We start from the raw sequence: 54,774 nt of genomic DNA on the forward strand, positions 1-54,774 counted from the left end.
CGATGAATTCGAAGCCGTCGGTGCCGACGGGATTCTCCCAGTTGGGGATCTGCATGCCGTGTCTCCTGTGTGCTGTGCGAGCGGCCGGGGCGAGGTGGGGAACCCGGCCGGTTTCAAGTCGAAGGTGATGCGTGGCGCGGCGCGCGCCACGCATCGCTCCATGCGACAAAGTGTAGCGGGCAGGGGGGAGCGTAAACTTGCGAACTTAATTGTCCGTGCCTACGATGACGCAATTTCAAGTCTCGAAATAATCATCGGAGGGCAGAAAATGGCGCAAGCCGAATTGGATGCCATCGACCGGCGGATTCTCGCGATTCTCCAGGAGAACGGCCGCCTGTCGAACCAGGAGATCGCCGAGCGCGTGAGCCTGTCGCCGAGCCCGTGCCTGCGGCGGATCCGCCGGCTCGAGGAAATCGGCGTGATCACCGGCTACGTCGCGCTGCTCGATCCGCAGAAGCTCGGGCTCGACCTGCTCGCCTATGTGAGCGTGCGGCTCGAGAAGCGCGGCGGCCTGGCGCCGGTCCGTGCCGACGAGACGTCGGCGCGCGCGGGCGCGACCCATGCGGAACTGTTCCGCGCGGCCGTGCAGGCCTGGCCGGAAGTGGTCGCGTGTCATGCGATGACGGGCGACATGGATTACCTGCTGCGCGTGCAGGTCGAGGACATGGCGCACTTCTCCCGCTTCGTGCAGGAGCATTTGCTGCACCACCCGTCGGTGATCGACGTGAAGACGAGCTTTTCGCTCGAGTGCTTCAAAGAGACGACGGCGTTGCCGATTCGCTGACGGGCAACGCGTGATGTAGAGACAGGCCGGCTTGCCGTACCGCCCGGGGCTACGCGCGCAGGCGGCGCGGATCGAGGCCGTATCGGTTACCGGCGTTGCGGGGCGCGAGCCACAGCGACACGAGGATCACAATGGGGGCTGCCAACAGGAAGTAGCCGATGCACAGCAGGCCGGAGCGATTGCTGTCGTGCAGGCGCCTGACGTTATAGGCCAGGGTCGCGCATAGTGAAGCGAGCCCGGCGCAGAACAGCAGGAATGACGTTAGCGTTGCGTCGGCGGAAAGCCGATTCTGTGACCATTTGATCAGCGTGACCAGAAGGTAAAAGAGCGGGTAATGGCCGACCAGGAAGCACAGGAAATCCCGGCGTCGCTCCCGGCCACGAAACGACAGCATGCGCTGATAGCCGTTCAGCCATGCGTACAGCGCGGTTTTCATTGTCATCTCCAACCTCGCGAAAATCGGTTCGATGGAGTATGGAAAAACCAGGGTAGACAGCCTCTCACGTCGACCTTTCGCCGAATGAAATAAGCGACTGATCATCTATCGACAGGCGCTGAGAGATCAATGGGATGGGTACGAAAGTGAATGTTCTTCTGAGTGGGCACTGTCCAGCGACAGACGAGCTTGAACTGCACCGCCAGCGGACGCTGAACCGGGAGAGCGGGAAACATGCCGCGATGTCGGCCGCCAATGGGCGGCCGTATCGGTGAGGGAATGGGGTGACGATGACGTCGGCAGCCGTCGGACGCGTGAAGCGCGAAAGGGGCGAGCCCCTTTCGCAGGCTGCAACGGCAGCGCGTCGGTACTTGAGGTGGACGATTCAGCCCCGGTATCAGGCGGGCATCAGCGATTCGATGAACTTCGACGTACGGTGCGCCTGGCGCTTGAGCGCATAGTCGAACACCGCGGCCTGTTCCTGCAGCATCTCGGCGAGGATCGTCGAGTGGTCGGCCGGCGGCAGCGACAGATACGCATCGGCTTCGCCGTACGCGTATTCGATCCGCATTCCGGACTTCTTCGCGATGTGCATCATCGTCGCGTTGCGCGACAGGCAATGCATGTACAGCATCGTCACGCGGGTGTTGCGGCTGCGGATCGCCGCGCGCTCGAACAGCTTCGAGCCGACGCCGCGGCCGCGGGCGCTTTCGAGCACCGACACGCCGAATTCCGCCGTGCGCTTGTCGCCTTCGACCGGCAGGTACGCCAGGTGGCCGACGCCGATCAGTTCGAGCGCATGGTCGAACACGCCGAACACGGTGTCGCGCCCGAAGTCGATGGTGCGGACATAGTTCTCGATCACGTGGTCGGGCACCATCTGGCCGAAGCGCAGCAGGCGGTCCTCTTCGTCGAGCGAGAGAAAGTGGGTGAGCATGCGCTCACGGTCTTTGGAAGCCAGTTCCCTGACGAGAACCGGCGCAGTACCGGCGTGGCCGACGGCATCGGCACGGCGGTTGGATTGCGTGTTCATCGTGGGTTCCTCAGTGTGTTGCTGCACAAGTGTGTTGTGCGACGCAGCGCATTTTACCCGAGCGGGGTTGGGGAAAACCCGTATTTGACGTTATTTGTGCCGAGGGGAAATTCTAAATCCGCTTAGTTCATTTGCTATCTGTTTGATTTTTAACGGATTAAAAATTAATCATATGAAATGCGCGGCGGCTCGTCGCGGTGTGCCCGCCGCGCAACGCTTGCTGCTGCGCGGCAATCACGCGCCCGGCGACAGCCCGCGCTCCATCAGGTCGATCACCTGTTCGGCGAAGTCGCGGTAGCCGAGGCGGCCGCCGGGCTTGAGCCACGTGAACGTCCAGTTGATCATCCCGAACACCATCATCGTGACCGACGTCTGGTTTTCCTTGGAGATGCGGTCCGGATAGGCGCGTGCGAGCTGGCGCGCGAAGGCCGCGACGATGTCGCGCTGGCGATCCAGCACGATTTCGCGCTGCGCATCCTCCAGATACTTCACGTCGTTGAGCAGCGCGACGTGGCGGCTGTGCGACGTCTCGTACTCGGCGAGGAACGCCCGCACCAGTTCGGCGAACGCGTCGCGCTCGGTGAGGCCGCGCCGCTGGCTGGCGCCTTCGACCTCGGCGATGATCAGCATCAATCGTTTCGTGTAGCGGTCGAGCAGGTCGAACAGGATCGCTTCCTTGCTCTCGTAATAGTGATAGAGCCGCGCCTTCGACGTGCCGCTCGCGGTCGCGAGATCGGACATCGACGTGCTCGGATAGCTCGTTTGCGCGAATTTCTCGGCGGCGAGATCGAGGATCTGCTCGCGCTGGGATTCGTGGTCGGGCGCTCGGGTACGGGCCATGGTGGAATGCGAAAGAGTAGCGTTAGCGGGGCGCGGCGGGCGCGCGTACCTGCGTGAAAGAGAGGGCGGCCGGCGCGTCGTCCTGCAGCTCGAGCCGGCCGGCTGCCGCGAGTTCGCGGCAGCGCCACCAGGCGATCGAGTCGCTGACGAACAGCCCGCCGCGGTCGGCGCCGGCCATGATGCCGCCGACCACGCGCCGTGCGGGTTGCCAGCCGGTTTCCGTGTGCGCTGCGATCAGCGCGTCGAGGTCGGCGTACTGGCCGCTCTTGATCGTGTTGCTCACCCAGTAGCGCAATTCGGCATTCAGGTGCTTGGCCTCCTGCCATTCGAGCGCGAGGCGGCCGATGCGCAGCACCGAGACCGGCGCGGCCATCGGCCGTTTGCGCGCGAGCGCCGCCGGCGAGAACATCCCGGTCGAACAGGCCTGGTCGGTGCGGGTCAGCGCTGCGCGCTGCGGTGCGTCGAGGTCGGCGGCCGACAACCGCACCTCGTTCAGGCGCTGCGGCACGTTGCGCAGGTGATAGGCGACGCGGCGCAGCAGCAGCTTGTCGCCGACGCTCGGCGCGTGCCAGACCACCACCTGCCCCGTGTCCATCGCGAGCTGGTCGAGGCGGGCGAACTCGCCCTGGATTTCCGCATTCCAATCGGGAATCTGATCGCCGAGCACGCGCTGCCAGAAGGCGGCGCGCGTGTCGGGCGTCTCGTCGGCGCCCTTCAGCGGCCCGACCGCGAGATCGTCGAGCAATCCGACGACGCGCTCGTCGCGTCCGGCTTGCGCGAGCGCCTCGCGCAACGACGCGGCGGCGGTGCCGCCCTGAATCACGTGAATGGTACTCATCGGCCTGTCATCGAACAAAAGAAAACCGCCGGACGGGCGGACGCGATGACGTCCAGCCGGCCGGCGGCCCCTAGTGTAAGCGAGATGTGTGACGACGAGAAACCGGCACGCCGCGCCGGTCCGACGCCGCTCAACGCTCGTCGAAGCTTACGACGACCTTGTCGCTGATCGGGTGGCACTGGCACGTGAGCACGAAGCCGTCCTTCACTTCGTGTTCCTCGAGCGTGTAGTTCTTTTCCATCCGCACTTCGCCTTCGACCACCTTCGCCCGGCACGTGCAGCACACGCCGCCCTTGCAAGCGTAGGGCAGCGCGAGGCCCGCTCGCAGGCCGACGTCGAGCAGGCTCACGCCTTCGTACGGCAGACGCAGCTTGCGCTTCTTGCCGTCGAGCACGATTTCGAGGTCCGCGGCCGGCGTCGTGTCGGTGATCTCGACGACGGGGGCGCCGGCCTGCGGCAGCGGTGTGCCGAAGCGTTCGACATGGACCTTCGCCTGCGGCACGCCGGCCGCTTTCAGCGCGGCTTCGGCTGCGTCCATCATCGGTGCGGGGCCGCAGATGAACGCTTCGTCGATCGCGTCGGCGGGCATCAGCGTGGCGAGGAATTCCGCGCATTTCGCCTGGTCGAGGACGCCATTGAACAGCTCGACGTCCTGCTGGTCGTCCGACAGCACGTGATACAGGACGAAGCGGTCCATGTAGCGGTTCTTCAGGTCCTCGAGCTCCTCCGCGAACATGATCGCGTCGACGCTGCGGTTGCCGTAGATCAGCGTGAACGTGCTGCGCGGTTCGAGTTCGAGCGTCGTCTTCACGATCGCGAGCACCGGCGTGATGCCCGAGCCGCCGGAGAACGCGACGTACTGCTTGCCGTGATCGGCGTTCAGGTGCGTGAAGAAGCGGCCGTCCGGCGTCATCACGTCGATCGTATGGCCGGGCTTCAGCGTGTCGAACGCGAAGTTCGAGAAACGGCCGCCGCGCACGCGCTTGATGCCGATGCGCAGCTCGCCGTCGCGGTCGTAGTCGGTCGTGCCGACACAGATCGAGTACGAGCGGCGCGTTTCCTCGCCGTCGATATGGGTCTTCAGCGTGACGAACTGGCCCTGCGTGAAGCGGAACGCATCGCGCAGCTCCGGCGGCACGTCGAAGGAGACGGTAACGGCGTCGGCGGTCTCGGGGCGCACGTCGCGGATACGCAGCGGGTGAAATTGCGGAGTCGCCATGATCAATAGGGTTTGAAGTAGTCGAAGGGTTCGCGGCAGTCGACGCAGCGATACAGCGCCTTGCAGGCCGTGGACGCGAATTGCGCGAGGCGCTCGGTGCGCGCGGAGCCGCAGCGCGGGCAAACGGGCGCCGCGACTGGCCGCGGCACGAAACGCACGACGGTTTCCCGTGGCGCGGCGCTGCCGCATTGACCGACGGGCGGCGCGATGCCATAGGCGCGCAGCTTCTCGCGCGCTTCCTGCGTGATCCAGTCGGTCGTCCACGCCGGTGCGAGCACCGTCTCGATCCGGTGCGGCGGCAGCTCGGCGGCCTGCAGCGCGGCGGCGATGTCCTCGGCGATCTGCGACATGGCCGGACAGCCGGAGTAGGTCGGCGTGATCACGACTTCGAGCAGGCCGTCGTCCGCGCGACGGACGTCGCGCAGGATGCCGAGCTCGCGGATCGACACGACCGGGATTTCCGGATCGGGCACTGCTTCGAGCACGTCCCACGCACGCGCGAGCAACGGATCGTTGCGGTGCGCGGCGGGCGTGGCGTCGGCGGGTGTGGCGGTCTGGACGGACATCGTCGGGCTCCGTTGGCTCGGCCGGTTACCAGCTCGCGCCGGGGTGCTGGCGCGCGAGGCTCTGCATTTCCGCGAGCAGGTAGCCCATGTGCTCGGAGTGCTCGCCCTGCTTGCCGGTCGTCACGTGCTGGACAGGTGCCGGCAGGGTGAGCGTCGCTTCCGCGAGCGCATCGTCCACGTCCGCGCGCCACGCGGCTTCGAGCGCGGCCGGTGCTGGGGCGATGCCCCGTGCGGCGACCGTGTCGTCGATTGCATCGGCCGCGAAGAATTCGCGCGTGTACGGAATCAGGTAATCGAGCGCGGCCTGCGCGCGGCGATGCGATTCGTCGGTGCCGTCGCCGAGGCGCACCAGCCATTCGCGCGCGTGCTGCACGTGATAGCGGGTCTCCTTCACCGATTTCGCGGCGATCGCGGCGAGGTGCGCGTCCGTCGACGTTTCGAGCGCCGTCCACACGTGCAGCATCAGCGTCGCGTAGAGGAAGTTGCGCGCGATCGTCACCGCGTAGTCCTTGTCGGCGTGCGCGGTGCCGGCGATCGGGCCGTAGTGCGGCAGCTCGGCGAGCGTGAAGTTCGCGAATTCGCGCTCGGTGCGGAAGTACGCGTAATCGTCTTCCGTCTTCGCCGCGCCGTTGAGCTGGCGCTCGAGTTCGGCTGCGTGCGTATACAGCATGCGGGCCTGGCCGATGAGGTCGAGGCTCATGTTGGTGAGCGCGATGTCTTCCTCGAGGATCGGGCCGTGGCCGCACCATTCGGCGTTGCGCTGACCGAGGGTCAGCGCGTTGTCCGCAAGGCGCAGCACGTAGGAGAGGTGTTCGGGCGTGATCGTCATGGCGCGGGCGTTACATGTGGTTGACTTCGTCGGGCAGCGTGTAGAACGTCGGGTGACGGTAGATCTTGTCTCCCGCCGGTTCGAACAGCTCGGCCTTCTCGGCCGGATCCGACGCGGTGATCGCCGACGACGGCACCACCCAGATGCTCACGCCTTCCTGGCGGCGCGTGTAGACGTCGCGCGCCATGCGCAGCGCCATCGACGCGTCGGACGCGTGCAGGCTGCCGCAATGCTTGTGGTCGAGCCCCTGCTTGCTGCGCACGAACACTTCCCAGATCGGCCATTCCTTGTTCATCACTCTCTCCTGAATCCTGTATTCGATGGTTGCCGCTCAGGCGGCGTGCTGTTCGGCGCGGGCGCGGCGCTTCGCTTCGTGCGCGAGTGCGGCTTCGCGTACCCACGCGCCGTCGTCGTGCGCCTTCACGCGGGTCGCGAGGCGTTCCTTGTTGCAAGGGCCGTCGCCGTTGACGACGCGCCAGAATTCATCCCAGTCGATCGCGCCGTAGTCGTGGTGGCCGCGCGCGTCGTTCCATTTCAGGTCCGGGTCGGGCAGCGTCACGCCGAGGACCTTCGCCTGGTCGACCGTCGCGTCGACGAACTTCTGCCGCAGGTCGTCGTTCGAGATCCGCTTGATGCCCCATTTCGCCGACTGGCTGCTGTGGACAGAATCGGCGTCGCTCGGGCCGAACATCATCAGCACCGGCCACCACCAGCGGTTCACGGCCTGCTGGACCATCGCGCGCTGCGCGTCGGTGCCCTTCATCATCGACAGCAACGCATCGAAACCCTGGCGCTGGTGGAACGATTCTTCCTTGCACACGCGGATCATCGCGCGCGCGTACGGGCCGTACGTGCAGCGGCACAGCGGGATCTGGTTCATGATCGCGGCGCCGTCGACGAGCCAGCCGATCACGCCGACGTCGGCCCAGGTCGGCGTCGGGTAGTTGAAGATGCTCGAGTATTTCGCCTTGCCGGCGTGCAGCGCGTCGATCAGCGAATCGCGCGATACGCCGAGCGTTTCGGCCGCGCTATATAGATAGAGGCCGTGGCCGGCTTCGTCCTGGACTTTCGCGAGCAGGATCGCCTTGCGCTTCAGGCTCGGCGCGCGCGAGATCCAGTTGCCTTCCGGCAGCATGCCGACCACTTCCGAGTGCGCATGCTGCGAGATCTGGCGGACCAGCGTCTTGCGATAGGCGTCGGGCATCCAGTCCTGCGGTTCGATCTTGCCGTCCGCGGCCATGACCGCGTCGAACCGCGCCTGCTCGGGCGACTCGGCTGTGGCGTCGAGCGGCGCGACGTTGCCGGGGATGTCGAGGGATTGCGTGTACATGGCGGAGATTCCCGTCCGGTTGAATGTGTGCGAAGTATAAACCAACCGACCGGTCGGTTAATAAATTTCTTGTTGGATTTGCGGGGAGACTCGGGTAAACGAGAGGCGTGGGGGCTCGATCGCTGCACGCGAAGGCGGTTCCGCGCGTGAGATCGGAGCCTTCTGCGGCACAATGCCCGCTTTCCGATGAGGATTTCGCCGATGTCATTTCGAAGCAGTTTCGTCGCGACCGTGCTGGGCGCGTCCATGTTCCTGTCGCCGCTCGCGGCCTCGGCCTCGGCCTCGGCCGCCCAGGCCGGTTGGGTCGCCGCGTGGGCGACGGCGTTGCAGCCGATTCCCGACCTGGCTGCGCCGCCGCCGCTCTATCGTGCGCCCGACGTGGCCGGGCGGACCGTTCGGCAGATCGTCTATCCGACCGTATCGGGACATGCCGCGCGGATTCGCGTGAGCAATGCATATGGTCGTGCGCCGTTGGTGATCGAAGCGGCTGGCCTTGCACGCGCGGGCGACGGCGCGGCGCTTGCCGATGGGGCGAGCAGGGCCGTGCGCTTCGGCGGCAAGGCGTCGGTGACGCTCGCGCCGGGCCAGGAACTCGAAAGCGACCCGGTGACGATCGACGTGACTGCCGGGCGGCCGTATGCGATCAGCCTGCGGATGGGGGCGAACCAGCGGATGACCGTGTGGCACCGTGTGTCGAACCAGTTCAATTACGTATCGGCGCCGGGCGATCACGTGAACGACCCGGGTGCCGGCGCATTCCGCACGCGCTTTACCCAGTATGCGTGGGTGACCGAATTGGCCGTCGAGGCCGGTGCCGCGCGGGCGAGTGTCGCGGCGATCGGGGATTCGATCACCGACGGGCTGCGCTCCAGCCTGAACCGCAACCGTCGCTGGCCGGACGCGCTGGCGCTCCGGCTGACCGTGGCAGGTTCGAATACGCTCGGCGTGGTGAATCTCGGGATCAGCGGCAACCGGCTGCTCAGCGATTCGGCGTGCTACGGCACGTCGCTCGCGTCGCGGTTCGAGCGCGATGCGCTTTCGCGCGCGGGGGTGAAGACGGCCATCGTGCTGATCGGCATCAACGACATCAACTTCGCGGCGATGCCGCCGCGGGCGGGGCTCGATTGTGACAGCCCGCATACGCAGGTCACGGCCGCATCGTTGATCGACGGCTACCGCCGGTTGATCGAGGCCGCGCACCGCCAGGGCGTGAAAGTGTTCGGTGCAACGCTTACGCCTGCCGCATTGCCGGCCGGTCGCGAGGCGATCCGGCTCGAGGTGAACCGGTGGATTCGGAGCGGCGGCGGGTTCGACGGTGTGGTCGACTTCGACGCCGTGCTGCGCGACCCGGCACGCCCGAGCGTGCTGCTGCGCCGATACGACAGCGGTGACGGCATTCACCCGAGCGACGCCGGCTACACGGCGATGGCTGAGGCGGTGCCGATTGAGCAACTGCACGCCGCGGTTGGCGGCAAGTGAAATCGCCCAGTACATATATATAGAGAGAGGGAGTGCGACCAGCGCCAGCTGCATCAGGATCGCCGGCGGTGCGTAGTCCGTTGAACTTCCAAGCCCCGGTGCGCGACAGCGCCCGGGGGCTTTTTCAAAATATTTTCACAAAGGGGTTGCGTCGGCAGGGGCGGGTGCTTAGAATCACGCCTCTTTCGCGCTAACGGAAACGCGGCGCGGGAGGAAAGGGAAGCGGTGCTGTCGAGGGAGGTTGCAAGAGCCCCGGCGCACACGAAGGTGAACCCCTCGCGGTCGCAACGAAGCAGTTCAGAAAGTTGTTGACGAGCGAAGAAAGACGGTTCATAATCTCGCTTCTCTGCTGCTGAAAACGCAGCGCTGCCGGGAAACAGAAGGTTTCTCGCAGAAATGCTCTTTAAAAATTAACAGCCGATAAGTGTGGGCGCTTGATGGAAGCGAGCTGATCCTCGGATCAGATAGCGAAAGTATCAAGAGTCTCACACTAAAGTAAGTCAGGTTTATGAAGTGATTCATATTCCTGTCAGCTTTGAGTGAGCGACCGGTTCTTAACCGAACCGAAAACAGTAACAGGTTTAAACTGAAGAGTTTGATCCTGGCTCAGATTGAACGCTGGCGGCATGCCTTACACATGCAAGTCGAACGGCAGCACGGGTGCTTGCACCTGGTGGCGAGTGGCGAACGGGTGAGTAATACATCGGAACATGTCCTGTAGTGGGGGATAGCCCGGCGAAAGCCGGATTAATACCGCATACGATCTACGGATGAAAGCGGGGGACCTTCGGGCCTCGCGCTATAGGGTTGGCCGATGGCTGATTAGCTAGTTGGTGGGGTAAAGGCCTACCAAGGCGACGATCAGTAGCTGGTCTGAGAGGACGACCAGCCACACTGGGACTGAGACACGGCCCAGACTCCTACGGGAGGCAGCAGTGGGGAATTTTGGACAATGGGCGAAAGCCTGATCCAGCAATGCCGCGTGTGTGAAGAAGGCCTTCGGGTTGTAAAGCACTTTTGTCCGGAAAGAAATCCTTGGTTCTAATACAGCCGGGGGATGACGGTACCGGAAGAATAAGCACCGGCTAACTACGTGCCAGCAGCCGCGGTAATACGTAGGGTGCGAGCGTTAATCGGAATTACTGGGCGTAAAGCGTGCGCAGGCGGTTTGCTAAGACCGATGTGAAATCCCCGGGCTCAACCTGGGAACTGCATTGGTGACTGGCAGGCTAGAGTATGGCAGAGGGGGGTAGAATTCCACGTGTAGCAGTGAAATGCGTAGAGATGTGGAGGAATACCGATGGCGAAGGCAGCCCCCTGGGCCAATACTGACGCTCATGCACGAAAGCGTGGGGAGCAAACAGGATTAGATACCCTGGTAGTCCACGCCCTAAACGATGTCAACTAGTTGTTGGGGATTCATTTCCTTAGTAACGTAGCTAACGCGTGAAGTTGACCGCCTGGGGAGTACGGTCGCAAGATTAAAACTCAAAGGAATTGACGGGGACCCGCACAAGCGGTGGATGATGTGGATTAATTCGATGCAACGCGAAAAACCTTACCTACCCTTGACATGGTCGGAATCCTGCTGAGAGGCGGGAGTGCTCGAAAGAGAACCGGCGCACAGGTGCTGCATGGCTGTCGTCAGCTCGTGTCGTGAGATGTTGGGTTAAGTCCCGCAACGAGCGCAACCCTTGTCCTTAGTTGCTACGCAAGAGCACTCTAAGGAGACTGCCGGTGACAAACCGGAGGAAGGTGGGGATGACGTCAAGTCCTCATGGCCCTTATGGGTAGGGCTTCACACGTCATACAATGGTCGGAACAGAGGGTTGCCAACCCGCGAGGGGGAGCTAATCCCAGAAAACCGATCGTAGTCCGGATTGCACTCTGCAACTCGAGTGCATGAAGCTGGAATCGCTAGTAATCGCGGATCAGCATGCCGCGGTGAATACGTTCCCGGGTCTTGTACACACCGCCCGTCACACCATGGGAGTGGGTTTTACCAGAAGTGGCTAGTCTAACCGCAAGGAGGACGGTCACCACGGTAGGATTCATGACTGGGGTGAAGTCGTAACAAGGTAGCCGTATCGGAAGGTGCGGCTGGATCACCTCCTTTCCAGAGCTTCTCGCAAAGTTGAGCGCTCACGCTTATCGGCTGTAAATTAAAGACAGACTCAGGGGTCTGTAGCTCAGTCGGTTAGAGCACCGTCTTGATAAGGCGGGGGTCGTTGGTTCGAATCCAACCAGACCCACCATTGTCTTGTCTGGCGTGTCGGTGATCGTTAGCGCTTTAGCGCTTACGAGCAGCCCATGCCGAGAGGCGGTAGGTACCTGAGGAAATCTGTACTCATGGGGGCATAGCTCAGCTGGGAGAGCACCTGCTTTGCAAGCAGGGGGTCGTCGGTTCGATCCCGTCTGCCTCCACCAATCCTCAATGACAAGCGTTCGACGTCGTCGAATCTTTGTCATTGGCGATTGAGCCAGTCAGAGTGATATCAACAGATATCGGCTGTCGTTCTTTAACAATCTGGAAGAAGTAAGTAATTTGGATAGCGGAAGCGTCTTGAGATGGACGTGAAAGTTATCCGGGTTGTGATTGTATCGATGTATCTCAAGATGATTCGAACTCTATGTTCGACTCAATTGGAATACGGCACAACGCGAGAACTCAACCTGTAGCGACTGTCGCGTCGAAAGATGAGACAGACTCGTTATAGGGTCAAGCGAACAAGTGCATGTGGTGGATGCCTTGGCGATCACAGGCGATGAAGGACGCGGTAGCCTGCGAAAAGCTACGGGGAGCTGGCAAACGAGCTTTGATCCGTAGATGTCCGAATGGGGAAACCCACTCCTTTTGGAGTATCCATGGCTGAATACATAGGCCATGCGAAGCGAACGCGGTGAACTGAAACATCTAAGTAACCGCAGGAAAAGAAATCAACCGAGATTCCCAAAGTAGTGGCGAGCGAAATGGGATGAGCCTTGTACTCTTTATTTGTATTGTTAGCCGAACGCTCTGGAAAGTGCGGCCATAGCAGGTGATAGCCCTGTAGGCGAAAACAGTATGAAAGAACTAGGTGTACGACAAGTAGGGCGGGACACGTGAAATCCTGTCTGAAGATGGGGGGACCATCCTCCAAGGCTAAATACTCGTGATCGACCGATAGTGAACCAGTACCGTGAGGGAAAGGCGAAAAGAACCCCGGGAGGGGAGTGAAATAGATCCTGAAACCGCATGCATACAAACAGTCGGAGCCTCGTAAGGGGTGACGGCGTACCTTTTGTATAATGGGTCAGCGACTTACGTTCAGTAGCAAGCTTAACCGTATAGGGCAGGCGTAGCGAAAGCGAGTCCGAATAGGGCGTTCAGTTGCTGGGCGTAGACCCGAAACCAAGTGATCTATCCATGGCCAGGATGAAGGTGCGGTAACACGTACTGGAGGTCCGAACCCACTAACGTTGAAAAGTTAGGGGATGAGCTGTGGATAGGGGTGAAAGGCTAAACAAACTTGGAAATAGCTGGTTCTCTCCGAAAACTATTTAGGTAGTGCCTCGTGTCTCACCTTCGGGGGTAGAGCACTGTCATGGTTGGGGGGTCTATTGCAGATTACCCCGCCATAGCAAACTCCGAATACCGAAGAGTGCAATCACGGGAGACAGACATCGGGTGCTAACGTCCGGTGTCAAGAGGGAAACAACCCAGACCGCCAGCTAAGGTCCCCAAATATAGCTAAGTGGGAAACGAAGTGGGAAGGCTAAAACAGTCAGGAGGTTGGCTTAGAAGCAGCCACCCTTTAAAGAAAGCGTAATAGCTCACTGATCGAGTCGTCCTGCGCGGAAGATGTAACGGGGCTAAGCTATATACCGAAGCTGCGGATGCGTGCTTTGCACGCATGGTAGGAGAGCGTTCCGTAAGCCTGCGAAGGTGCGTTGAAAAGCGTGCTGGAGGTATCGGAAGTGCGAATGCTGACATGAGTAGCGATAAAGGGGGTGAAAGGCCCCCTCGCCGTAAGCCCAAGGTTTCCTACGCAACGTTCATCGGCGTAGGGTGAGTCGGCCCCTAAGGCGAGGCAGAAATGCGTAGCTGATGGGAAGCAGGTCAATATTCCTGCACCATTGTTAGATGCGATGGGGGGACGGATCGCGGAAGGTTGTCCGGGTGTTGGAAGTCCCGGTCGCTGCATTGGAGAAGGCACTTAGGCAAATCCGGGTGCGCAATTCAAGGGTGTGGCGCGAGCTCCCTCGGGAGCGAAGCAATTGGAAGTGGTTCCAAGAAAAGCCTCTAAGCTTCAGTCTAACGATGACCGTACCGCAAACCGACACAGGTGGGCGAGATGAGTATTCTAAGGCGCTTGAGAGAACTCGGGAGAAGGAACTCGGCAAATTGGTACCGTAACTTCGGGATAAGGTACGCCCTTGTAGCTTGATGCGCCTGCGCGCAGAGGGTGAAGGGGTTGCAATAAACTGGTGGCTGCGACTGTTTAATAAAAACACAGCACTCTGCAAACACGAAAGTGGACGTATAGGGTGTGACGCCTGCCCGGTGCCGGAAGATTAAATGATGGGGTGCAAGCTCTTGATTGAAGTCCCGGTAAACGGCGGCCGTAACTATAACGGTCCTAAGGTAGCGAAATTCCTTGTCGGGTAAGTTCCGACCTGCACGAATGGCGTAACGATGGCCACACTGTCTCCTCCCGAGACTCAGCGAAGTTGAAGTGTTTGTGATGATGCAATCTACCCGCGGCTAGACGGAAAGACCCCATGAACCTTTACTGTAGCTTTGCATTGGACTTTGAACCGATCTGTGTAGGATAGGTGGGAGGCTATGAAACCGGAACGCTAGTTTCGGTGGAGCCGTCCTTGAAATACCACCCTGGTTTGTTTGAGGTTCTAACCTTGGCCCGTGATCCGGGTCGGGGACAGTGCATGGTAGGCAGTTTGACTGGGGCGGTCTCCTCCCAAAGCGTAACGGAGGAGTACGAAGGTACGCTAGGTACGGTCGGAAATCGTGCTGATAGTGCAATGGCATAAGCGTGCTTAACTGCGAGACCGACAAGTCGAGCAGGTGCGAAAGCAGGTCATAGTGATCCGGTGGTTCTGTATGGAAGGGCCATCGCTCAACGGATAAAAGGTACTCTGGGGATAACAGGCTGATACCGCCCAAGAGTTCATATCGACGGCGGTGTTTGGCACCTCGATGTCGGCTCATCTCATCCTGGGGCTGTAGCCGGTCCCAAGGGTATGGCTGTTCGCCATTTAAAGAGGTACGTGAGCTGGGTTTAAAACGTCGTGAGACAGTTTGGTCCCTATCTGCCGTGGGCGTTGGATATTTGAAGGGGGCTGCTCCTAGTACGAGAGGACCGGAGTGGACGAACCTCTGGTGTACCGGTTGTCACGCCAGTGGCATCGCCGGGTAGCTATGTTCGGAAGAGATAACCGCTGAAAGCATCTAAGCGGGAAACTCGCCTTAAGATGAGATATCCCTGGGGACTAGATCCCCTTGAAGGGTCGTTCGAGACCAGGACGTTGATAGGTCAGGTGTGTAAGCGCAGTAATGCGTTCAGCTAACTGATACTAATTGCCCGTAAGGCTTGATCCTATAACAAGTCTGCCTTGTAGATCGGCGCCGTGCGCAAGCACTGGCCGCGATCCCAAGCGACAAGTTGGATTCTCGTGTGTGATACACACAACTCAAAATTACTGCTTCTTCCCAGATTGGTCGCGTTGCGAAGCAGCGCGACAACCCTCTTTGCCTGATGACCATAGCGAGTCGGTCCCACCCCTTCCCATCCCGAACAGGACCGTGAAACGACTCTACGCCGATGATAGTGCGGATTCCCGTGTGAAAGTAGGTAATCGTCAGGCTCCCTAAGCCAGAAACCCCCGCCCGAAAGGCGGGGGTTTTTGCATTGGCGTGGCGAAAAAGCGATGACAGCGAGGTGGGGCCCTTGGCGCCGACGTGCAGGCGAGCTGGCCGGGCAGGATCCTCGCACAGGTCGCATCCGTATCGTCGCTATCTTCGCGGCCACGACAGTGAGCTTGCGCCGCGCGCGGCGCGGAAATGGAGCGATGCCGAATCGTTGGGTTTGATCTGACGACGTCAGGCTAGGTTCTTGTTACCGCTCACCATTGAGCTCCTCGCCGGCTTCCATCATTCGAACGATCGGCCATCGAAAAACCCCGCCGATCGCCCTTGTGCAAGGCGAAGCGTTCGTCATTCGTCTGGCTGTCAGTGGTGGTTGCTTCATGTCCGGAATGATCTCGTTTCCTGGCTTTTCTCCCGTTGTTTGCCGCCTCGAGCGCATTGCACGACTCGCCGACTCGTCACGCCGTGGTGAGCCATTATCGCGGCCCATCGGCATGCGTATTTCGGCTATCTCCGCTCAATATCGGTGATGCCGTTCTGGGATTCGGCGCGCGACCGATGCGTCTGGCGGCAAATCCGTGACGCCCGTGTGGGTGGAACGTACCTGCAAGGCCATGCTTCTCGGCGCAAAGTGCCGAGCGAAATTGTCGCCACGCCTTTCGCCGACGTCGAGACGACACGGAGACAAAAATTTGGTCGACCGGTCCGATTTCGTCAGAGCGCGCGCTGTTGCTTTTGATGAGAACCGGCTGCCCGTCTCGGAGGACATGGATTTCTTCGCCAAGCGAATAGCCGGTGCCGCCGAAACAGACACTATCCGCGCTCAACTAAACACGGCGTGCATCGTATCGATACGTCGAATGTAGTTGCAAAGCGCGGCTTCACTGCGATGTGCCGACCAGGCGCTCATGTTGGTCGGCTTGCATTAGGCGCCGCGCAGCGTGGGTTGCGCTGCCGCACGGCCGCCGAGACGCCCCCGATCGCGCAGCCGGTGTGGCGGCCACGCATGCGTGCGCAGATCGTCGCGTATCAGCAGCTGCGGGATATCGAAGCCGGCCGCGCTGTCGGCCTCGCGCTGGGAGGCGTGATGGTCGCTGCGCGCCGCGATACGGTAGATTGAACGCGTCGTTCCTCAGCCCAGCGCACTTGATCGAGTCTCGAGGCGCCCGGTTCGCGAGCCGCAGCGCGTGCAGCGGCATCCGCGGCGCCGACTGGAAAGGCGGCGTCCCGGGCCGTCGCGCGCATGCGTTCCATCGCGCGTGCGCATACGCGCCCCGGGCGCCTCGAGACTCGATCAAGTGCGCTGGGCTGAGCGCTCGCGCGTCATCCCGTTCCCGGCCCTGATCGCACATCCGGCGTCGATGGTCGGCTTTAACGTGTCACCCTCCGCGACGGCCACCGTGCTTTCCCCGCGCTTGAGGCATGGCTCTCGGAAAACGACTGCTACCGGATTGCCGCGATCCTCTCTGCACGGCACCGCGTATTGGAGTTCCCCCGCATGGGCCGAGGTAGCTGCGAGGAGCGACGCGCGGGCAACAAGAAAGGATTTCCCATACGGCGCGAGAGGGTACGGAATCGGCTTGATTGTGCTGCTGAACAACGCGTGGCTTTCTGTCTGAGGTGTGAGAGGGCGCCGACCGAATGGCCCTTTCCTGACGGTTAGATGGGCCGCGGGGGCGTCGACAAGGAGGGGAGCCCCTTTTCTCCGAATCCGGCTTCAGCGTTGGTGTACCGACAACCACTACAGAGACATCGGCCGTCCCATGCCAGGCGTTACGTCGGGGCGCGTTCCTGCGTTCCTGATACCCAACTTCGCCCGCCCCCGAGCCCTCTCCGGACGCCTCGCAAATCCACCCGGCATGGAAATTGCGGATTTTTTTCATCTACCCGCTTGGCATTATGAGCGGGAGGCCGTATGATGGCGGTCTTTCGTTTTCAGCGAAGATGCAAATCGAAGCTGAAGGCGGAGTCTGACGAGGATGTGGGCGCCGTGTGGCGATCCTCTCGTGCTTGCCTTAGCCGGGCGAGCGTGGTGTCGGGTGAATCGCTCAGCGCGCTGGAAGAGAGTGAAAATAATCTTCCGGATGTGCTTGACAAGAGTGCGATGCACCCCCATAATCGTCAGTTCTCTACGGAGGGGTGCCCGAGTGGCTAAAGGGGGCAGACTGTAAATCTGTTGGCTTACGCCTACGTTGGTTCGAATCCAACCTCCTCCACCAGAACATCAGCGCAAAGAGCGGTAGGGAATCGTTAGTGGCCCGTGCGGGTGTAGCTCAATGGTAGAGCAGAAGCCTTCCAAGCTTACGACGAGGGTTCGATTCCCTTCACCCGCTCCAGTTCGTGCAGTTGAAGCGTAATACCGCCCATGTGGCTCAGTGGTAGAGCACTCCCTTGGTAAGGGAGAGGTCGGCAGTTCGATCCTGCCCATGGGCACCAGCAGTTAAAAGTCAGTGTCTGTTTGCGCGCGGCGCAACATGTGAAATTCCTTTCGGGAGTTGAAAATGGCCAAGGAAAAGTTTGAGCGGACCAAGCCGCACGTCAACGTTGGAACGATCGGTCACGTTGACCACGGCAAGACGACGCTGACGGCAGCGATCACGACGGTGCTGACGAAGAAGTTCGGCGGCGAAGCGAAGGCTTACGACCAGATCGACGCGGCACCGGAAGAAAAGGCGCGCGGCATCACGATCAACACGGCACACGTCGAGTACGAAACGGCTAACCGCCACTACGCACACGTCGACTGCCCGGGCCACGCTGACTATGTGAAGAACATGATCACGGGCGCAGCGCAGATGGACGGCGCGATCCTGGTTTGCTCGGCAGCAGACGGCCCGATGCCGCAAACGCGTGAGCACATCCTGCTGGCGCGTCAGGTTGGCGTTCCGTACATCATCGTGTTCCTGAACAAGTGCGACATGGTGGACGACGCTGAACTGCTCGAGCTGGTCGAGATGGAAGTTCGCGAACTCCTGTCGAAGTACGACTTCCCGGGCGACGACACGCCGATCGTGAAGGGTTCGGCGAAGCTGGCGCTGGAAGGCGACACGGGCGAGCTGGGCGAAGTGGCGATCATGAGCCTGGCAGATGCACTGGACACGTACATCCCGACGCCGGAGCGTGCGGTTGACGGCGCGTTCCTGATGCCGGTGGAAGACGTGTTCTCGATCTCGGGCCGCGGTACGGTGGTGACGGGTCGTGTCGAGCGCGGCATCGTGAAGGTCGGCGAAGAAATCGAAATCGTCGGTATCAAGCCGACGGTGAAGACGACCTGCACGGGCGTTGAAATGTTCCGCAAGCTGCTGGACCAAGGTCAGGCAGGCGACAACGTCGGTATCCTGCTGCGCGGCACGAAGCGTGAAGACGTGGAGCGTGGCCAGGTTCTGGCGAAGCCGGGTTCGATCACGCCGCACACGCACTTCACGGCTGAAGTGTACGTGCTGAGCAAGGACGAAGGCGGCCGTCACACGCCGTTCTTCAACAACTACCGTCCGCAGTTCTACTTCCGTACGACGGACGTGACGGGCTCGATCGAGCTGCCGAAGGACAAGGAAATGGTGATGCCGGGCGACAACGTGTCGATCACGGTGAAGCTGATCGCTCCGATCGCGATGGAAGAAGGTCTGCGCTTCGCAATCCGCGAAGGTGGCCGCACCGTCGGCGCCGGCGTCGTCGCCAAGATCATCGAGTAAGCCAGTTATTCGTTGATCGACAGTTTTGGGGCTGGCAGCAGCCGGCCCCAACATGGTTTAGGGGTATAGCTCAACTGGCAGAGCGTCGGTCTCCAAAACCGAAGGTTGGGGGTTCGATTCCCTCTGCCCCTGCCAAAAATCGCCACGTGGTCCCACGTGGCATTTGTTTTAAGGTGTTATGGCGAATCCATCCGTCGAAACTGTAAATACCTCCGGCGATAAGCTGATGCTGGCCCTGGGCGTATTGTTGGTCTTGGCCGGATTCGTGGGCTTCTTCTGGCTGGCCAACCAGCAGTGGTATGTCCGCGGTGCCGCATTGGCGGTAGGTATCATCGCCGGCGTGGCCGTCGGTCTGATGTCCGCGCCCGGCAAGGGCCTGATCGCGTTTGCCAAGGATTCGTACAAGGAAGTCCGCAAGGTCGTTTGGCCGACCCGCAAGGAAGCAACGCAAACCACGCTCGTCGTGTTCGGCTTCGTGCTCGTGATGGCGATTTTTCTCTGGTTGAGCGACAAATCGATCGAGTGGGTGATTTTCTCGGCGATTCTGGGATGGAAATGATATGAGCGATACTCCGGCATCCCCGAGCGGAAAGCGTTGGTACGTCGTGCACGCCTACTCCGGTATGGAGAAGAGCGTGCAGCGCGCGCTTCAAGAGCGCATCGAACGTGCTGGCATGCAGGACAAATTCGGCCAGATCCTGGTTCCGACCGAAGAAGTGGTCGAAGTCAAAGGCGGCCACAAGGCAGTGACCGAGCGTCGTTTTTTCCCCGGCTACGTGTTGGTGGAAATGGAAATGACGGACGAAACGTGGCACCTCGTGAAGAATACGGCGAAGGTCACCGGTTTCGTCGGCGGTGCGCGTAACCGCCCGACTCCGATTTCCCCGAAGGAAGTCGAAAAGATCATGTCGCAGATGCAGGAAGGCGTCGAGAAGCCGCGCCCGAAGACCCTGTTCGAAGTTGGCGAGATGGTGCGTGTCAAGGAAGGCCCGTTCACGGACTTCAACGGCACGGTCGAAGAAGTCAACTACGAAAAATCGCGCGTGCGTGTGTCGGTCACCATCTTTGGCCGCTCCACCCCGGTCGAACTCGAGTTCGGTCAGGTCGAAAAAGTTTGATCCCGATTCGGTGGGCAGCCTTGGCTGCCCACCTTCGCGCTTACGGCCCGCGTTATGGCCGTTGAGGAGCGTCAGTAGCCAGCGGCGAACGCGCGTTATTACTCACCGAACGCCGTCTGGCGTTCCAACGAGGTTTACAAATGGCAAAGAAGATTGTCGGCTTTATCAAGCTGCAGATTCCTGCAGGTAAAGCCAACCCGTCGCCGCCGGTCGGTCCGGCACTGGGCCAGCGCGGCCTGAACATCATGGAGTTCTGCAAGGCGTTCAACGCGCAGACTCAAGGTATGGAGCCGGGTCTGCCGGTGCCGGTGGTCATCACGGCATTCGCTGACAAGAGCTTCACGTTCGTGATGAAGACGCCGCCGGCGACCGTCCTGATCAAGAAGGCGGCGAAGGTGGACAAGGGCTCGAGCAAGCCGCACACCGACAAGGTCGGTTCGATCACGCGCGCTCAAGCCGAAGAAATCGCGAAGACCAAGATGCCGGATCTTACGGCAGCTGATCTGGACGCAGCCGTTCGCACCATCGCTGGTAGCGCACGCTCGATGGGCATCACTGTGGAGGGCGTGTAAATGGCTAAGATCTCCAAGCGCCGTCAGGCATTTGCCGCCAAGGTCGACCGTCAGAAGCTGTACGCGATCGAAGACGCACTGGCACTCGTGAAGGAATGCGCGAGCGCGAAGTTCGACGAATCGATCGACGTCGCAGTCCAGCTCGGCATCGATGCGAAGAAGTCGGACCAGGTCGTTCGTGGTTCGGTCGTTCTGCCGGCAGGTACGGGCAAGTCGGTTCGCGTTGCCGTGTTCGCGCAAGGCGAGAAGGCCGAGCAAGCACGTGCAGCTGGCGCGGAAATCGTCGGTATGGAAGACCTGGCTGAGCAGATCAAGGCTGGCCAGATGGACTTCGACATCGTGATCGCTTCGCCGGACACGATGCGTATCGTCGGTACGCTCGGTCAGATCCTCGGCCCGCGCGGCCTGATGCCGAACCCGAAGGTCGGCACGGTTACGCCGGACGTCGCGACGGCAGTCAAGAACGCGAAGGCTGGTCAGGTGCAATTCCGTGTCGACAAGGCCGGTATCATCCACGCGACCATCGGCCGTGCATCGTTCGAAGCTGCAGCACTGCGCTCGAACCTGTCGGCGCTGATCGAAGCGCTGCAGAAGGCGAAGCCGGCAACGAGCAAGGGTGTCTACCTGCGCAAGGTCGCACTGTCGAGCACGATGGGCGTCGGCCTGCGTGTCGACCAGGCTACGCTGGCAGCACAGTAAGCAAGTATTCGGGCCGTTTCGTTCGCGAAGCGGCCTACATGGGCTTTGGGCGGTTGTTCGTGCAGTAGGGCGGGCAACCGGTTATCAAAGACCGTTGGTGGGGCGCAGCAGGCAGGCGATCCCTTAATTCAAGCCAACGCAGATGGCGAACCCGAAAAAGTTTTGCAGTGGTGAAGCCGCAGGTCGTGAAGCGATTCACGGCGTGAGGTGGAAATACTCCTAACGAGGTCGGACGCCGTTGTTGAACGAGGTGCGTGAGGTTCGGCCATGCCGGCCGCACCGAACGTATCGTTTCTGGAGGCTAACCGTGCCGCTTAATAGAGAAGACAAGCAAGCCGTCGTCGCTGAGGTTGCCGCGCAAGTCGCGAAGGCCCAGACCGTTGTGCTGGCTGAGTATCGTGGAATTGCGGTTGGCGATCTGACCAAGCTGCGCGCGCAAGCGCGTGAGAAGCAGGTGTACCTGCGCGTGTTGAAGAACACGCTGGCGCGTCGCGCTGTTGAAGGTACGCCGTTTGCTCCGCTGGCAGAGCAGATGACTGGTCCGTTGATCTACGGCATCTCTGAAGATGCAATTGCCGCTGCTAAGGTCGTCAACGACTTCAGCAAGAGCAATGACAAGTTGGTCATCAAGGCTGGTTCGTTCGATGGCAAGGTGATGGACAAAGCTGGCGTGCAAGCGCTGGCAAGCATCCCGAGCCGTGAAGAACTGCTCTCGAAGCTGCTGTTCGTTATGCAATCGCCTGTTTCGGGCTTCGCGCGTGCTCTCGCCGCGCTGGCCGAGAAGAAGCAAGCAGAAGCTGCGTAAGCGAACATGCATCAGCGTCACTGATCGCTGGCTGTATCCGAATTCAATTTAGGAGTATTTCAAATGGCAATCGCAAAAGAAGACATCCTGGCAGCAGTCGAAGGGATGACCGTTCTGGAACTGAACGAACTGGTCAAGGCGTTCGAAGAGAAGTTTGGCGTGTCGGCAGCTGCAGTGGCAGTCGCTGGCCCGGCAGGCGGCGGCGCTGCTGCTGCTGCAGAAGAGAAGACCGAATTCACGGTCGTCCTGACTGAAGCAGGCAGCAACAAGGTTGCAGTCATCAAGGCAGTTCGCGAACTGACGGGCCTGGGCCTGAAGGAAGCGAAGGACGTCGTTGACGGCGCACCGAAGGCTGTCAAGGAAGGCGTCGACAAGGCTGCTGCTGACGAAGCCAAGAAGAAGCTGGAAGACGCGGGCGCGAAGGTCGAAGTCAAGTAAGTTTCGACGCGCTGTGCGAAGGCTGGCGGTATTTTCACCGCCGGCCTTTTTGTGCTTTGTGGGGACGTTATTCTGGCACTCTTTTGGGAGCCCGAATAATCGGCCCCAGAAGCCAAAGAAAACCGCCGAATCGTTGTCAATGGTCACGATTGGCGTTTCTCTTTGTCTTCTGAAGCGACTGCAGAAGGCAAGTTTGGTCGGGTAGCGGGCAACACAGGCATCCGCTGCCGTCAGCCAGCGGTTGGTAGCGGCCAACCACCAAGCTTCTCGGCTCGTTCAAGCCATCGGGCGGCCATCGGGTCTCAGTCGGTGAACACTCGGGTTAGAAACGTCCAGGTATCCCGCCTCGACAGCACCCGCCGTGATTCGGAGATCGTATGCAATATTCCTTCACCGAGAAGAAGCGCATTCGCAAGAGTTTCGCGAAGCGCCCCATCGTTCACCAAGTTCCGTTCTTGCTGGCCACCCAGCTTGAATCATTCAGCACGTTTCTGCAAGCCGATGTGCCGGGCACGCAACGCAAGCCTGAAGGTTTGCAGGCCGCCTTCACATCGGTATTTCCCATTGTTTCGCACAACGGTTTCGCGCGCCTCGAGTTCGTGAGCTATGCGCTGTCCTCGCCGGCATTCAACATCAAGGAATGCCAGCAGCGGGGCCTGACGTACTGCTCCGCGCTGCGCGCGAAGGTCCGCCTCGTCATCCTCGACAAGGAATCGCCGAACAAGCCGGTCGTCAAGGAAGTGAAGGAGCAGGAAGTGTACATGGGCGAAATTCCGCTCATGACGCCGACGGGCTCGTTCGTCATCAACGGCACCGAGCGTGTCATCGTCTCGCAGCTGCACCGTTCGCCGGGCGTGTTCTTCGAACACGACAAGGGCAAGACGCACAGCTCGGGCAAGCTGCTGTTCTCGGCACGGATCATTCCGTACCGCGGCTCGTGGCTCGACTTCGAATTCGATCCGAAGGACATCCTGTACTTCCGCGTCGACCGTCGCCGCAAGATGCCGGTCACGATCCTGCTGAAGGCCATCGGCCTCACGCCGGAACAGATCCTCGCGAACTTCTTCGTGTTCGACAACTTCACGCTGATGGACGAAGGCGCGCAACTCGAGTTCGTGCCCGAGCGCCTGCGTGGTGAAGTCGCGCGCTTCGACATCACGGATCGCGACGGCAAGGTCATCGTCCAGAAGGACAAGCGGATCAACGCGAAGCACATTCGCGACCTCGAAGCCGCGAAGACCAAGTTCATCTCGGTGCCGGAAGACTATCTGCTCGGCCGCGTGCTGGCGAAGAACGTCGTCGACGGCGACACCGGCGAAGTGATCGCGAGCGCGAACGACGAAGTCACGGAAAGCGTGCTCGAGAAGCTGCGCGAAGCGGGCATCAAGGAAATCCAGACGCTCTACACGAACGATCTGGACCAGGGTCCGTACATCTCGTCGACGCTGCGTGTCGACGAAACGACCGACAAGACGGCCGCACGCATTGCGATCTACCGCATGATGCGTCCGGGCGAGCCGCCGACCGAAGAAGCGGTCGAGGCGCTGTTCAACCGTCTGTTCTACAGCGAAGAAGCGTACGACCTGTCGAAGGTCGGCCGCATGAAGTTCAACCGCCGCGTCGGCCGTGACGAGATCACCGGCCCGATGACGCTGCAGGACGACGACATCCTCGCGACGATCAAGATCCTCGTCGAACTGCGCAACGGCAAGGGCGAAGTGGACGACATCGACCACCTCGGCAACCGCCGCGTGCGTTGTGTCGGCGAACTGGCGGAAAACCAGTTCCGCGCGGGTCTCGTGCGTGTCGAGCGCGCGGTCAAGGAACGCCTCGGCCAGGCCGAAAGCGAAAACCTGATGCCGCACGACCTGATCAACTCGAAGCCGATTTCGTCGGCGATCCGCGAGTTCTTCGGTTCGTCGCAGCTGTCGCAGTTCATGGACCAGACCAACCCGCTGTCGGAAATCACGCACAAGCGCCGTGTTTCCGCACTGGGCCCGGGCGGTCTGACGCGCGAACGCGCAGGCTTCGAAGTTCGTGACGTGCACCCGACCCACTATGGCCGCGTGTGCCCGATCGAAACGCCGGAAGGTCCGAACATCGGCCTGATCAACTCGCTCGCACTGTACGCGCACCTGAACGAGTACGGCTTCCTCGAGACGCCGTACCGCAAGGTCGTGGACAGCAAGGTGACCGACCAGATCGACTACCTGTCGGCGATCGAGGAAGGCCGCTACATGATCGCCCAGGCGAACGCCGCGATCGACGAGAACGGCCAGCTGGTCGACGAACTCGTGTCGTCGCGTGAAGCCGGCGAAACGATGATGGTCACGCCGGACCGTATCCAGTACATGGACGTCGCGCCGTCGCAGATCGTGTCGGTTGCAGCCTCGCTGATCCCGTTCCTCGAGCACGACGATGCGAACCGTGCACTGATGGGCTCGAACATGCAGCGTCAGGCCGTGCCGTGTCTGCGTCCGGAGAAGCCGGTCGTCGGTACGGGCATCGAGCGCACCTGCGCGGTCGACTCGGGCACGACGGTTCAGGCGTTCCGCGGCGGCGTCGTCGACTATGTCGACGCAGGCCGTATCGTGATTCGCGTGAACGACGACGAAGCCGTCGCGGGTGAAGTCGGTGTCGACATCTACAACCTGATCAAGTACACGCGTTCGAACCAGAACACGAACATCAACCAGCGTCCGATCGTGAAGATGGGCGACAAGGTCTCGCGCGGCGACGTGCTGGCCGACGGCGCCTCGACGGACCTGGGCGAGCTCGCGCTCGGCCAGAACATGCTGATCGCGTTCATGCCGTGGAACGGCTACAACTTCGAGGATTCGATCCTGATCTCGGAGAAGGTGGTCGCCGACGATCGCTACACGTCGATCCACATCGAAGAGCTGAACGTCGTTGCACGCGACACGAAGCTCGGGCCGGAAGAAATCACGCGCGACATCTCGAACCTGGCGGAAGTCCAGCTCGGCCGTCTCGACGAATCGGGCATCGTATACATCGGTGCGGAAGTCGAAGCGGGCGACGTGCTGGTCGGCAAGGTCACGCCGAAGGGCGAGACCCAGCTGACGCCGGAAGAGAAGCTGCTGCGCGCGATCTTCGGCGAGAAGGCATCGGACGTGAAGGACACGTCGCTGCGCGTGCCGTCGGGCATGAGCGGCACCGTGATCGACGTCCAGGTGTTCACGCGTGAAGGCATCCAGCGCGACAAGCGTGCGCAACAGATCATCGACGACGAACTGAAGCGCTACCGTCTCGACCTGAACGACCAGCTGCGCATCGTGGAAGGCGACGCGTTCCAGCGTCTCGCGCGCATGCTCGTGGGCAAGGTCGCGAACGGCGGTCCGAAGAAGCTCGCGAAGGGCACGAAGATCGACCAGGCTTACCTGGAAGACCTCGACCACTACCACTGGTTCGACATCCGCCTCGCGGACGACGAAGCAGCGGCGCAGCTCGAAGCGATCAAGAACTCGATCGAGGAAAAGCGTCACCAGTTCGACCTCGCGTTCGAAGAGAAGCGCAAGAAGCTCACGCAAGGCGACGAACTGCCGCCGGGCGTGCTGAAGATGGTCAAGGTGTACCTCGCGGTGAAGCGTCGTCTGCAGCCTGGCGACAAGATGGCAGGCCGTCACGGTAACAAGGGTGTCGTGTCGAAGATCGTCCCGATCGAAGACATGCCGTACATGGCCGACGGCCGTCCGGCCGACGTCGTGCTGAACCCGCTCGGCGTGCCGTCGCGGATGAACGTGGGTCAGGTTCTGGAAGTGCACCTCGGCTGGGCCGCGAAGGGCCTCGGCTGGCGTATCGGCGAAATGCTGCAGCGTCAGGCGAAGATCGAGGAAATGCGCGCATTCCTGACGAAGATCTACAACGACTCGGGCCGCAAGGAAGATCTGGAAAGCTTCACCGACGACGAGATCCTCGAACTCGCGAAGAACCTGCGCGAAGGCGTGCCGTTCGCGACGCCGGTGTTCGACGGTGCGACCGAGGAAGAAATGGGCAAGATGCTCGACCTCGCGTTCCCGGACGACATCGCCGAGCAGCTCGGCATGAACCCGTCGAAGAACCAGGTCCGTCTGTACGACGGCCGCACGGGTGAAATGTTCGAACGTCGCGTGACGCTTGGCTACATGCACTACCTGAAGCTGCACCACTTGGTCGACGACAAGATGCACGCGCGTTCGACGGGCCCGTACTCGCTCGTCACGCAGCAGCCGCTGGGTGGTAAGGCGCAGTTCGGTGGCCAGCGTTTCGGTGAAATGGAAGTGTGGGCACTCGAAGCGTACGGCGCGTCCTACGTGCTGCAGGAAATGCTGACGGTGAAGTCGGACGACGTGAACGGCCGGACCAAGGTCTATGAGAACCTGGTCAAGGGCGATCATGTCATCGATGCAGGCATGCCGGAATCCTTCAACGTGCTCGTGAAGGAAATCCGCTCGCTCGGTATCGATATCGATCTCGACCGCAATTAATCGGACTACGGAGAGAAGGCAATGAAAGCTCTGCTCGATCTATTCAAGCAAGTCCAACAGGAAGAAGTTTTCGACGCGATCAAGATCGGTCTGGCCTCGCCGGACAAGATCCGTTCGTGGTCGTTCGGCGAAGTGAAGAAGCCAGAGACCATCAACTACCGCACGTTCAAGCCGGAACGCGATGGTCTGTTCTGCGCGAAGATCTTCGGGCCGATCAAGGACTACGAGTGCCTGTGCGGCAAGTACAAGCGTCTGAAGCACCGCGGCGTGATCTGCGAGAAGTGCGGCGTCGAAGTGACGCTGGCGAAGGTGCGTCGCGAACGCATGGGCCACATCGAGCTGGCCTCGCCGGTCGCGCACATCTGGTTCCTGAAGTCGCTGCCGTCGCGTCTGGGCATGGTGCTCGACATGACGCTGCGCGACATCGAACGCGTGCTGTATTTCGAAGCGTACGTGGTGATCGAACCGGGCATGACGCCGCTGAAGGCGCGGCAGATCATGACCGAAGAGGATTACTACAACAAGGTCGAGGAATACGGCGACGAATTCCGTGCCGAGATGGGCGCGGAAGGCGTGCGTGAACTGCTGCGCGCGATCAACATCGACGAGCAGGTCGAGACGCTGCGCACCGAGCTGAAGAACACCGGCTCGGAAGCGAAGATCAAGAAGTACGCGAAGCGCCTGAAGGTCCTCGAGGCATTCCAGCGCTCGGGCATCAAGCCCGAGTGGATGATCCTCGAAGTGCTGCCGGTGCTGCCGCCGGAACTGCGTCCGCTCGTGCCGCTGGACGGCGGCCGTTTCGCGACGTCGGACCTGAACGACCTGTATCGCCGCGTGATCAACCGTAACAACCGGTTGAAGCGTCTGCTCGAGCTGAAGGCGCCTGAAATCATCGTCCGCAACGAAAAGCGGATGCTGCAGGAAGCCGTCGACTCGCTGCTCGACAACGGTCGTCGCGGCAAGGCGATGACGGGCGCGAACAAGCGTCCGCTGAAGTCGCTCGCCGACATGATCAAGGGTAAGGGCGGTCGTTTCCGTCAGAACCTGCTGGGCAAGCGCGTCGACTACTCGGGCCGTTCGGTCATCGTGGTCGGCCCGACGCTGAAGCTGCACCAGTGCGGTCTGCCGAAGCTGATGGCGCTCGAACTGTTCAAGCCGTTCATCTTCAACAAGCTGGAAGTGATGGGCGTCGCGACGACCATCAAGGCTGCGAAGAAGGAAGTCGAGAACCAGACGCCGGTGGTGTGGGACATCCTCGAAGAGGTGATCCGCGAGCACCCGGTGATGCTGAACCGTGCGCCGACGCTGCACCGTCTCGGTATCCAGGCGTTCGAACCCGTGCTGATCGAAGGCAAGGCGATCCAGCTGCACCCGCTCGTCTGCGCGGCGTTCAACGCCGACTTCGACGGTGACCAGATGGCCGTTCACGTGCCGCTGTCGCTCGAAGCGCAGATGGAAGCGCGTACGCTGATGCTGGCGTCGAACAACGTGCTGTTCCCGGCCAACGGCGATCCGTCGATCGTGCCGTCGCAGGATATCGTGCTGGGTCTGTACTACGCGACCCGCGAAGCGATCAACGCGAAGGGCGAAGGCCTGTCGTTCACCGGCGTGTCGGAAGTGATCCGCGCGTACGAGAACAAGGAAGTCGAGCTCGCGTCGCGCGTCAACGTTCGGATCACCGAAATGGTTCGCAACGAGGACACGTCGGAAGGCGCGCCGCAATTCGTGCCGAAGATCTCGCTGTACGCGACGACCGTCGGTCGCGCGATCCTGTCGGAGATCCTGCCGCACGGCCTGCCGTTCTCGGTGCTGAACAAGCCGCTGAAGAAGAAGGAAATCTCGCGCCTGATCAACACCGCATTCCGCAAGTGCGGTCTGCGTGCGACGGTCGTGTTCGCCGACCAGCTGATGCAGTCGGGTTTCCGTCTCGCGACGCGTGCCGGCATTTCGATCTGCGTGGACGACATGCTCGTGCCGCCGCAGAAGGAAACGATCGTCGGCGACGCCGCGAAGAAGGTGAAGGAGTACGACCGCCAGTACATGTCGGGTCTCGTCACCGCGCAGGAACGCTACAACAACGTGGTCGACATCTGGTCGGCAACGTCGGAAGCGGTCGGCAAGGCGATGATGGAGCAGCTGTCGACGGAGCCGGTGACGGACCGCGACGGCAACGAGACGCGCCAGGAGTCGTTCAACTCGATCTACATGATGGCCGACTCGGGCGCCCGGGGTTCGGCGGTGCAGATTCGTCAGCTGGCCGGTATGCGAGGCCTGATGGCGAAGCCGGACGGCTCGATTATCGAGACGCCGATTACCGCGAACTTCCGCGAAGGCCTGAACGTGTTGCAGTACTTCATCTCGACCCACGGTGCACGTAAGGGTCTGGCTGATACGGCACTGAAGACCGCGAACTCGGGTTACCTGACGCGTCGTCTCGTCGACGTCACGCAGGATCTGGTGGTGGTCGAGGACGATTGCGGCACGTCGAACGGCGTGGCGATGAAGGCGCTGGTCGAAGGCGGTGAAGTCGTCGAGGCACTGCGCGACCGTATCCTCGGCCGCGTCGCGGTCGCGGACGTCGTGAACCCGGAAACGCAGGAAACGCTGTACGAATCGGGCACGCTGCTCGACGAAACGGCGGTCGAGGAAATCGAACGCCTCGGCATCGACGAAGTGCGCGTGCGCACGCCGCTGACCTGCGAAACGCGTTACGGTCTGTGCGCGGCCTGCTACGGCCGTGACCTGGGCCGCGGCTCGCTCGTGAACGTCGGCGAAGCAGTCGGCGTGATCGCGGCACAGTCGATCGGCGAACCGGGCACGCAGCTGACGATGCGTACGTTCCACATCGGTGGTGCGGCATCGCGTGCGGCAGTGGCGTCGTCGGTCGAAGCGAAGAGCAACGGTATCGTGCGCTTCACGGCCACGATGCGTTACGTCACCAACGCGAAGGGCGAGCAGATCGTCATTTCGCGTTCGGGCGAGGCGCTGATCACCGACGATATCGGCCGCGAGCGCGAACGTCACAAAATCCCGTACGGCGCGACGCTGCTGCAGCTCGACGGCGCGGCCATCAAGGCCGGCACGCAGCTGGCGACGTGGGATCCGATGACGCGTCCGATCATCACCGAGTACGGTGGTACGGTGAAGTTCGAGAACGTCGAGGAAGGCGTGACCGTCGCGAAGCAGATCGACGACGTGACCGGCCTGTCGACGCTGGTCGTGATCGACGTGAAGCGTCGCGGTTCGCAAGCTTCGAAGAGCGTGCGTCCGCAGGTGAAGCTGCTCGACGCGAACGGCGAGGAAGTGAAGATCCCGGGCACGGAACACGCGGTGCAGATCGGCTTCCAGGTCGGCGCGCTGATCACCGTGAAGGACGGCCAGCAAGTGCAGGTGGGTGAAGTGCTCGCACGTATCCCGACCGAAGCGCAGAAGACGCGTGACATTACCGGCGGTCTGCCGCGGGTGGCGGAACTGTTCGAAGCGCGTTCGCCGAAGGATGCCGGCATTCTCGCGGAAGTCACCGGTACGACGTCGTTCGGCAAGGACACGAAGGGCAAGCAGCGTCTCGTCATCACGGACCTCGAAGGCAATCAGCACGAGTTCCTGATCGCGAAGGAAAAGCAGGTGCTGGTCCACGATGCTCAGGTCGTCAACAAGGGCGAAATGATCGTGGACGGCCCGGCCGATCCGCACGACATCCTGCGTCTGCAGGGTATCGAGGCGCTGTCGCGCTACATCGTCGACGAAGTGCAGGACGTGTATCGTCTGCAGGGCGTGAAGATCAACGACAAGCATATCGAGGTGATCGTTCGCCAGATGCTGCGTCGTGTGCAGATCACCGACAACGGTGATACGCGCTTCATCCCGGGCGAACAGGTCGAGCGTTCCGACATGCTGGACGAGAACGATCGCATGATCGCCGAGGACAAGCGCCCGGCTTCGTACGACAACGTGCTCCTCGGTATCACGAAGGCGTCGCTGTCGACCGACTCGTTCATCTCGGCGGCATCGTTCCAGGAAACGACCCGCGTGCTGACCGAAGCGGCGATCATGGGCAAGCGCGACGATCTGCGTGGCCTGAAGGAAAACGTGATCGTCGGCCGTCTGATTCCGGCCGGTACGGGTCTCGCGTTCCACAAGGCGCGCAAGGCGAAGGAGATGTCCGACCGCGAGCGTTTCGACCAGATCGCAGCGGAAGAGGCATTCGACTTCGGTACGCCGAGCACGCCGGCGGAAGAGCCGCAACACCCGGCAGCCGAGTAAGCACGGGCGGCGCGAGCCGCCTTGCGTTGCTGTATTCGCTGTCATCGAAGCCGCCCGGTCCGCCGGGCGGTTTTTTTTATCCGTCGTTCACGTTCATGACGGGCTTGCCGCACGGTTGCGCAGGCCCGTCATGCGCGCGCACGAACCCTGTCCGATGGGCCAACGTTTCACGATTCGCCGCGCGCTGCGCGAGCGGGTTGTTAAAATTGCGGTCATCGTTCCGCCGTCCTCGTTCTCATTCATGTCCCGCGCCCTCGAAATCCTCGACGAAGTATTTGGTTATCCCGCGTTTCGCGGCCAGCAGGGTGAAATCGTCGAACACGTCGCCGGCGGCGGCGATTGCCTCGTGCTGATGCCGACCGGCGGCGGCAAGTCGCTGTGCTACCAGATTCCGGCGCTGCTGCGCCGCGAGGCGGGGCAGGGCGCGGGCATCGTCGTGTCGCCGCTGATCGCGCTGATGCAGGACCAGGTCGCCGCGCTCAGCGAAGTCGGCGTGCGCGCGGCGTATCTGAACTCGACGCTGTCGGGCGCCGAAGCCGCGGCGACCGAGCGCGCGCTGCGCGAAGGCGAGATCGATCTGCTGTACGTCGCGCCCGAGCGGCTGATGACGGGGCGCTTTCTCGAGCTGCTCGAACGCGCGAGGATCGGCCTGTTCGCGATCGACGAGGCGCACTGCGTGTCGCAGTGGGGGCACGACTTCCGTCCCGAATATATTCAGTTGTCGGTGTTGCACGAGCGCTTCCCGTCGGTGCCGCGTATCGCGCTGACGGCCACCGCCGACGCGATCACGCGCGACGAGATCATCCATCGCCTCGCGCTCGACGACGCACGCGTGTTCGTATCGAGCTTCGATCGCCCGAACATCCGTTACCGGATCGTCGAGAAGGACAACGCGCGCGCGCAGCTGCTCGACTTCATCCGCGCGGAGCATACGAACGCGGACGGCACGACCGACGCGGGCGTCGTCTACTGCCTGTCGCGCCGCAAGGTCGAGGAAACGGCCGAATGGCTGAAGGCGCAGGGCGTGCGGGCGCTGCCGTATCACGCGGGGATGGAGTTCGAGGTGCGGCAGAAGCACCAGGAAATGTTCCAGCGCGAGGAAGGCGTCGTGATGTGCGCGACCATCGCGTTCGGCATGGGCATCGACAAGCCGGACGTGCGCTTCGTCGCGCACCTCGATTTGCCGAAGAGCGTCGAAGGCTACTACCAGGAAACGGGCCGCGCGGGCCGCGACGGGATGCCGGCGAACGCGTGGATGGCGTATGGCCTCGGCGACGTCGTCCAGCAGCGCAAGATGATCGACGAGTCCGATGCGGACGATGCGCACAAGCGCGTCCAGACGTCGAAGCTCGACGCGCTGCTCGGGCTGTGCGAGACGATCTCGTGCCGGCGCGTGCGATTGCTGAACTACTTCGGCGAGGCGAGCCAGCCGTGCGGCAATTGCGACACCTGCCTCGAGCCGCCCGATTCGTGGGATGCGACGCGCGAGGCGCAGATGGCGCTGTCGTGCGTGTTCCGCGCGCAGCGCGCGAGCGGTTTCAATTTCGGCTCGAGCCATCTGATCGAGATCCTGCGCGGCGGCCGCACCGAGAAGGTGCTGCAGCGCGGTCACGATCAGCTCAGTACGTTCGGGATCGGCGCGTCGCTGTCCGAGCCCGAGTGGCGTGCGATTTTCCGGCAGCTCGTCGCATACGGCTATCTGGCGGTCGACCATGGCGGATTCGGCGCGCTCATGCTGACCGAGGCCGCGAAGCCGGTGCTGAAGAACGAGGAGAAGGTCACGCTGCGTCGTTACGTGAAGCCGCAGCGCACGCGCCAGTCGTCCAGCCGCAGCGGCACGCGGGTCGACCCGACGGCCGGCATGGGCACGCGCGAGCGGGCCCGCTGGGATGCGTTGCGTGCGTGGCGGGCGGAAACCGCGAAGTCCGACGGCGTGCCGGCCTACGTGATCTTCCACGACGCCACGCTTGCCGAAATCGCGCGCAATGCGCCCGAGACGATCGAGGACCTGCGCCATATCCCCGGCATGGGCGTGCGCAAGCTCGAACGGTTCGGCGACGAGATCATCGACGTCGTCGAATCGGCATGACACAGGTGTTCAGACCCTTCTGGTAAACCGCCGGCGGGGCCGGCAAATCACGCAAGCCGTTGACTTAGTTGGTATTTCCGGAATATGATGTTGGGTTCCGGTATTCGGCAGGCCGCGTCGCGTTCCAACGTTCGTGTCCATGTGCCGGTGTCGGAAGTCAACTGTGCGTCGATTCTCGCTTTGCCCGAAATCGATGTGCAGATTTTGTTCAATTTCAGGAATAAACAATGCCAACCATCAACCAACTGGTTCGCAAAGGCCGTCAGTCGGAAACGACGAAGAGCAAGAGCCCGGCCCTGCAGGACTGCCCCCAGCGTCGCGGCGTGTGCACCCGTGTGTACACGACGACGCCGAAGAAGCCGAACTCGGCACTCCGTAAGGTCGCCAAGGTTCGTCTGACGAACGGCTTCGAAGTGATTTCGTACATCGGCGGTGAAGGCCACAACCTGCAGGAACACTCGGTTGTGCTGATCCGCGGCGGCCGTGTGAAGGACTTGCCGGGTGTGCGTTACCACATGGTTCGCGGCTCGCTGGATACCCAGGGCGTCAAGGACCGTAAGCAAGCGCGCTCGAAGTACGGCGCGAAGCGTGCAAAGGCTGCCAAGTAAGCAGTTTTTGATCAGGGATCGCCCCAGGGCGGTCAAGGCGGGAGTGCCGGATTGCCGGTGCTGTCGAGTAAGTGGTCACCCGGCCAAGCTGGTTAGTCGTGAAGATGTGATCGGGTTTGTTGGTGGCCGCGGAGCTGGATACAGCTCCAACTGAACAGGTAAAGGAAGAATCATGCCGCGTCGTCGCGAAGTCCCCAAGCGGGAAGTGTTGCCGGATCCGAAGTTCGGCAACGTTGATGTAGCCAAGTTCATGAACATGCTGATGCTGTCCGGCAAGAAGTCGGTCGCAGAGCGCATCGTTTATGGCGCATTCGAACAAATCCAGACCAAGGGTGGCAAGGACCCGCTGGAAGTGTTCACGGTTGCGCTCAACAACGTGAAGCCGGTGGTCGAAGTGAAGAGCCGCCGCGTTGGTGGTGCCAACTATCAGGTTCCGGTCGAAGTGCGCCCGTCGCGTCGTATGGCATTGGCGATGCGCTGGCTGCGCGAGGCTGCGAAGAAGCGCAGCGAGAAGTCGATGGCTCTGCGCCTGGCAGGTGAACTCTCCGAAGCGGCCGAAGGCCGTGGCGGCGCGATGAAGAAGCGCGACGAAGTTCACCGCATGGCAGAAGCCAACCGCGCGTTCTCGCATTTCCGTTTCTAAGCGCCTGTCAGGGCTGTTAGCGGAAATAAATTCCGGGCGGGTGCGCTTTTCAGGCGCCTCGCCCGTTTGTGTTGAAGCATGATGCAGCAGGGCTGCATCATGTCATCCCAGTAGAGGATCAAAGTGGCTCGCAAGACTCCTATCGAGCGCTACCGAAATATCGGTATTAGCGCTCACATCGACGCCGGCAAAACGACGACGACCGAGCGCATTCTGTTTTACACCGGTGTGAACCACAAGATCGGTGAAGTCCACGACGGCGCAGCCACGATGGACTGGATGGAGCAGGAACAGGAGCGTGGCATCACGATCACGTCCGCTGCTACCACGGCCTTCTGGAAGGGCATGGGCGGCAACTATCCGGAACACCGCATCAACATCATCGACACCCCGGGTCACGTCGACTTCACGATCGAAGTGGAGCGCTCGATGCGCGTGCTCGACGGCGCGTGCATGGTGTACTGCGCAGTGGGCGGCGTGCAGCCGCAGTCGGAAACGGTGTGGCGCCAGGCCAACAAGTACAAGGTTCCCCGTCTCGCGTTCGTCAACAAGATGGACCGTACCGGCGCGAACTTCTTCAAGGTCTACGACCAGCTCCGTCTGCGCCTGAAGGCGAACCCGGTTCCGGTCGTGGTGCCGATCGGCTCGGAAGAAAACTTCAAGGGCGTGGTCGACCTGATCAAGATGAAGGCGATCATTTGGGACGAAGCGTCCCAAGGCACGAAGTTCGACTACGTCGACATCCCGGCAGAGCTCGCCGAGACCTGCAAGGAATGGCGCGAAAAGATGGTCGAAGTGGCTGCTGAAGCCAACGAAGACCTGATGAACAAGTACCTGGAAGAAGGCGATCTGCCGGAAGCCGACATCGTCAAGGCGCTGCGCGACCGTACGATCGCGTGCGAAATCCAGCCGATGCTGTGCGGTACCGCGTTCAAGAACAAGGGCGTGCAGCGTATGCTCGACGCCGTGATCGACTTCCTGCCGTCGCCGGTCGACATCCCGCCGGTCAAGGGCGAGCTCGAAAACGGCGAAGCAGCGGAGCGCAAGGCGTCGGACGACGAGAAGTTCTCGTCGCTCGCGTTCAAGATCATGACCGACCCGTTCGTCGGCCAGCTGATCTTCTTCCGTGTGTACTCGGGCGTCGTCAATTCGGGCGACACGCTGCTGAACTCGACCAAGGGCAAGAAGGAGCGCCTCGGCCGTATTCTGCAGATGCACGCGAACCAGCGTGAAGAAATCAAGGAAGTCCGTGCGGGCGACATCGCCGCTGCGGTCGGCCTGAAGGAAGCGACCACGGGCGACACGCTGTGCGATCCGGCAAACCCCATCGTTCTCGAGCGCATGGTGTTCCCGGAGCCGGTGATTTCGCAGGCTGTCGAGCCGAAGACCAAGGCCGACCAGGAAAAGATGGGCCTCGCGCTGAACCGCCTGGCGCAGGAAGACCCGTCGTTCCGCGTGCAGACCGACGAAGAGTCGGGCCAGACCATCATTTCGGGCATGGGCGAGCTCCACCTCGAAATTCTGGTCGACCGGATGAAGCGTGAATTCGGCGTGGAAGCGACCGTCGGCAAGCCGCAGGTTGCATACCGCGAAACGATCCGTTCGACGGCGAAGGACGTCGACGGCAAGTTCGTCAAGCAGTCGGGTGGTCGCGGCCAGTACGGTCACGCGGTCATCACGCTCGAGCCGAACGAGCAGGGCAAGGGCTACGAGTTCTTCGACGAGATCAAGGGTGGTGTGATTCCGCGTGAATACATCCCGGCGGTCGACAAGGGTATCCAGGACACGCTGAAGTCGGGCGTGCTGGCTGGCTTCCCGGTCGTCGACGTGAAGGTTCACCTGACGTTCGGTTCCTACCACGACGTTGACTCGAACGAAAATGCGTTCCGCATGGCCGGTTCGATGGCGTTCAAGGAAGCGATGCGCAAGGCGAACCCGGTCGTCCTCGAGCCGATGATGGCTGTCGAAGTCGAGACGCCGGAAGACTACATGGGCAACGTCATGGGCGACCTGTCGGGTCGTCGCGGCATCGTCCAGGGCATGGAAGACATGGTTGGCGGCGGCAAGATCGTTCGCGCCGAAGTGCCGCTGTCGGAAATGTTCGGTTACTCGACGTCGCTGCGTTCGCTGACGCAAGGTCGTGCAACGTACACGATGGAGTTCAAGCACTACGCTGAAGCTCCGCGCAACGTTGCTGAAGCGATCATCAGCGCGAAGTCGAAGTAAATCTGCAGCTACCAACCGATATTTTTTGAAAGAAGAGAATCATGGCAAAAGAAAAGTTTGAGCGGACCAAGCCGCACGTCAACGTTGGAACGATCGGTCACGTTGACCACGGCAAGACGACGCTGACGGCAGCGATCACGACGGTGCTGACGAAGAAGTTCGGCGGCGAAGCGAAGGCCTACGACCAGATCGACGCGGCACCGGAAGAAAAGGCGCGCGGCATCACGATCAACACGGCACACGTCGAGTACGAAACGGCTAACCGCCACTACGCCCACGTCGACTGCCCGGGCCACGCTGACTATGTGAAGAACATGATCACGGGCGCAGCGCAGATGGACGGCGCGATCCTGGTTTGCTCGGCAGCAGACGGCCCGATGCCGCAAACGCGTGAGCACATCCTGCTGGCGCGTCAGGTTGGCGTTCCGTACATCATCGTGTTCCTGAACAAGTGCGACATGGTGGACGACGCTGAACTGCTCGAGCTGGTCGAGATGGAAGTTCGCGAACTCCTGTCGAAGTACGACTTCCCGGGCGACGACACGCCGATCGTGAAGGGTTCGGCGAAGCTGGCGCTGGAAGGCGACACGGGCGAGCTGGGCGAAGTGGCGATCATGAGCCTGGCAGATGCACTGGACACGTACATCCCGACGCCGGAGCGTGCGGTTGACGGCGCGTTCCTGATGCCGGTGGAAGACGTGTTCTCGATCTCGGGCCGCGGTACGGTGGTGACGGGTCGTGTCGAGCGCGGCATCGTGAAGGTCGGCGAAGAAATCGAAATCGTCGGTATCAAGCCGACGGTGAAGACGACCTGCACGGGCGTTGAAATGTTCCGCAAGCTGCTGGACCAAGGTCAGGCAGGCGACAACGTCGGTATCCTGCTGCGCGGCACGAAGCGTGAAGACGTGGAGCGTGGCCAGGTTCTGGCGAAGCCGGGTTCGATCACGCCGCACACGCACTTCACGGCTGAAGTGTACGTGCTGAGCAAGGACGAAGGCGGCCGTCACACGCCGTTCTTCAACAACTACCGTCCGCAGTTCTACTTCCGTACGACGGACGTGACGGGCTCGATCGAGCTGCCGAAGGACAAGGAAATGGTGATGCCGGGCGACAACGTGTCGATCACGGTGAAGCTGATCGCTCCGATCGCGATGGAAGAAGGCCTGCGCTTCGCAATCCGCGAAGGTGGCCGTACCGTCGGCGCCGGCGTCGTCGCCAAGATCATCGAGTAAGATCATCGAGTAAGATCGACGATCCGCGGATCCCTTCGGGGTCCGCGATTCCACGGTACGCAGTTGTATCGTCGAAACCGGGTGTCCAGTCTGATCTGGCGCCCGGTTTTGTCTTTGTGGCGCGTGTCGCGGTATTGACAAACGCCCACCACCGCTCCGAATTTTCGTGTAGAATCGCGGGCTTAGCAGTGGAAGTACCGTTCGGGACGTGTCGCCTCGCTCCCCGCAGGCAACATGTTTCGCGTTCTTTTAGTGTCCGGCGATGCAACATCGCCTCGCTCTTTTCAAGGAATCGTCATGCAGCAACAGAAAATCCGCATTCGCCTGAAGGCTTTCGACTACCGTTTGATCGATCAATCGGCTGCCGAGATCGTCGATACCGCGAAGCGGACTGGTGCAATCGTCCGCGGCCCGGTGCCGCTGCCGACGCGCATCCAGCGTTTTGACATCCTGCGTTCGCCGCACGTCAACAAGACGTCGCGCGATCAGCTCGAAATCCGTACCCACCAGCGCCTGATGGACATCGTCGATCCGACCGACAAGACGGTTGACGCGCTGATGAAGCTCGATCTGCCGGCTGGCGTCGACGTGGAAATCAAGCTGCAGTAAGGCTTTCAGCGCCAACCGGCTTGTCGGGTGGCGCTAAGTCTTTGATTGCTTGCGGAAATCGTGAAGTCGGGCTATAATGCTTGGCTTTTCGCGTATTCGCATAAAAAAGTTGGGCCTTGCGTGCCCGGCATTTTGTAAATCAGCCCCGACCAATCGCAGTCGGGAATGGAGAAAATGATGAGCCTTGGACTCGTAGGTCGCAAGGTTGGCATGACCCGTATCTTCACGGCTGAAGGGGATTCGATTCCCGTCACCGTGCTGGACGTGTCGGACAACCGCGTGACGCAGATCAAGACTGTTGAAACCGACGGCTACACGGCCGTGCAGGTTGCATTCGGCTCCCGCCGCGCATCGCGCGTGACGAAGCCGCTGGCAGGTCATCTCGCCAAAGCCGGTGTCGAAGCCGGTGAAATCCTCAAGGAATTCCGCATTGACGCGGCCAAGGCAGCCGAGCTGTCGAATGGCGCCGTCGTCGGTGCCGATCTTTTCGAAGTAGGCCAGAAGGTCGACGTGCAAGGCGTGTCGATCGGTAAGGGCTACGCCGGTACGATCAAGCGTTACAACTTCTCCTCCGGCCGTGCCACGCACGGTAACTCGCGCTCGCACAACGTGCCGGGCTCGATCGGTATGGCGCAGGATCCGGGTCGTGTTTTCCCGGGTAAGCGCATGACGGGTCACCTCGGTGACGTTACGGTGACGGTGCAGAACCTCGAAATCGCTCGTATCGACGCAGAGCGCAAGCTGCTGCTCGTCAAGGGCGCGATTCCGGGCGCGAAGGGCGGCAAGGTTTTCGTGACGCCGGCCGTCAAGACCAAGGGGGCGAAATAATGGAACTCAAGCTCCTGAACGAAAATGGTCAGGAAGGTGCAGTGGTCAACGCGTCGGACGTCGTGTTCGGTCGTGACTACAACGAAGCGCTGATCCACCAGGTCGTCGTCGCGTACCAGGCGAATGCTCGCCAGGGTAACCGCGCACAGAAGGACCGTGAGCAAGTCAAGCACACCACCAAGAAGCCGTGGCGTCAGAAGGGTACGGGCCGCGCTCGTGCCGGTATGTCGTCGAGCCCGCTGTGGCGTGGCGGTGGTCGCATCTTCCCGAACTCGCCGGAAGAAAACTTCTCGCACAAGGTCAACAAGAAGATGCATCGCGCAGGTCTCTGCTCGATCTTCTCGCAGCTGGCCCGTGAAGGCCGTCTGTCGGTCGTCGAGGACATCATCCTCGAAGCGCCGAAGACCAAGCTGCTGGCTGACAAATTCAAGACCATGGGTCTCGACTCCGTGCTGATCATTACGGATACGGTCGACGAGAACCTGTACCTGGCTTCGCGCAACCTGCCGCACGTGGCGATTGTCGAGCCGCGCTACGCTGACCCGCTGTCGCTGATCTACTTCAAGAAAGTGCTGGTCACGAAGGCTGCGGTCGCCCAGATCGAGGAGTTGCTGTCATGAGCGAGATTCGCAAAAACGATCATCGTTTGATGCAGGTCCTGCTCGCACCGGTGATCTCGGAAAAGGCGACGCTGGTTGCCGACAAGAACGAGCAAGTCGTGTTCGAAGTCGCACCGGATGCCACGAAGCAGGAAGTGAAGGCGGCTGTCGAGTTGCTGTTCAAGGTTGAAGTTGATTCGGTCAACGTGCTGGTCCAGAAGGGCAAGCAAAAGCGTTTCGGCCGTTCGATGGGTCGCCGCAAGGACGTGAAGAAGGCGTACGTTTGCCTGAAGCCCGGCCAGGAAATCAACTTTGAAGCGGAGGCCAAGTAATCATGGCAATCGTGAAAGTTAAGCCGACATCGCCGGGTCGCCGCGCGATGGTCAAGGTGGTCAACAAGAATCTGCACCAGGGCAAGCCGTTCGCGGCACTGCTCGACTCGCAGAGCTCGACCGCCGGCCGTAACAACAACGGCCGTATCACCACGCGTCACAAGGGTGGTGGTCACAAGCAGCACTATCGTATCGTCGATTTCCGTCGCACGAAGGATGGCATCCCGGCAAAGGTCGAGCGTCTCGAGTACGACCCGAACCGTAGCGCGAACATCGCGCTGGTGCTCTACGCAGACGGCGAGCGTCGCTACATCATCGCCCCGAAGGGCCTGACCGTCGGCCAACAGCTGATGTCGGGTTCGGAAGCGCCGATCCGTGCAGGCAACACGCTGCCGATCCGCAACATTCCGGTCGGTACGACGATCCACTGCATCGAGATGCTGCCGGGCAAGGGCGCGCAAATGGCGCGTTCGGCTGGCACGTCGGCCATGCTGCTGGCACGCGAAGGCGTCTACGCGCAGGTTCGTCTGCGTTCGGGCGAAATCCGCCGCGTGCACATCGAGTGCCGTGCAACGATCGGTGAAGTCGGCAACGAAGAGCATAGCCTGCGCCAGATCGGCAAGGCTGGCGCGAACCGCTGGCGCGGTATCCGCCCGACGGTGCGTGGCGTTGCGATGAACCCGGTTGATCACCCGCACGGTGGTGGTGAGGGCAAGACGGCTGCAGGTCGCGACCCGGTGAGCCCGTGGGGTACGCCGGCTAAGGGTTATCGCACCCGCAGCAACAAGCGCACGACGACGATGATCGTTCAGCGCCGTCACAAGCGTTAAGGAGTAGGCAATGGCACGTTCTGTAAAAAAAGGTCCGTTCTGCGACGCCCATTTGCTGAAGAAAGTTGAGGCGGCTGCAGCTTCGCGCGACAAAAAGCCGATCAAGACCTGGTCGCGTCGCTCGACGATTCTGCCGGATTTCATCGGCCTGACGATCGCTGTTCACAACGGCCGTCAACACGTTCCGGTGTACATCTCGGAAAACATGGTCGGCCACAAGCTTGGCGAGTTCGCACTGACCCGTACGTTCAAGGGTCACGCGGCCGACAAGAAGGCCAAGAAATAAGGGGCAATCAAGATGGAAGTGAAAGCAATTCATCGCGGTGCCCGCATCTCGGCGCAAAAAACGCGCCTTGTGGCTGACCAGATCCGCGGTTTGCCGGTCGACAAGGCGCTGAACGTCCTGACGTTCTCGCCGAAGAAGGCGGCTGGCATCGTGAAGAAGGTTGTGCTGTCGGCAATCGCGAATGCGGAGCACAACGAAGGCGCTGATATCGACGAGCTCAAGATCAAGAGCATCTACGTCGACAAGGCTGCATCGCTCAAGCGTTTCACCGCGCGCGCCAAGGGCCGCGGTAACCGCATCGAGAAGCAATCCTGTCACATCACTGTGACGGTCGGGAATTAAGGAGCCATACGATGGGACAGAAAATTCATCCGACTGGCTTCCGCCTGGCTGTCAGCCGCAATTGGGCTTCGCGTTGGTACGCGAACAACAACAATTTCGCGGCGATGCTGCAGGAAGACATCGGTGTTCGTGAGTACCTGAAGAAGAAGCTGAAGAACGCTTCGGTCGGTCGGGTCGTCATCGAGCGTCCGGCAAAGAACGCGCGCATCACGATTTACAGCTCGCGTCCGGGCGTCGTCATCGGCAAGAAGGGCGAGGATATCGAACAGCTGAAGACGGAACTGCAACGCCGCATGGGCGTGCCGGTTCACGTCAACATCGAAGAGATCCGCAAGCCGGAAACCGATGCGCAACTGATCGCTGACTCGATCACGCAACAGCTCGAGCGCCGGATCATGTTCCGTCGCGCGATGAAGCGTGCGATGCAGAACGCGATGCGTCTGGGTGCCCAAGGCATCAAGATCATGAGCGCAGGCCGTCTGAACGGTATCGAAATCGCTCGTACGGAGTGGTATCGCGAAGGTCGCGTGCCGCTTCACACGCTGCGTGCCGATATCGACTACGCGACTTCGGAAGCGAAGACGACCTACGGCATCATCGGTGTCAAGGTGTGGGTATACAAGGGCGACACGCTCGGCCGCAACGATGCGCCGGTGGTCGAAGAAGTAGCCGAAGACAAGCGTCCGCGTCGCAATGCGCGTCCGGGCGACCGTCGTCCGCGCCGTGACGGCGAAGGCGGCGCTCCGGGTGCTCGCCGTGGCGCACCGCGCCGTGGCGCCGGCAAGCCCGAAGACGGCAAGACTGGAGAATAACGATGCTGCAACCGAAACGCAGAAAGTATCGTAAAGAGCAGAAGGGTCGTAACACCGGCAAGGCGACGCGCGGCAACGCAGTGTCGTTCGGTGATTTCGGCCTGAAGGCGATCGGTCGCGGTCGTTTGACCGCACGTCAAATTGAAGCGGCGCGTCGTGCAATGACGCGTCACATCAAGCGTGGCGGTCGTATCTGGATCCGGATCTTCCCGGACAAGCCGATTTCGCAGAAGCCGGCCGAAGTGCGTATGGGTAACGGTAAGGGTAACCCGGAGTACTACGTCGCCGAGATCCAGCCGGGCAAGATGCTCTATGAAATGGACGGCGTAACCGAAGAACTGGCACGCGAAGCGTTCCGTCTGGCTGCAGCCAAGCTGCCGCTGAAGACGGCATTCATCGTGCGCCAGCTCGGCGCCTAAGGAGAAAACATGAAGGCTTCCGAACTTCTCCAGAAAGACCAGGCCGCGCTCAACAAGGAGCTGGCGGACCTGCTGAAGGCGCAATTCGGCCTGCGCATGCAACTCGCGACCCAGCAGCTCACGAACACGAGCCAGCTGAAGAAGGTTCGTCGCGACATCGCACGTGTGCGGACCGTCATGACTCAGAAGGCGAACCAGAAATGAACGATAGCGTGAAAACCTCGCTGAAGCGGACGCTGGTCGGTCGGGTCGTCAGCAACAAGATGGACAAGACCGTCACCGTGCTGATCGAGCACCGCGTCAAGCACCCGATCTACGGCAAGTATGTCGTGCGCTCGAAGAAGTACCACGCGCATGATGAAGCGAACACCTGCAACGAAGGCGATCTCGTCGAAATCCAGGAAACCCGTCCTGTTTCGAAGACGAAGGCCTGGACGGTGTCGCGCCTCGTCGAAGCGGCTCGCGTGATCTAAGCGGGTCCGTGCAGTAGGCAGTAACAGGCACTTCTCCACGAAGTGCTTGAAATCGCAAAGTTTTTGCTTGCGTGACCAGGATTATTTGTTATAATCCTGGTCTTCCCTCTTTATGGGAGCCCCGTCGCGGGCGAAGTTGGTGGGGGAAGCGGACTGGCGCCAGCCTGTCCGAAAGATTCACCGAATTGCGATGGCGGGTTTCGTTTGCCGTCGCTGCTGTTCCAACCCAAGCAGCCGATTGGCTGACGGGACCAAGACTGACCGAATGCATCATGGTGGTGCATCCGGATTAAGTTGGGAAAGACAAACCATGATCCAGACCGAATCTCGGCTCGAAGTAGCCGACAACACGGGTGCGCGTGAAGTCATGTGCATCAAGGTGCTCGGCGGCTCGAAGCGTCGTTATGCCGGCATTGGCGACATCATCAAGGTGACCGTCAAAGAAGCAACGCCGCGCGGGCGCGTGAAGAAAGGCGAAATCTACAACGCCGTGGTGGTCCGCACCGCCAAGGGTGTTCGCCGTCAAGACGGCTCGCTGATCAAGTTCGACGGCAACGCCGCTGTGCTTTTGAATAACAAGCTTGAGCCGATCGGCACCCGCATCTTCGGGCCGGTGACGCGTGAGCTGCGTAGCGAACGATTCATGAAGATCGTTTCGCTGGCGCCGGAAGTGCTGTAAGGAGTCGCGATGAACAAGATTCGCAAAGGTGACGAAGTTATCGTCGTCACTGGTAAGGACAAGGGCAAGCGCGGCGTCGTGCTGGCTGTCGGTGCTGAACATGTGACGGTTGAAGGTATCAACCTCGTCAAGAAGCATGTGAAGCCGAACCCGATGAAGGGTACGACGGGCGGCGTGGAAGCGAAGACGATGCCCCTGCATATTTCGAACGTCGCACTGGTCGACGCGAATGGCAAGGCGTCGCGTGTTGGCATCAAGGTCGAGGAAGGCAAGAAAGTTCGCTTCCTGAAGACGACCGGTGCCGTACTGAGCGCCTGACGCAGCGGAGTAAAAAATGGCTCGTTTTCAAGAGTTTTACAAAGAAAAGGTTGTGCCCGGCCTGATCGAGAAGTTCGGTTACAAGTCGGTCATGGAAGTGCCGCGCATCACCAAGATCACGCTGAACATGGGTCTTGGCGAAGCGATCGCTGACAAGAAGATCATCGAGAACGCCGTTGGCGACCTCACGAAGATCGCCGGCCAGAAGCCGGTCGTCACGAAGGCACGCAAGGCAATCGCAGGCTTCAAGATCCGCCAGGGCTATCCGATTGGCGCGATGGTGACGCTGCGCGGCCGTGCGATGTACGAATTCCTCGACCGTTTCGTGACCGTCGCCCTGCCCCGCGTGCGTGACTTCCGCGGCGTGTCGGGTCGTGCTTTCGATGGCCGTGGCAACTACAACATCGGTGTGAAAGAGCAGATCATTTTCCCCGAAATCGACTACGACAAGATCGACGCACTGCGTGGGCTGAACATCAGCATCACGACGACTGCGAAGACCGACGACGAAGCAAAGGCTCTGCTCGCCAGCTTCAAGTTCCCGTTCAGAAACTGAGGTTACCGTGGCTAAACTGGCACTGATCGAACGTGAAAAGAAGCGCGCCCGCCTGGTCGCGAAGTTCGCAGCAAAGCGCGAAGCGCTGAAGGCGATCGTCGAAGACCAAAGCAAGTCGGAAGAAGAGCGCTACGAAGCACGCCTGGAGCTGCAGCAACTGCCCCGCAACGCAAACCCGACCCGCCAGCGTAACCGCTGCGCGATCACGGGCCGTCCGCGTGGCACGTTCCGTAAATTCGGCCTCGCGCGTAACAAGATTCGTGAAATCGCATTCCGTGGCGAGATTCCTGGCCTGACCAAGGCGAGCTGGTAATAGGAGAAACGTAAATGAGCATGAGTGATCCTATCGCCGATATGCTGACTCGCATCCGCAACGCGCAGATGGTCGAGAAGGTATCGGTCGCGATGCCCTCGTCGAAGGTCAAGGTTGCAATCGCGCAAGTCCTGAAGGACGAAGGCTATATCGACGATTTCGCCGTCAAGGCGGAAGGTGCGAAGTCCGAACTGAATATCGCGCTGAAGTACTACGCAGGTCGCCCGGTCATCGAACGCCTCGAGCGCGTGTCGAAGCCTGGTCTGCGCGTGTACCGCGGCCGCAACGACATTCCCCAGGTCATGAACGGCCTGGGCGTGGCAATCGTGTCGACGCCGAAGGGCGTGATGACTGATCGCAAGGCGCGCGCTACCGGCGTCGGCGGCGAAGTCATCTGCTACGTCGCTTAAAGCCGAGGAGAGAGAAACATGTCTCGAGTAGGTAAAAGCCCGATCGCGCTGCAAGGCGCGGAAGTCAAGCTGGCCGACGGTGCAATCACCGTCAAGGGCCCGCTGGGCACCATCACGCAAGCGATCAATCCGCTCGTGAACGTGGCGAACAACGACGGCACGCTGAATCTGTCGCCGGTCGACGAAAGCCGCGAAGCAAATGCACTGTCGGGCACGATGCGCGCGATCATCGCGAATGCCGTGCACGGCGTGACCAAGGGTTTCGAGCGCAAGCTGACGCTGGTTGGCGTCGGTTATCGTGCGCAGGCGCAAGGCGACAAGCTGAACCTGTCGCTGGGTTTCTCGCACCCGGTGGTGCACCAGATGCCGGAAGGCGTCAAGGCTGAAACCCCGACGCAAACCGAAATCGTGATCAAGGGGATCAACAAGCAACAAGTCGGTCAAGTAGCTGCGGAAGTTCGCGGTTACCGTCCGCCGGAGCCCTACAAGGGCAAGGGCGTGCGCTATTCCGACGAGGTTGTGATCCTCAAAGAAACGAAGAAGAAGTAAGGGTGCGCAATCATGGATAAGACTCAATCTCGCCTGCGCCGCGCTCGCCAGACGCGTATCAAGATCGCTGAGCTGCAGGTCGCGCGTCTCGCCGTGCATCGCACGAACACGCACATCTACGCTCAAGTGTTCTCGCCGTGCGGCACCAAGGTGCTCGCCAGCGCGTCGACGCTCGAAGCAGAAGTGCGCGCCGAACTGGCCGACAAGTCGGGCAAGGGTGGCAACGTTAATGCTGCGACGCTGATCGGCAAGCGTATTGCCGAGAAGGCAAAGGCCGCCGGCATCGAATCCGTCGCCTTCGACCGCTCGGGCTTCCGCTACCATGGCCGCGTCAAGGCGCTGGCTGAGGCAGCTCGCGAAGCTGGGCTCAAGTTCTAAGGAAGGAATTCGTCATGGCAAAGATGCAAGCGAAAGTTCAGGCTGACGAGCGCGACGACGGCCTTCGCGAAAAGATGATTTCGGTCAACCGCGTGACCAAGGTCGTGAAGGGTGGCCGTATTCTCGGCTTCGCCGCACTGACCGTGGTTGGCGACGGCGATGGCCGCATCGGTATGGGCAAGGGCAAGGCGAAGGAAGTGCCGGTCGCTGTCCAGAAGGCAATGGAACAAGCTCGCCGCAACATGTTCAAGGTGCCGCTCAAGAACGGCACGCTGCAGCACGAAGTGCACGGCAAGCATGGCGCATCCGCTGTCCTCCTCGCTCCGGCGAAGGCAGGTACGGGTGTGATCGCCGGCGGCCCGATGCGCGCAGTGTTCGACGTGATGGGCGTTCAGAACGTCGTGGCGAAGAGCCACGGTTCGACGAACCCGTACAACCTCGTTCGCGCCACGCTGGACGGTCTGCGCAAGCAGTCGACCCCGGCAGACATCGCGGCGAAGCGCGGCAAGTCCGTCGAAGATATTTTGGGCTAAGCCCGGGTGGTCACCATGTCTGAAAAAACTGTCAAGGTTCAGCTCGTTAAGAGCCTGATCGGGACCCGCGAATCGCACCGCGCGACCGTGCGTGGCCTGGGCCTGCGCCGACTCAACTCGGTTAGCGAGCTGCAGGACACGCCGGCGGTCCGCGGCATGATCAACAAGGTCTCGTACCTCGTTAAGGTCATCGCGTAAGCGGCCCTACGGATCAAGGAGTTGATATGGAATTGAATAACCTGAAGCCGGCCGCTGGCGCCAAGCACGCCAAGCGTCGCGTCGGCCGTGGCATCGGTTCGGGCCTCGGCAAGACGGCTGGCCGTGGTCACAAGGGTCAGAAATCGCGTTCGGGCGGCTTCCACAAAGTCGGTTTCGAAGGCGGTCAGATGCCGCTGCAACGTCGTCTGCCGAAGCGCGGTTTCACGTCGCTGACGAAGGAATTCGTCGGTGAAGTGCGCCTGGGCGACCTCGAGAAGCTGCCGGTCGATGAGATCGATCTGCTCGCACTGAAGCAAGCCGGCCTGGTCGGCGAGCTGACGAAGAGCGCAAAGATCATCGCGACGGGCGAACTGAAGCGCAAGATCGTCGTGAAGGGTCTCGGTGCCACCAAGGGTGCGCGCGCTGCGATCGAAGCGGCTGGCGGTTCGTTCGCCGAGTGACACGCGTAGCGCGTCGTTACTTGCATTCATCGGAGAAGGTACTTGGCTAACAGCCCGAGTCTTGCAAAACCCGGTCGAAGCACGGCGAAATTCGGCGATCTGCGTCGGCGAGCGATGTTCCTGCTCCTGGCGCTGATCGTCTATCGCATCGGCGCGCACATCCCCGTGCCGGGCATCGATCCGGATCAACTGGCGAAGCTGTTCCAGAGCCAGGCGGGCGGCATCCTGGGCATGTTCAACATGTTCTCGGGTGGTGCGCTTTCCCGCTTCACGATCTTTGCGCTGGGGATCATGCCGTACATCTCGGCGTCGATCATCATGCAGTTGCTGGCGATCGTCTCGCCGCAGCTCGAGGCGCTGAAGAAGGAAGGGCAGGCAGGGCAACGGAAGATCACGCAGTACACGCGGTATTTCACCGTGGTGCTCGCGACCTTCCAGGCGTTCGGTATCGCGGCTGCGCTGGAAAACCAGCCTGGCCTCGTGATCGACCCCGGCATGCTGTTCCGACTGACGACGGTCGTGACGTTGGTTACCGGCACGATGTTCCTGATGTGGCTGGGTGAGCAGATCACCGAGCGTGGTCTGGGCAACGGCATCTCGATCATCATCTTCGGCGGGATCGCAGCAGGGTTCCCGAATGCCGTCGGTGGGCTGTTCGAGCTGGTGCGTACGGGTTCGATGAGCATCATTTCGGCGATCATCATCGTCGTTCTGATTGCCGCGGTGACTTACCTGGTCGTGTTCATCGAACGCGGTCAGCGCAAGATCCTCGTGAACTACGCGAAGCGCCAGGTCGGCAACAAGATCTACGGTGGACAGTCGTCGCACTTGCCGCTGAAGCTGAACATGTCGGGCGTGATTCCGCCGATCTTCGCATCGTCGATCATCCTGTTTCCGGCCACGATTCTCGGCTGGTTCAGCACGGGTCAGCCGACGGGGAGCTGGATCTCCAACACGTTGCATAACGTCGCGGAGGCGCTGAAGCCGGGTCAGCCGGTCTATGTGCTGCTGTACACGCTGGCAATCGTGTTTTTCTGCTTCTTCTACACCGCACTGGTGTTCAACAGCAGGGAAACCGCGGACAACCTGAAGAAGAGCGGCGCGTTTGTTCCGGGTATTCGTCCGGGCGATCAGACCGCACGATACATCGACCGCATCCTCACGCGTCTGACGCTGGCTGGTGCGATCTACATCGTCTTCGTGTGTCTGCTGCCGGAATTCCTGGTGCTGCGCTGGAACGTGCCGTTTTATTTTGGTGGAACGTCGCTGCTGATCATTGTCGTCGTCACGATGGACTTCATGGCGCAGGTGCAGTCGTACGTTATGTCGCAACAGTATGAGTCGCTGCTCAAGAAGGCAAACTTCAAGGGCGGCAACATCCCAATGCGTTAATTCAGGACTATGGCCAAAGACGATGTAATCCAGATGCAGGGTGAGGTGATTGAAAACCTTCCGAATGCTACCTTCCGCGTGAAGCTGGAAAACGGCCATGTCGTGTTGGGGCATATCTCCGGGAAGATGCGGATGCACTACATCCGCATCCTGCCGGGCGACAAGGTCACGGTTGAATTGACGCCTTACGATCTGTCTCGTGCGCGGATCGTGTTCCGGGCGAAGTGATTTGAAAAAAGGGTATTATCATGAAAGTGATGGCATCGGTTAAGCGCATTTGCCGCAATTGCAAGATCATCAAGCGCAAAGGCGTCGTTCGCGTGATCTGCAGCTCGGATCCGCGCCACAAGCAGCGCCAAGGCTGACCGCGCGTTTGTTTGCGCTTTTTGTTTGAGGAAAAACAATGGCTCGTATCGCAGGGGTTAACATCCCGAATCACCAGCATACCGAGATCGGCCTGACGGCAATCTTCGGTATCGGCCGCACGCGCTCGCGCAGCATCTGCTCGGCAGCTGGCGTGGAATTCTCGAAGAAGGTCAAGGACCTGACCGACGCAGACCTCGAAAAGCTGCGTGAAGAAGTGGGCAAGTTCATCGTCGAAGGCGATCTGCGCCGTGAAGTGACGATGAACATCAAGCGCCTGATGGACCTCGGTTGCTACCGTGGTGTCCGTCATCGCAAGGGCCTGCCGATGCGCGGTCAGCGTACGCGTACGAACGCACGTACCCGCAAGGGCCCGCGTCGTGCAGCGCAAGCGCTGAAGAAGTAAGCGGAACTGACAGTTACAGGAAAACGTAATGGCTAAGGCTTCGAATACCGCGGCGCAACGCGTTCGCAAGAAGGTTAAGAAGAACGTCGCTGAAGGCGTGGTGCACGTTCACGCGTCGTTCAACAACACGATCATCACGATCACCGATCGCCAGGGCAATGCACTGGCATGGGCGACGTCGGGCGGCCAGGGCTTCAAGGGCTCGCGGAAGTCGACGCCGTTCGCTGCTCAGGTTGCTGCTGAGTCGGCCGGTCGCGTGGCGATGGAATACGGCGTGAAGAATCTGGAAGTGCGGATCAAGGGCCCTGGCCCGGGTCGTGAGTCGGCGGTGCGCGCACTGCATGGCCTCGGCATCAAGATCACCGCGATTTCGGATGTCACCCCGATTCCGCACAACGGCTGCCGTCCGCCGAAGCGCCGTCGTATCTAAGAATGCTGCTGGCACGTTCGTGCTGGCGCATTTGCCTGTCGCCGCGTAGCGTCGACGGGCGTTGCTTTTTTGATTGACTAAGCCCACCGTTCGCCCCAAAGGGCGCGAACTAGCGCGGATTGCGATCCGCGTGACTGATTGATAAAGGAATGCAACGTGGCACGTTATATCGGCCCCAAGGCCAAGCTGTCCCGCCGTGAAGGCACCGACCTGTTCCTGAAGAGCGCGCGCCGCTCGCTCGCCGACAAGTGCAAGCTCGACAGCAAGCCGGGTCAGCACGGCCGTACCTCGGGCGCACGCACGTCCGACTATGGTACGCAGCTGCGCGAAAAGCAGAAGGTCAAGCGTATTTACGGCGTGCTGGAGCGTCAGTTCCGCCGCTACTTCGCTGAAGCCGACCGCCGCAAGGGCAACACGGGTGAAAACCTGCTGCAACTGCTCGAGTCGCGTCTCGACAACGTCGTGTATCGCATGGGCTTCGGCTCGACCCGCGCTGAAGCGCGTCAGCTCGTGAGCCACAAGTCGATCACCGTGAACGGCGTCGTCGCGAACGTGCCGTCGCAGCAAGTGAAGGCGGGTGACGTCGTCGCGATCCGCGAAAAGGCGAAGAAGCAGGCGCGTATCGTCGAAGCGCTGTCGCTGGCCGAGCAAGGCGGCATGCCGAGCTGGGTTGCAGTCGATGCGAAGAAGTTCGAAGGCACGTTCAAGCAAATGCCGGAACGCGCTGACATCGCAGGCGACATCAACGAAAGCCTGATCGTCGAATTGTATTCGCGTTAATCCGATTGACGGCCGAGGTACCCCGATTGCGTTTCGCAAGGGGGGGCCTCGGCTGTTTATTTTCTGGTTGTTACCGGTCAGCCTTATCGGTGTAACGAGCCGAGGGTATTGAAAAGGAAAGCCCATGCAAACCAGTTTGCTGAAACCCAAGATCATCGCCGTGGAATCGCTTGGCGAGAACCACGCGAGGGTGGTCATGGAACCGTTCGAACGCGGTTACGGCCACACCTTGGGCAATGCGCTTCGCCGCGTGCTGCTGTCGTCGATGGTTGGCTACGCGCCGACCGAAGTCACGATCGCGGGCGTGGTGCACGAGTACTCGACGCTTGATGGCGTGCAAGAGGACGTCGTCAACCTGCTGCTGAACCTGAAGGGTGTGGTGTTCAAGCTGCACAACCGTGACGAAGTGACGGTTACCCTGCGCAAGGAAGGCGAAGGCGTCGTGACGGCCGGCGATATCGAGCTGGCGCACGATTGCGAAGTCATCAACCCGAATCACGTGATCGCACACCTGTCGAAGGGCGGCAAGCTCGACGTTCAGATCAAGATCGAAAAGGGTCGCGGCTACGTGCCCGGCAACGTCCGTCGCTACGGCGAAGACACGGCCAAGATCATCGGCCGCATCGTCCTCGACGCATCGTTCTCGCCGGTTCGCCGCGTGAGCTATGCCGTTGAAAGCGCACGTGTCGAGCAGCGTACCGACCTCGACAAGCTCGTGATGAACATCGAGACGAGCGGCGTGATCACCCCGGAAGAGGCGATCCGTCAATCGGCCCGCATCCTGGTCGACCAGCTGTCCGTGTTCGCGGCACTGGAAGGCACGGAAACGGCTGCCGAAGCACCGTCGCGCGCGCCGCAGATCGATCCGATCCTGCTGCGTCCGGTGGATGATCTCGAGTTGACGGTTCGTTCGGCGAACTGTCTGAAGGCCGAGAACATCTACTACATCGGCGACCTGATCCAGCGCACGGAAAACGAGCTGCTGAAGACGCCGAACCTCGGTCGCAAGTCGCTCAACGAGATCAAGGAAGTGCTCGCTTCGCGCGGTCTCACGCTGGGCATGAAGCTCGAAAACTGGCCGCCGGCTGGTCTCGACAAGTAAGCCCGGTTGTTGCTGTAGTTGGCAAAGATGCGGATTTTCCTTTAAAATCCGCATCTTGCTTTTTTCGTTACCGGCCCGTGCACCCCTGCGGTGCGATAGAAGAGCTGGATCAAAACTTTGAATCAAGGAAACTGAAATGCGCCATCGTCATGGTCTGCGGAAACTGAACCGCACGAGCAGCCACCGTCTGGCTATGCTCCGTAACATGTCCAACTCGCTGATCGAGCACGAAGTCATCAAGACGACGCTGCCGAAGGCGAAGGAACTCCGTAAAGTCGTCGAGCCGCTGATCACGCTCGGCAAGAAGCCGTCGCTGGCAAACCGTCGCCTGGCGTTCAACCGCCTGCGCGATCGTGACTCGGTGGCGAAGCTGTTCGACGTGCTCGGTCCGCGTTTCGCGAACCGTCCGGGCGGCTACCTGCGCGTGCTGAAGTTCGGCTTCCGCGTCGGCGACAACGCACCGATGGCACTGGTCGAGCTGCTCGATCGTCCGGAAGTCGACGAAACGGAAAACGTGCAAGAAGCTGAGTAAGCTTCCCGTACGCAGCAGTATCTGAAAGGGGCCGAGCAATTGCTTGGCCCTTTTTGTTTTTGGCGGCCGACTCGCTGCGATCGATTGTCGCAGCCTCGTGCCGGCAGCGTCGCGCGCGCTGCGCTACGATACGGGACGGTCGGCGCGGGTACTCGCGCGATCGGGGGCGGCGAAAGCCGGTAAACCAGCCAGGAGGGCGTATGGTGGTGGTGTTGATGCTGACGACGGTGCCGGATGCGGCGACGGCCGTAGCGCTCGCCGACGGCGCGCTCGACGCGCGGCTGGCCGCCTGCGTGTCGGAGCTCGGTGCGATCAAGTCGCGCTATCACTGGCAGGGGAAGATCGAAACGGCCGACGAGATCCAGTTGCTGTTCAAGACGAGCCCCGTGCGCTCGCTCGAACTGGAGCGATTTATTCTCACGCATCATCCGTACGAGACGCCGGAAATCGTCTCGTGGCAGGCGACGGCCTCGGTCGGGTACGGCCAGTGGGTGACCAGCGAAACTCAACGTCTATTTCATGTTTAACGGTATGGCGCTTTCCGTGCGCATGCGCGCACCGCGATTCCTCGCGATCCTGTTGTCGTTCTTTTTCGCGCTGGGCTGCCTGTCGGTCGCGCGCGCGGCCGACGATTTTCTCGATCCGTCGGTGGCGTTCAAGTTCAGCGCGAGCGAATCGCCGGGGCAGGTGGACGTCCGCTTCAAGGTCGCCAACGGCTACTACCTGTACCGCGAGCGGTTCGCGTTCGCGGTGAAGAGCGGGCAGGCGACGCTCGGCGACCCGACATTCCCGCCCGGACACGTGAAGTTCGACCAGACGTTCCAGAAGGAAGTCGAGACCTATCGCGACGAAGTCGTGATTCACGTGCCGGTCAAGCAGGCTGCGGGGCCGTTCGAGCTCGCGGTGACGTCGCAGGGGTGTGCCGACGAAGGGATCTGCTATCCGCCCGCCGAGCATGTCGTGAAGGTCGATGGCGCGGCGCTGGGTGCGACCGCGCCGGCCGGTGGCGCGACGGCTTCGGGCAGCTGGTTCGACAAGGTCACGAGCGCGGATTTCGCGCAGTCGCTGCTCGAGGGGCACGGCTTCTTCACGATCGTCGCGCTGTATTTCGTCGCGGGCGTCGTGCTGAGTCTGCTGCCCTGCTCGTATCCGATGATTCCGATCGTGTCCGCGATCATCATCGGTCAGGGCACGCGGGCGACGCATGCACGCGGTTTTGCGCTGTCGCTCACCTACGTGGTCGGCATGGCGCTCGTTTATACGGTGCTCGGCATCGCTGCGGCGCTGGTCGGCCAGAGCCTCGGTGCGTGGCTGCAGAACCCGTGGGTGCTCGGCGCGTTCGGCCTGCTTCTCACCGCCTTCGCGGTATCGCTGATTTCGGGCAAGGACATCGCGCTGCCCGAGCGCTGGCAGAACGGCGCGGCCGAAGCATCGAGCGCGCGCCAGGGCGGCCACTTCATCGCGGTCGCCGCGATGGGGGCGTTGTCGGCGCTGGTCGTCGGCGCATGCATGACGGCGCCGCTGTTTGCGGTGCTCGCGTTCATCGCGCATACCGGCAATGCGTTGCTCGGTGGCGCCGCGCTGTTCGCGATGGGGCTGGGGCTCGGCGTGCCGCTGCTCGTGGTCGGCATCGGTGCGGGTACGGTGCTGCCGCGCGCGGGCGCATGGATGGACAGCGTCAAGGTGTTCTTCGGCATCGTGCTGCTCGCCGCCGCGCTATGGATCGTGTGGCCGGTGCTCGCGGGCGGCCTGAAG

At 61.2% G+C, this 54,774-nt stretch carries 57 protein-coding genes, 6 tRNA genes and 3 rRNA genes (2 of these 66 running past the window's edge); 56 read left to right on the top strand and 10 right to left on the bottom strand.

Going from position 1 to position 54,774, the window contains the following annotated elements; all coding sequences use genetic code 11:
• Positions 1 to 55: the 5' end (the start) of a 4-hydroxyphenylpyruvate dioxygenase gene (gene hppD / locus FFI87_RS01290; protein WP_105832055.1), read on the bottom strand. It extends 1,043 nt beyond the left edge of the window; 55 of the gene's 1,098 nt are visible here — the first part of the coding sequence; it begins with the start codon at positions 53 to 55; the stop codon falls past the left edge of the window.
• Positions 56 to 268: 213 nt separating this feature from the next.
• Between hppD and FFI87_RS01295 the strand changes: the two genes are divergently transcribed.
• Positions 269 to 784, top strand: a complete 516-nt coding sequence (locus tag FFI87_RS01295; RefSeq protein WP_138848369.1) for an Lrp/AsnC family transcriptional regulator — start codon at positions 269 to 271, stop codon at positions 782 to 784.
• 49 nt (positions 785 to 833) lie between these two features.
• Here FFI87_RS01295 and FFI87_RS01300 read toward each other — a convergent pair whose 3' ends face one another.
• The 9 genes from FFI87_RS01300 to paaA form a co-directional block, all read right to left on the bottom strand.
• Positions 834 to 1,220, bottom strand: coding sequence for a DUF805 domain-containing protein (locus FFI87_RS01300; RefSeq protein WP_186381712.1), 387 nt, complete (start codon positions 1,218 to 1,220; stop codon positions 834 to 836).
• A 397-nt stretch (positions 1,221 to 1,617) separates the two neighbouring features.
• Entirely contained in the window at positions 1,618 to 2,253 is a 636-nt protein-coding gene (locus FFI87_RS01305) for a GNAT family N-acetyltransferase (protein WP_012362881.1), read from the bottom strand.
• A 234-nt stretch (positions 2,254 to 2,487) separates the two neighbouring features.
• Entirely contained in the window at positions 2,488 to 3,093 is a 606-nt protein-coding gene (locus FFI87_RS01310; protein WP_012362882.1) for a TetR/AcrR family transcriptional regulator, read from the bottom strand.
• Positions 3,094 to 3,115: 22 nt separating this feature from the next.
• Positions 3,116 to 3,931, bottom strand: coding sequence for a DUF1835 domain-containing protein (locus FFI87_RS01315; protein WP_138848367.1), 816 nt, complete (start codon positions 3,929 to 3,931; stop codon positions 3,116 to 3,118).
• Positions 3,932 to 4,061: 130 nt separating this feature from the next.
• Positions 4,062 to 5,150: a 1,2-phenylacetyl-CoA epoxidase subunit PaaE gene (gene paaE / locus FFI87_RS01320; protein WP_011655750.1), complete on the bottom strand. Its 1,089-nt coding sequence runs from the start codon at positions 5,148 to 5,150 to the stop codon at positions 4,062 to 4,064.
• Positions 5,151 to 5,152: 2 nt separating this feature from the next.
• Positions 5,153 to 5,716 carry a 1,2-phenylacetyl-CoA epoxidase subunit PaaD gene (gene paaD, locus FFI87_RS01325; RefSeq protein WP_012362884.1) on the bottom strand — a complete coding sequence of 188 codons (564 nt, stop codon included), beginning with the start codon at positions 5,714 to 5,716 and terminating at the stop codon, positions 5,153 to 5,155.
• 25 nt (positions 5,717 to 5,741) lie between these two features.
• On the bottom strand, positions 5,742 to 6,545 hold the full coding sequence (gene paaC, locus FFI87_RS01330; protein WP_138848366.1) for a 1,2-phenylacetyl-CoA epoxidase subunit PaaC: 804 nt from the start codon (positions 6,543 to 6,545) through the stop codon (positions 5,742 to 5,744).
• Positions 6,546 to 6,555: 10 nt separating this feature from the next.
• Entirely contained in the window at positions 6,556 to 6,840 is a 285-nt protein-coding gene (paaB, locus tag FFI87_RS01335) for a 1,2-phenylacetyl-CoA epoxidase subunit PaaB (protein ID WP_012362886.1), read from the bottom strand.
• A gap of 36 nt (positions 6,841 to 6,876) precedes the next feature.
• On the bottom strand, positions 6,877 to 7,875 hold the full coding sequence (gene paaA / locus FFI87_RS01340) for a 1,2-phenylacetyl-CoA epoxidase subunit PaaA (protein WP_138848365.1): 999 nt from the start codon (positions 7,873 to 7,875) through the stop codon (positions 6,877 to 6,879).
• 201 nt (positions 7,876 to 8,076) lie between these two features.
• Between paaA and FFI87_RS01345 the strand changes: the two genes are divergently transcribed.
• The 55 genes from FFI87_RS01345 to dsbD form a co-directional block, all read left to right on the top strand.
• Positions 8,077 to 9,354, top strand: coding sequence for an SGNH/GDSL hydrolase family protein (locus FFI87_RS01345; RefSeq protein WP_138848364.1), 1,278 nt, complete (start codon positions 8,077 to 8,079; stop codon positions 9,352 to 9,354).
• 583 nt (positions 9,355 to 9,937) lie between these two features.
• Positions 9,938 to 11,470: ribosomal RNA gene (locus FFI87_RS01360) — 16S ribosomal RNA — on the top strand.
• 62 nt (positions 11,471 to 11,532) lie between these two features.
• Positions 11,533 to 11,609: transfer RNA gene (locus FFI87_RS01365), tRNA-Ile, on the top strand.
• A 96-nt stretch (positions 11,610 to 11,705) separates the two neighbouring features.
• A tRNA-Ala gene (locus tag FFI87_RS01370) sits at positions 11,706 to 11,781 on the top strand.
• A gap of 290 nt (positions 11,782 to 12,071) precedes the next feature.
• Positions 12,072 to 14,953: ribosomal RNA gene (locus FFI87_RS01380) — 23S ribosomal RNA — on the top strand.
• A gap of 153 nt (positions 14,954 to 15,106) precedes the next feature.
• A 5S ribosomal RNA gene (rrf, locus tag FFI87_RS01385) occupies positions 15,107 to 15,219 on the top strand.
• The 16S, 23S and 5S rRNA genes sit together here with 2 tRNA genes alongside, the layout of an rRNA operon.
• Before the next feature lie 2,134 nt (positions 15,220 to 17,353).
• Positions 17,354 to 17,439 (top strand) — tRNA-Tyr (locus tag FFI87_RS01395).
• Positions 17,440 to 17,482: 43 nt separating this feature from the next.
• Positions 17,483 to 17,556: transfer RNA gene (locus FFI87_RS01400), tRNA-Gly, on the top strand.
• A gap of 25 nt (positions 17,557 to 17,581) precedes the next feature.
• A tRNA-Thr gene (locus tag FFI87_RS01405) sits at positions 17,582 to 17,656 on the top strand.
• Positions 17,657 to 17,721: 65 nt separating this feature from the next.
• Positions 17,722 to 18,912 carry an elongation factor Tu gene (tuf, locus tag FFI87_RS01410; RefSeq protein WP_006482910.1) on the top strand — a complete coding sequence of 397 codons (1,191 nt, stop codon included), beginning with the start codon at positions 17,722 to 17,724 and terminating at the stop codon, positions 18,910 to 18,912.
• Positions 18,913 to 18,971: 59 nt separating this feature from the next.
• Positions 18,972 to 19,047, top strand: a tRNA-Trp gene (locus tag FFI87_RS01415).
• Between the two features lie 43 nt (positions 19,048 to 19,090).
• The gene (gene secE, locus FFI87_RS01420) at positions 19,091 to 19,471 is read left to right on the top strand and encodes a preprotein translocase subunit SecE (RefSeq protein ID WP_006753590.1); all 381 of its coding nucleotides are present in this window, start codon (positions 19,091 to 19,093) and stop codon (positions 19,469 to 19,471) included.
• A gap of 1 nt (position 19,472) precedes the next feature.
• Positions 19,473 to 20,030, top strand: coding sequence for a transcription termination/antitermination protein NusG (gene nusG / locus FFI87_RS01425; protein ID WP_006400672.1), 558 nt, complete (start codon positions 19,473 to 19,475; stop codon positions 20,028 to 20,030).
• 140 nt (positions 20,031 to 20,170) lie between these two features.
• Complete coding sequence (rplK, locus tag FFI87_RS01430) at positions 20,171 to 20,602, top strand: 50S ribosomal protein L11 (RefSeq protein ID WP_006753591.1); 432 nt, start codon at positions 20,171 to 20,173, stop codon at positions 20,600 to 20,602.
• Complete coding sequence (gene rplA / locus FFI87_RS01435; protein ID WP_006759673.1) at positions 20,603 to 21,301, top strand: 50S ribosomal protein L1; 699 nt, start codon at positions 20,603 to 20,605, stop codon at positions 21,299 to 21,301. It begins immediately after the preceding gene.
• A gap of 307 nt (positions 21,302 to 21,608) precedes the next feature.
• Positions 21,609 to 22,106 carry a 50S ribosomal protein L10 gene (gene rplJ / locus FFI87_RS01440; RefSeq protein ID WP_012362890.1) on the top strand — a complete coding sequence of 166 codons (498 nt, stop codon included), beginning with the start codon at positions 21,609 to 21,611 and terminating at the stop codon, positions 22,104 to 22,106.
• 63 nt (positions 22,107 to 22,169) lie between these two features.
• Positions 22,170 to 22,544, top strand: coding sequence for a 50S ribosomal protein L7/L12 (gene rplL / locus FFI87_RS01445; RefSeq protein WP_006759674.1), 375 nt, complete (start codon positions 22,170 to 22,172; stop codon positions 22,542 to 22,544).
• A gap of 377 nt (positions 22,545 to 22,921) precedes the next feature.
• Entirely contained in the window at positions 22,922 to 27,028 is a 4,107-nt protein-coding gene (gene rpoB, locus FFI87_RS01450; RefSeq protein ID WP_012362891.1) for a DNA-directed RNA polymerase subunit beta, read from the top strand.
• 21 nt (positions 27,029 to 27,049) lie between these two features.
• Positions 27,050 to 31,291, top strand: coding sequence for a DNA-directed RNA polymerase subunit beta' (rpoC, locus tag FFI87_RS01455; RefSeq protein ID WP_006753596.1), 4,242 nt, complete (start codon positions 27,050 to 27,052; stop codon positions 31,289 to 31,291).
• Between the two features lie 241 nt (positions 31,292 to 31,532).
• Positions 31,533 to 33,380, top strand: a complete 1,848-nt coding sequence (gene recQ / locus FFI87_RS01460) for a DNA helicase RecQ (RefSeq protein ID WP_138848362.1) — start codon at positions 31,533 to 31,535, stop codon at positions 33,378 to 33,380.
• Positions 33,381 to 33,607: 227 nt separating this feature from the next.
• On the top strand, positions 33,608 to 33,988 hold the full coding sequence (gene rpsL / locus FFI87_RS01470) for a 30S ribosomal protein S12 (RefSeq protein ID WP_006400662.1): 381 nt from the start codon (positions 33,608 to 33,610) through the stop codon (positions 33,986 to 33,988).
• Positions 33,989 to 34,160: 172 nt separating this feature from the next.
• The gene (gene rpsG, locus FFI87_RS01475) at positions 34,161 to 34,631 is read left to right on the top strand and encodes a 30S ribosomal protein S7 (RefSeq protein ID WP_006477195.1); all 471 of its coding nucleotides are present in this window, start codon (positions 34,161 to 34,163) and stop codon (positions 34,629 to 34,631) included.
• A gap of 123 nt (positions 34,632 to 34,754) precedes the next feature.
• Positions 34,755 to 36,857: an elongation factor G gene (gene fusA / locus FFI87_RS01480; RefSeq protein ID WP_006753598.1), complete on the top strand. Its 2,103-nt coding sequence runs from the start codon at positions 34,755 to 34,757 to the stop codon at positions 36,855 to 36,857.
• Positions 36,858 to 36,898: 41 nt separating this feature from the next.
• Positions 36,899 to 38,089, top strand: a complete 1,191-nt coding sequence (gene tuf, locus FFI87_RS01485) for an elongation factor Tu (protein WP_006482910.1) — start codon at positions 36,899 to 36,901, stop codon at positions 38,087 to 38,089.
• Positions 38,090 to 38,386: 297 nt separating this feature from the next.
• Positions 38,387 to 38,698 (top strand): 30S ribosomal protein S10, encoded by a 312-nt coding sequence (gene rpsJ / locus FFI87_RS01490; protein ID WP_004199280.1) that lies wholly within the window; start codon positions 38,387 to 38,389, stop codon positions 38,696 to 38,698.
• Positions 38,699 to 38,875: 177 nt separating this feature from the next.
• Positions 38,876 to 39,526 (top strand): 50S ribosomal protein L3, encoded by a 651-nt coding sequence (gene rplC / locus FFI87_RS01495; RefSeq protein WP_006752926.1) that lies wholly within the window; start codon positions 38,876 to 38,878, stop codon positions 39,524 to 39,526.
• Entirely contained in the window at positions 39,526 to 40,146 is a 621-nt protein-coding gene (gene rplD, locus FFI87_RS01500) for a 50S ribosomal protein L4 (RefSeq protein ID WP_006477192.1), read from the top strand. The genes rplC and rplD overlap by 1 nt, the downstream gene beginning before the upstream one ends.
• Complete coding sequence (rplW, locus tag FFI87_RS01505) at positions 40,143 to 40,457, top strand: 50S ribosomal protein L23 (RefSeq protein WP_004199275.1); 315 nt, start codon at positions 40,143 to 40,145, stop codon at positions 40,455 to 40,457. Before rplD ends, rplW begins: the two co-directional genes overlap by 4 nt.
• 2 nt (positions 40,458 to 40,459) lie before the next feature.
• Positions 40,460 to 41,287 (top strand): 50S ribosomal protein L2, encoded by an 828-nt coding sequence (gene rplB / locus FFI87_RS01510; protein WP_006482900.1) that lies wholly within the window; start codon positions 40,460 to 40,462, stop codon positions 41,285 to 41,287.
• 10 nt (positions 41,288 to 41,297) lie between these two features.
• Positions 41,298 to 41,573, top strand: a complete 276-nt coding sequence (rpsS, locus tag FFI87_RS01515) for a 30S ribosomal protein S19 (protein ID WP_004199273.1) — start codon at positions 41,298 to 41,300, stop codon at positions 41,571 to 41,573.
• 12 nt (positions 41,574 to 41,585) lie between these two features.
• A complete protein-coding gene (gene rplV / locus FFI87_RS01520; RefSeq protein WP_004199272.1) occupies positions 41,586 to 41,915 on the top strand; it encodes a 50S ribosomal protein L22 in 330 nt (109 codons plus the stop codon).
• Positions 41,916 to 41,926: 11 nt separating this feature from the next.
• Positions 41,927 to 42,727 carry a 30S ribosomal protein S3 gene (rpsC, locus tag FFI87_RS01525; RefSeq protein ID WP_006482899.1) on the top strand — a complete coding sequence of 267 codons (801 nt, stop codon included), beginning with the start codon at positions 41,927 to 41,929 and terminating at the stop codon, positions 42,725 to 42,727.
• A gap of 2 nt (positions 42,728 to 42,729) precedes the next feature.
• Positions 42,730 to 43,146, top strand: a complete 417-nt coding sequence (gene rplP / locus FFI87_RS01530) for a 50S ribosomal protein L16 (protein WP_006752927.1) — start codon at positions 42,730 to 42,732, stop codon at positions 43,144 to 43,146.
• 9 nt (positions 43,147 to 43,155) lie between these two features.
• Complete coding sequence (gene rpmC, locus FFI87_RS01535; protein ID WP_006400652.1) at positions 43,156 to 43,350, top strand: 50S ribosomal protein L29; 195 nt, start codon at positions 43,156 to 43,158, stop codon at positions 43,348 to 43,350.
• Positions 43,347 to 43,619, top strand: a complete 273-nt coding sequence (rpsQ, locus tag FFI87_RS01540) for a 30S ribosomal protein S17 (protein WP_006752928.1) — start codon at positions 43,347 to 43,349, stop codon at positions 43,617 to 43,619. The genes rpmC and rpsQ overlap by 4 nt, the downstream gene beginning before the upstream one ends.
• A gap of 310 nt (positions 43,620 to 43,929) precedes the next feature.
• The gene (rplN, locus tag FFI87_RS01545; RefSeq protein ID WP_006752929.1) at positions 43,930 to 44,298 is read left to right on the top strand and encodes a 50S ribosomal protein L14; all 369 of its coding nucleotides are present in this window, start codon (positions 43,930 to 43,932) and stop codon (positions 44,296 to 44,298) included.
• A 9-nt stretch (positions 44,299 to 44,307) separates the two neighbouring features.
• A complete protein-coding gene (rplX, locus tag FFI87_RS01550) occupies positions 44,308 to 44,616 on the top strand; it encodes a 50S ribosomal protein L24 (RefSeq protein ID WP_006477187.1) in 309 nt (102 codons plus the stop codon).
• A 16-nt stretch (positions 44,617 to 44,632) separates the two neighbouring features.
• Positions 44,633 to 45,172 carry a 50S ribosomal protein L5 gene (gene rplE / locus FFI87_RS01555; RefSeq protein ID WP_006482882.1) on the top strand — a complete coding sequence of 180 codons (540 nt, stop codon included), beginning with the start codon at positions 44,633 to 44,635 and terminating at the stop codon, positions 45,170 to 45,172.
• Positions 45,173 to 45,179: 7 nt separating this feature from the next.
• Positions 45,180 to 45,485: a 30S ribosomal protein S14 gene (rpsN, locus tag FFI87_RS01560; RefSeq protein WP_006482884.1), complete on the top strand. Its 306-nt coding sequence runs from the start codon at positions 45,180 to 45,182 to the stop codon at positions 45,483 to 45,485.
• A 14-nt stretch (positions 45,486 to 45,499) separates the two neighbouring features.
• The gene (gene rpsH / locus FFI87_RS01565) at positions 45,500 to 45,895 is read left to right on the top strand and encodes a 30S ribosomal protein S8 (protein WP_006477185.1); all 396 of its coding nucleotides are present in this window, start codon (positions 45,500 to 45,502) and stop codon (positions 45,893 to 45,895) included.
• A gap of 18 nt (positions 45,896 to 45,913) precedes the next feature.
• The gene (gene rplF / locus FFI87_RS01570; protein WP_006758786.1) at positions 45,914 to 46,444 is read left to right on the top strand and encodes a 50S ribosomal protein L6; all 531 of its coding nucleotides are present in this window, start codon (positions 45,914 to 45,916) and stop codon (positions 46,442 to 46,444) included.
• A 12-nt stretch (positions 46,445 to 46,456) separates the two neighbouring features.
• A complete protein-coding gene (rplR, locus tag FFI87_RS01575) occupies positions 46,457 to 46,822 on the top strand; it encodes a 50S ribosomal protein L18 (RefSeq protein ID WP_006477183.1) in 366 nt (121 codons plus the stop codon).
• 14 nt (positions 46,823 to 46,836) lie between these two features.
• A complete protein-coding gene (rpsE, locus tag FFI87_RS01580; RefSeq protein WP_006752931.1) occupies positions 46,837 to 47,355 on the top strand; it encodes a 30S ribosomal protein S5 in 519 nt (172 codons plus the stop codon).
• Between the two features lie 15 nt (positions 47,356 to 47,370).
• A complete protein-coding gene (gene rpmD / locus FFI87_RS01585) occupies positions 47,371 to 47,553 on the top strand; it encodes a 50S ribosomal protein L30 (protein ID WP_006400644.1) in 183 nt (60 codons plus the stop codon).
• A 26-nt stretch (positions 47,554 to 47,579) separates the two neighbouring features.
• Positions 47,580 to 48,014 carry a 50S ribosomal protein L15 gene (gene rplO / locus FFI87_RS01590; RefSeq protein WP_006482880.1) on the top strand — a complete coding sequence of 145 codons (435 nt, stop codon included), beginning with the start codon at positions 47,580 to 47,582 and terminating at the stop codon, positions 48,012 to 48,014.
• A gap of 42 nt (positions 48,015 to 48,056) precedes the next feature.
• Positions 48,057 to 49,406: a preprotein translocase subunit SecY gene (gene secY, locus FFI87_RS01595; RefSeq protein WP_011655761.1), complete on the top strand. Its 1,350-nt coding sequence runs from the start codon at positions 48,057 to 48,059 to the stop codon at positions 49,404 to 49,406.
• Between the two features lie 9 nt (positions 49,407 to 49,415).
• Positions 49,416 to 49,634: a translation initiation factor IF-1 gene (infA, locus tag FFI87_RS01600; RefSeq protein WP_004521905.1), complete on the top strand. Its 219-nt coding sequence runs from the start codon at positions 49,416 to 49,418 to the stop codon at positions 49,632 to 49,634.
• A gap of 20 nt (positions 49,635 to 49,654) precedes the next feature.
• On the top strand, positions 49,655 to 49,771 hold the full coding sequence (rpmJ, locus tag FFI87_RS01605; RefSeq protein ID WP_004199844.1) for a 50S ribosomal protein L36: 117 nt from the start codon (positions 49,655 to 49,657) through the stop codon (positions 49,769 to 49,771).
• A gap of 38 nt (positions 49,772 to 49,809) precedes the next feature.
• Positions 49,810 to 50,175 (top strand): 30S ribosomal protein S13, encoded by a 366-nt coding sequence (gene rpsM, locus FFI87_RS01610; RefSeq protein WP_006752933.1) that lies wholly within the window; start codon positions 49,810 to 49,812, stop codon positions 50,173 to 50,175.
• 28 nt (positions 50,176 to 50,203) lie between these two features.
• Positions 50,204 to 50,605: a 30S ribosomal protein S11 gene (gene rpsK / locus FFI87_RS01615; RefSeq protein ID WP_004197937.1), complete on the top strand. Its 402-nt coding sequence runs from the start codon at positions 50,204 to 50,206 to the stop codon at positions 50,603 to 50,605.
• Between the two features lie 156 nt (positions 50,606 to 50,761).
• The gene (gene rpsD, locus FFI87_RS01620; RefSeq protein WP_012362893.1) at positions 50,762 to 51,385 is read left to right on the top strand and encodes a 30S ribosomal protein S4; all 624 of its coding nucleotides are present in this window, start codon (positions 50,762 to 50,764) and stop codon (positions 51,383 to 51,385) included.
• Between the two features lie 124 nt (positions 51,386 to 51,509).
• Positions 51,510 to 52,487 carry a DNA-directed RNA polymerase subunit alpha gene (locus tag FFI87_RS01625; RefSeq protein ID WP_006477176.1) on the top strand — a complete coding sequence of 326 codons (978 nt, stop codon included), beginning with the start codon at positions 51,510 to 51,512 and terminating at the stop codon, positions 52,485 to 52,487.
• A gap of 136 nt (positions 52,488 to 52,623) precedes the next feature.
• Entirely contained in the window at positions 52,624 to 53,019 is a 396-nt protein-coding gene (gene rplQ, locus FFI87_RS01630) for a 50S ribosomal protein L17 (protein ID WP_006477175.1), read from the top strand.
• A gap of 200 nt (positions 53,020 to 53,219) precedes the next feature.
• Positions 53,220 to 53,546 carry a divalent-cation tolerance protein CutA gene (cutA, locus tag FFI87_RS01635; protein ID WP_138848360.1) on the top strand — a complete coding sequence of 109 codons (327 nt, stop codon included), beginning with the start codon at positions 53,220 to 53,222 and terminating at the stop codon, positions 53,544 to 53,546.
• A protein-coding gene (gene dsbD / locus FFI87_RS01640) for a protein-disulfide reductase DsbD (protein WP_012362895.1) crosses the window boundary here: on the top strand, positions 53,539 to 54,774 show its 5' portion. The gene runs 600 nt beyond the window's last position; only the first 1,236 of its 1,836 coding nucleotides appear in the window; it begins with the start codon at positions 53,539 to 53,541; the stop codon falls past the right edge of the window. Before cutA ends, dsbD begins: the two co-directional genes overlap by 8 nt.

This window comes from Burkholderia sp. KBS0801, from assembly GCF_005937855.2.
GTDB lineage: Bacteria > Pseudomonadota > Gammaproteobacteria > Burkholderiales > Burkholderiaceae > Burkholderia > Burkholderia ambifaria.

What these genes read in the sequence shown, in the direction of transcription:
- paaB (WP_012362886.1), bottom strand. Translation starts at nt 6,840, where the DNA reads ATGAACAAGGAATGGCCGATCTGGGAAGTGTTCGTGCGCAGCAAGCAG.
- rpsS (WP_004199273.1), top strand. Translation starts at nt 41,298, where the DNA reads ATGGCACGTTCTGTAAAAAAAGGTCCGTTCTGCGACGCCCATTTGCTG.
- rplQ (WP_006477175.1), top strand. Translation starts at nt 52,624, where the DNA reads ATGCGCCATCGTCATGGTCTGCGGAAACTGAACCGCACGAGCAGCCAC.
- paaA (WP_138848365.1), bottom strand. Translation starts at nt 7,875, where the DNA reads ATGTACACGCAATCCCTCGACATCCCCGGCAACGTCGCGCCGCTCGAC.
- tuf (WP_006482910.1), top strand. Translation starts at nt 17,722, where the DNA reads ATGGCCAAGGAAAAGTTTGAGCGGACCAAGCCGCACGTCAACGTTGGA.
- rpoB (WP_012362891.1), top strand. Translation starts at nt 22,922, where the DNA reads ATGCAATATTCCTTCACCGAGAAGAAGCGCATTCGCAAGAGTTTCGCG.
- rpsC (WP_006482899.1), top strand. Translation starts at nt 41,927, where the DNA reads ATGGGACAGAAAATTCATCCGACTGGCTTCCGCCTGGCTGTCAGCCGC.
- rplD (WP_006477192.1), top strand. Translation starts at nt 39,526, where the DNA reads ATGGAACTCAAGCTCCTGAACGAAAATGGTCAGGAAGGTGCAGTGGTC.
- cutA (WP_138848360.1), top strand. Translation starts at nt 53,220, where the DNA reads ATGGTGGTGGTGTTGATGCTGACGACGGTGCCGGATGCGGCGACGGCC.
- rpsE (WP_006752931.1), top strand. Translation starts at nt 46,837, where the DNA reads ATGGCAAAGATGCAAGCGAAAGTTCAGGCTGACGAGCGCGACGACGGC.
- rpsK (WP_004197937.1), top strand. Translation starts at nt 50,204, where the DNA reads ATGGCTAAGGCTTCGAATACCGCGGCGCAACGCGTTCGCAAGAAGGTT.
- FFI87_RS01295 (WP_138848369.1), top strand. Translation starts at nt 269, where the DNA reads ATGGCGCAAGCCGAATTGGATGCCATCGACCGGCGGATTCTCGCGATT.
- FFI87_RS01315 (WP_138848367.1), bottom strand. Translation starts at nt 3,931, where the DNA reads ATGAGTACCATTCACGTGATTCAGGGCGGCACCGCCGCCGCGTCGTTG.
- rpmD (WP_006400644.1), top strand. Translation starts at nt 47,371, where the DNA reads ATGTCTGAAAAAACTGTCAAGGTTCAGCTCGTTAAGAGCCTGATCGGG.
- rplB (WP_006482900.1), top strand. Translation starts at nt 40,460, where the DNA reads ATGGCAATCGTGAAAGTTAAGCCGACATCGCCGGGTCGCCGCGCGATG.
- FFI87_RS01625 (WP_006477176.1), top strand. Translation starts at nt 51,510, where the DNA reads ATGCAAACCAGTTTGCTGAAACCCAAGATCATCGCCGTGGAATCGCTT.
- FFI87_RS01345 (WP_138848364.1), top strand. Translation starts at nt 8,077, where the DNA reads ATGTCATTTCGAAGCAGTTTCGTCGCGACCGTGCTGGGCGCGTCCATG.
- rplF (WP_006758786.1), top strand. Translation starts at nt 45,914, where the DNA reads ATGTCTCGAGTAGGTAAAAGCCCGATCGCGCTGCAAGGCGCGGAAGTC.
- paaC (WP_138848366.1), bottom strand. Translation starts at nt 6,545, where the DNA reads ATGACGATCACGCCCGAACACCTCTCCTACGTGCTGCGCCTTGCGGAC.
- rpsQ (WP_006752928.1), top strand. Translation starts at nt 43,347, where the DNA reads ATGAACGATAGCGTGAAAACCTCGCTGAAGCGGACGCTGGTCGGTCGG.
- rpoC (WP_006753596.1), top strand. Translation starts at nt 27,050, where the DNA reads ATGAAAGCTCTGCTCGATCTATTCAAGCAAGTCCAACAGGAAGAAGTT.
- recQ (WP_138848362.1), top strand. Translation starts at nt 31,533, where the DNA reads ATGTCCCGCGCCCTCGAAATCCTCGACGAAGTATTTGGTTATCCCGCG.
- FFI87_RS01310 (WP_012362882.1), bottom strand. Translation starts at nt 3,093, where the DNA reads ATGGCCCGTACCCGAGCGCCCGACCACGAATCCCAGCGCGAGCAGATC.
- rplV (WP_004199272.1), top strand. Translation starts at nt 41,586, where the DNA reads ATGGAAGTGAAAGCAATTCATCGCGGTGCCCGCATCTCGGCGCAAAAA.
- rplA (WP_006759673.1), top strand. Translation starts at nt 20,603, where the DNA reads ATGGCTAAGATCTCCAAGCGCCGTCAGGCATTTGCCGCCAAGGTCGAC.
- FFI87_RS01300 (WP_186381712.1), bottom strand. Translation starts at nt 1,220, where the DNA reads ATGAAAACCGCGCTGTACGCATGGCTGAACGGCTATCAGCGCATGCTG.
- rpsM (WP_006752933.1), top strand. Translation starts at nt 49,810, where the DNA reads ATGGCTCGTATCGCAGGGGTTAACATCCCGAATCACCAGCATACCGAG.
- secE (WP_006753590.1), top strand. Translation starts at nt 19,091, where the DNA reads ATGGCGAATCCATCCGTCGAAACTGTAAATACCTCCGGCGATAAGCTG.
- rpsG (WP_006477195.1), top strand. Translation starts at nt 34,161, where the DNA reads ATGCCGCGTCGTCGCGAAGTCCCCAAGCGGGAAGTGTTGCCGGATCCG.
- rplK (WP_006753591.1), top strand. Translation starts at nt 20,171, where the DNA reads ATGGCAAAGAAGATTGTCGGCTTTATCAAGCTGCAGATTCCTGCAGGT.
- rplN (WP_006752929.1), top strand. Translation starts at nt 43,930, where the DNA reads ATGATCCAGACCGAATCTCGGCTCGAAGTAGCCGACAACACGGGTGCG.
- nusG (WP_006400672.1), top strand. Translation starts at nt 19,473, where the DNA reads ATGAGCGATACTCCGGCATCCCCGAGCGGAAAGCGTTGGTACGTCGTG.
- rpsL (WP_006400662.1), top strand. Translation starts at nt 33,608, where the DNA reads ATGCCAACCATCAACCAACTGGTTCGCAAAGGCCGTCAGTCGGAAACG.
- rplC (WP_006752926.1), top strand. Translation starts at nt 38,876, where the DNA reads ATGAGCCTTGGACTCGTAGGTCGCAAGGTTGGCATGACCCGTATCTTC.
- rpmJ (WP_004199844.1), top strand. Translation starts at nt 49,655, where the DNA reads ATGAAAGTGATGGCATCGGTTAAGCGCATTTGCCGCAATTGCAAGATC.
- paaE (WP_011655750.1), bottom strand. Translation starts at nt 5,150, where the DNA reads ATGGCGACTCCGCAATTTCACCCGCTGCGTATCCGCGACGTGCGCCCC.
- FFI87_RS01305 (WP_012362881.1), bottom strand. Translation starts at nt 2,253, where the DNA reads ATGAACACGCAATCCAACCGCCGTGCCGATGCCGTCGGCCACGCCGGT.
- rplL (WP_006759674.1), top strand. Translation starts at nt 22,170, where the DNA reads ATGGCAATCGCAAAAGAAGACATCCTGGCAGCAGTCGAAGGGATGACC.
- infA (WP_004521905.1), top strand. Translation starts at nt 49,416, where the DNA reads ATGGCCAAAGACGATGTAATCCAGATGCAGGGTGAGGTGATTGAAAAC.
- rplX (WP_006477187.1), top strand. Translation starts at nt 44,308, where the DNA reads ATGAACAAGATTCGCAAAGGTGACGAAGTTATCGTCGTCACTGGTAAG.
- paaD (WP_012362884.1), bottom strand. Translation starts at nt 5,716, where the DNA reads ATGTCCGTCCAGACCGCCACACCCGCCGACGCCACGCCCGCCGCGCAC.
- rpsJ (WP_004199280.1), top strand. Translation starts at nt 38,387, where the DNA reads ATGCAGCAACAGAAAATCCGCATTCGCCTGAAGGCTTTCGACTACCGT.
- rplW (WP_004199275.1), top strand. Translation starts at nt 40,143, where the DNA reads ATGAGCGAGATTCGCAAAAACGATCATCGTTTGATGCAGGTCCTGCTC.
- rplR (WP_006477183.1), top strand. Translation starts at nt 46,457, where the DNA reads ATGGATAAGACTCAATCTCGCCTGCGCCGCGCTCGCCAGACGCGTATC.
- rpmC (WP_006400652.1), top strand. Translation starts at nt 43,156, where the DNA reads ATGAAGGCTTCCGAACTTCTCCAGAAAGACCAGGCCGCGCTCAACAAG.
- rplE (WP_006482882.1), top strand. Translation starts at nt 44,633, where the DNA reads ATGGCTCGTTTTCAAGAGTTTTACAAAGAAAAGGTTGTGCCCGGCCTG.
- rpsH (WP_006477185.1), top strand. Translation starts at nt 45,500, where the DNA reads ATGAGCATGAGTGATCCTATCGCCGATATGCTGACTCGCATCCGCAAC.
- rplP (WP_006752927.1), top strand. Translation starts at nt 42,730, where the DNA reads ATGCTGCAACCGAAACGCAGAAAGTATCGTAAAGAGCAGAAGGGTCGT.
- rplO (WP_006482880.1), top strand. Translation starts at nt 47,580, where the DNA reads ATGGAATTGAATAACCTGAAGCCGGCCGCTGGCGCCAAGCACGCCAAG.
- tuf (WP_006482910.1), top strand. Translation starts at nt 36,899, where the DNA reads ATGGCAAAAGAAAAGTTTGAGCGGACCAAGCCGCACGTCAACGTTGGA.